We start from the raw sequence: 57,671 nt of genomic DNA, 5'->3' as shown, positions 1-57,671 counted from the left end.
AAGTGTGATACTCAAGCGGCAACTAAAACTTGTGCTTGATCACTTGTAATGGTACTCATGTCAAATTTAGGAAGTGTGACCCCCCCCACTGTTAACCCATTGATTTGGGCTAAGAAATCTTTATAATCCAATGGATTATTCATAACACTATTAATTAAATCTGGCATTGAACCACCAGCTTGAGTTCATCATAATGGTGAATAGAACACATGGTGTAGTCCAAAAGGTACTAATGAACGTTCAAAAATCTCAAAAATTAATGAGTCTAACCCCACTGGTAATTTTCCAGAGTTGTTACCAAACCAAGCTAAGGCTGTTCCAATTAACGGCCAGATAAACATAAAAATAAAGGCCAACGGGATAACCGCCATAAAAGTAATAATTGGAACTAATTTTGATCCACTAAAGAAACTTAAAGCGGAAGGTAATTGGGTTTTGTGGAAATGATTATATGCTCAGGCGGCAACCGCCCCCACAAAAATTCCTCCAAACACCCCAGTGTTTAATGAATTAATCCCTAAATTAGCGGTTGTTAATTTATTTTGAACCGCTCAGGTTGAACCATAATAGAATAATAATCCGTATGAATCAACTTGGGTACTACTTGCATGAATAACTAAATGATCAGCATTTTTAACTAATTGACTATAAGAATCACTGCTCCGCATTCAGTCTAATAACTGGGTAGGATCCATTAAGGATGGATTGCGCAAGGAATCGGTATTAACAATCAATCCCGAGAAAATTGCTTTGCCATCAGCCCCAATGATATCAACAGTATATTGATAATGTGAATATTCATTGTGCAAGAAGGCAAATTGAATTGCATTGAAAACTAAAAATCCAATCACCGCTGTTAAGGCGGCAACTCCGGCGTCTTCAGTATATGCCATCGCTACTGAAATCGCAAATAAGACTGGTAAGTTACCAAAAGCAATGTTACCCATTTGGTTTAAAAAGTTACCAAAATATCATGCCCCACTATTAGCATCAACTTTTGAAGTAATAGTTGCTCCGACACCAAGAAAAATCCCGGCAATTGGCAAGAGCGCAATCGGTAGTAAAAAGGCTTTACTTAATTTACTTAGGGTCCCCATTGTCCGCTGGTTTGATTGTTTCCACCAAGCACGCGAGACAAATGGTTTTAACTTTTTTTGTTTGACTTCACTCATCGTCAAGTTTTCCTTTCTGCTAATTAATACATATAAATAAATTAATTATTATGTTATTCAAATAAACAGGGCTGATAAGGCAATAACAAAGAAAAACATTGCGGCAAATAATGAGATATTGCGCTTAAAATAATCTCATAAATTTAAATTCCGCTTACTATAGTAATCTTCGGTTTTTGCTAACCGGTGGCGAATGAAAAATCATAACCACAAGAAAAAACAGCCAACTACTAATCCGACAATAAAAATTGATAAATAAGTAATATTTTGACTAGTCATCTTAATTTAACTGGATTCTATTTGCATTATTAATTTACCAAACCTATCTATTAAAATTTATTTCTAATTAATTTTATTTACACTAAAATATTTATAACCCCTAAACTTAAATAGTGCAAGGATAATTCCTAAAAATTTTTAAACTTTTTAGAAATATGAAAAAAGTTAGTACTTTTAGGAATTTTCCTGAACCGTAGAACAATAAGAAATTTTCTTGTTATTCTACTGATATTTTACTATAAAAAAAAAAAAAATTTACCTTTTATTGTTAAAATTTTCATAAATAAATTTGAAATAAAATAAAAAATTATATAATTCCCTAGAATTATTCGGTATTTTCATTTGAAATTTTATAAAAGTTTAATGTAAAATTATTACAAGGATTCAGCAAATTATTTTCACAATAGAAGAGGGTATACAAGGTTATGTTAAAAGTACTTGAGTATGATAAAGCAAATTTGACTGATACAGAAATTTCAATTATTGAAAAAATCATTGAAGATCCAAAGTTTTTTACTAATAAAACAATTACCGAATTAGCCAAAAATTACTATGTTTCCGAGTCAACAATCACCAGAATGGCGAAACACTTAGGGTATGAAAATATCAAAAGACTCCAAATGCATGTTTATGAACGTTTAAATTTTTTATCCAAAAATTATTATATTAATGACACAGTGGCCTTAGAAGACATTGTTAATAATATTCGCGTTTATTATTCTTATAGTATTCACGAAACAATTGACAATTTAGATTTACCAGCTTTAGATGGTTTGATTAATGATTTAGTTATTAAAAAAAGGATTTTTACGTTTGGAATCGGGACCAGTTTCTTACCCTGCCGTGTCTTAAGTAGTAATCTGAATATGATTGGTCATAATTGTTTTGCCACTGAAGATGTTCATAGTTTAATAGTTATGATGCAAAATATGGGACCAGAAGATTTATTAATTATCTTCAGCAAATCTGGTGTAACAAAAGAAATTGTTTCAATCATCAATTTAGCTAACAAGTTTAATATTGAGGTTGCGTTAATTACCAATAACAAAGAACTTAATAAATTGTATCAAATAAAACACTTATTATTATTTGAATTACATTCCCAAGAAAACGAAGGATTTTCATCCTTATCGGCGAAGGTTGTTCAAATTTTAATTGCCGATATTATTTTTCGTGCGTTAATTAAAATTAAACAACCTGATTTAGAAGATAAAATTATTCGGGCTAATAACTTAACTAAAAATTGAAATGATGAAAATTTTTAAGTAAACGGGAAGAACAATTATTAACTATAAACAATTATCAATACAACAGATCAATTGTGATCTTATATTAACCATTAATTACTTATTAACTTGAACATTTTAACCACACTATTATTAGCGTTTAAGATGTTCTTTTAATTTGGGATGGTTGATTGTCGTTAGCAGCTGACTCGTGGCTTTTATAATAATCAAACATTGCCTTGGTATAATTAAAAACACTACCATAGTCCTTAACAACATCTTTTACTGGCAAATCGGCTTTAAGTTCTCCGGCGTGTAAATATAAAATCCGCTCACAAAAGCGTTCGATTTCTTCCATATTATGAGATACCAATAACATTGCCCGGTGATTGGCAATAATATTGGTTTCTAAAAAAGTAAAAATAATTTCTTTTACTTCAATATCTAGCCCGGATGAAACTTCATCTAAAATAACTAAATCTGGTTGGTGAATCACTGCTAATAAAATATTTAAGCGCTGTTGTTGACCACCCGACAAACTATTAATATTTTTTTTGGCTAAATTAGCCAATTGATAAGTTGCTAATAAATTCAACAGTTCATCCTTATCGTATTTAATCTTAAAAGTATCACAATAATAGCGAATCATATCCATCACGGTAATTCCCATTGGATATTTGGAATCTTGGAACTGAATACCAATTCGCAACCCGGGGCTTTTAAATACTTCCCCACGGGTGGGAGGACGAATTCCCGCAATAATTTCGCTTAGCGTTGATTTCCCGCTCCCATTAGCCCCAATAATTCCGATTCGTTCACCAGCATGGATTACAAAAGAAAGATCGTTAAGAACGACTTTGTTTTGGTACTTCTTGGTTAAATTTTGAACTTTGACAATTTCTGTTGACATTAACCTTACATTCTCCTTATTTATTCTTTGTAATAAGTATACCTATTTTTTCACTTCTTGAAAACTGAAAAGTTTACAAAGGAAACTCTTTACAAAAATGGTAAAAGATAAATGAAGCAAAAGAAAAACCCAAGATTATTCTTAGGTTTTAATTAGTTTTTAACAATTTTCTCTTCGTAAGCTTCCACAATATCGCCTTCTTTAAGATCATTATAGTTTTTAACAGTTAGCCCACAATCACTGCCTTCTTTTGCTTCTTTAATATCATCTTTTAAGTGTTTTAACGAAGATAATTCACCTTGGTAAACAACAACCCCATCTCTTAAAATCCGTACCTTTGATTTACGAGGGATAACCCCATCAATAACATGACAGCCAGCAATTGTTCCGATTGCCGAATGTTTAAATAATTGCCGAACTTCCGCTTGGCCAGTTACTACTTCTTCAATTACTGGATCAAGCATTCCTTTGGCGGCTGCTTCAATATCTTCGGTAACTTTATAAATAACATTGTATAAACGAATTTCAACGCCATCTTCATCCGCTTTTTTTCGCACTTGGGCTGTTGGTCGCACATTGAAACCAATAATTAATGCTTGACTGGCTAGTCCTAAGGTTACATCACTATTGGAAATTCCCCCGACTGTGGCACGAATAATGTTAACTTTAACACCCGGGATTTTAATTTTTTGTAAACTTGCTTGTAAAGCTTCAACTGTCCCCTGTGTGTCAGCTTTTAATATTAAATTAATTTGTTTTAACTGTCCATCTTTAATTTGATCAGATAATGCTTCTAATGAAAAGGCTTGTGATTTATGACGTTTTTTAATAATATCATTAGTTTTTCGTTTTAAGGCAACTTCCCGCGCTAATTTTTCATCCCGGAACACCATAAATTTATCACCAGCATTCGGTACTTCATTTAACCCATGCATAATAACTGGGGTTGAGGGACCAGCTTGCTTAATTTTTTTACCGGTTTCATCAGTTAAATCACGAACATAACCAAAAGTATAACCAGCAACCAGCGCATCTTTTAATTTTAATGTTCCTGATTGAACTAATAAAGTGGCAACCGGACCGACACCCTTATCTAAATGTGATTCAATTACAGTTCCAATCGCAAACCGGTTTGGATTTGTTTTTAATTCATTTAACTCTGCAATTAGTAAAATCGTTTCTAATAATTCGTCAATTCCAAGGCGCGATTTGGCACTCCCTTTTACAAATGGAGTTTGCCCCCCTCATTCTTCACTTGTTAAGTCTTCTTGCGCTAGTTGCATCATAACATTGTCAATATTCGCTTCTGGTTTATCCATTTTATTGACAAAAACAATTATTGGCACCTGGGCTGCTTTGGCATGGTCAATCGCTTCTTTAGTTTGGGGCATTACCCCATCATCAGCAGCGACAACTAAAACAACAATGTCGGTTACTGCACTCCCACGGGCACGCATTTGGGTAAAGGCTTCATGCCCCGGCGTATCAACAAAAGTAATTTTTTGATTTGTCTTTGTTAAAATTTGATAAGCTCCAATATGCTGGGTAATTCCCCCATATTCACCACCAACAATATTTGAATTACGAATTGTATCTAATAAGGTCGTTTTCCCATGGTCAACATGACCCATAATTGTAACAATTGGGGGACGTTGTTCTAACGTGTCAGGATTATCATTAACCTCAAAATTTTCTAATAAATTCTCGTGCGTAACTGAACGCTCTTTTTTAAAATCTAATCCAAATTCTAAACTTAACTCACCCAATTGCTCTTCAGTTAAAATAGTATTTTGATTTAACATAATTCCTTTCATAAAGAAATATTTAATCACTTCGCTGACTGGTTTATTGATTTTATTAGCAAATTCGGCAATTGAAATTGCTTCGGAATAAACAAAAACCCCTTTTTCGACATGTGCTTCCACTGTTTTTAATTGTGACTGAATCCGATTTCTTTGGTTTTTCGCCAATGTTTTTTTCATTGGTTTATTTTTACGATTTTCCATACAGCATCCTCCTTTTCTTTCTTAATTAGTCAATAACTCAATAATTCTTGTTGCTAATTGTTGGTCAGATATCCCAATTGCTTTACAATTTTGTTTTCCAATGGCGGTTGATAACGCTTCCGTATCTAACCGGTTAAAATACGGAATCTTATAATAATAACATTTCTGATTAAACATTTTTTCTTGGCTAGTTCCGATTTGTCCTGTCGTAATAACCAGAAAAACTTTTTGGGCTTTAATGGCGGTTATTAACAATTGCCCAGTGATTATTTTGCGGGCTTTTTGACTGAGTCCAAGCAAACTATAAATTTGGCTTTCCACTTAATCTCATCCTTCAATAATTTCTTTTTTTAGTTCTTCATAAAACTCATCGGATAGTTTTAAATGCAAAGCACGTTCCAGAGCACGATTTTTTTTGGCCTGTTCTCAAATAGATAATGTGGGGCGAAGATATGCTCCTCTTCCATTTAATTTGCCCGTGGGATCAATTAAAACTTCATTATTTGTTGTTTTAACAACCCGAATTAGTTCTTTTTTCGGGAACATTTGGTTAGAAACAACACACTTGCGAAGGGGAATTTTCTTTTTAGTTTGCATTTTATTCACCTCATTTTATTTAACTATTTATCTGCGTAATAATCATCATATTCATCATAATTGATTTCTTCATCATCTTTATCAGGAGTATTTTCCTCAAAGAAAGATAATGTGTCTTCGATTGTCGCAATTTCTTTTTGTAATTCTTGTTGAATATCAACATCATTTTCTTCAACTAAACTTTCCACGTGGTAATTTTCTTCGTTATCTAAATACCCATTGTTATCTTCAACTAAGTGTTCCTCAATAATTTCAAAAGTTTCGACTTCTGGTAATTCTGGCGGAGCAACACGTTGTTTTTCTTCAAATTTAGTTTGTTTTTCTTTAACCTTATCTTTTAACTTAATTTGTAACTCTGCTAATTCCTCTTCATTAATATTTCCATTTCATAAAATATTAGTTTTATTAGCTAAGGCTTCTGAATAGTTAATAATATTTAATTTTCATTTTGTTAATTTAGCAACTAATTTGGCAGCACTTCCACCCTTCCCAATTGCTAATGATAATTGTTCATCGGGAACCACAACATCCGCTTCCTTATTTTTATCATTAGTTACAATTGAAATTACTTTCACTGGTGATAATGAGTTAATAATAAATTCTTTATTATTTGGACTATAAATACAAATATCAATTTTTTCATCATTTAACTCTTCAGTTACCTTATTAATACGACTTCCTTTGGTCCCCACACAAGCCCCAATTGGATCAATGTTTTCATTATGACTAAAAACAGCAATCTTACTACGACGACCTGGATCTCGAGCAATGGCTTTAATTTCAATAACTTTTTCAAAAATTTCTGGAACTTCTCGCTCCATTAATTTTGCTAAAAAATCATTGCTTGTGCGAGAAGCAGTAATTTGACCAGCATTTTTAGATTTATTAACATCTTCTGCTAAAAATAAAATTTGATCACCAACATCATAATGGTCAGAAAAAATTAAATTTTTCCGCGGCATATAAGCAAATGTTCGGTCAACTTCAATTAATAAATAACGTTCTTCAGCGGCAATCACCACCCCATTCATTAAGTTACCCTTTTCATTAATATATTCATCAAAAATTGAATCTTTTTCGGCTTCTTTAATTTGTTGTTTAATAATTTGCCCAACTTGAATAATTGCTAACCGTGAGAATTCTTCGGAATTAATTGGTTCATAAACAGTATCACCAATTGTAACATTTTCACCATATTCTTTTTTTGCTTCATTAAGACCAATTTCTAATAAATCATCTTCAACTTTTTTAACAACTTTTAATTCTTTTTGAACAGTAATTTGTCCGGTTTGGTTATCAATATTAACAATAATTGTTGCTTCAGGATCAAAATGCTTTTCATAAGCTTTTTTGATTCCTTCTTTAATTGATTCTAAAATTATTGTTCGGTTAATTTGTTTTTCTTTTACAATTTCATCAATTGTACTTAGTAACTTTGCTCCATCAATCATGGTTATAAAATTTCCTTTCTTAAAATTTAACTGCACATCTAGCAAAATTTATATTTTGATAATTTGTTTCTAATTGTTTTTTAACACCTTTAATAAAATATTGGAAGGTGATATTTTGAGTGTTGTTGTCAACTGCTTGTAAGGTTCCGGTAATTTCAGTTAAACCATTTACTGGTTGTTTTAGTTCCAGATAAAGGTACTGGTTAAGCTGGCGGGCAAGTTCGGCAAAATTCCGGAGTGGTTTTTCAGCTCCTGGGGTTGAGATTTCCAATAAGTATTCTTCTAATATCAAATCAAGCTTATCAATTAGTGGATTAATTCCTTCACTAATCTCAACTAAATAATCCAAATCAATTATTTTTCCATCTTTTCGCTCAATTAAAATTCGTAAAACATTACTATTAAATTCTTTTAAATATTCAATATCGAATAATTCTAAGTTTTGTTCTTCTAAATAAGATTTTAATTGTTCAATAATTGTCAATTTAATTTGTTCTCAATTTTTCATTAACACCCAACCTCATTTATAAATATATAATTTGATCCGCATTAAAGAAAGAGCACTATTGTGCTCTCTCCTTCAATGCATTCAATTACATTTAAATAATAATACAAAAAATTATAAATTACAAGTAAAAGTAGTAAAAAGTTTACTAATAATTAATAAAATTTAAATTTTTCTTTTAATAAGAATAATCCTTTTGCCACTAATAACTTCCTCAGCAATTTATCCAGCCTTTGAATTTTATAATTATCTTTATTAACAACTAAACATTCCCTTTTGAGTAGCACTTATATTTTAATATTGAATATTTTGAATATTAAAATATAATAAAATAAAAACTCTTTTAGTAAAAGAGCCTTATTAATTATTTATTTGTGGTTTACTTTTTTAGCAGCAATTAATAGCATCATTGGTCTTCGTAATTCATCTTCCATTCCTGAAACTGTTGCTAATAATTTACTATCTGGTTTTGGTTCAACAAGATTAGTAATTTCAAAACCATGGTTAAGCAATTCACTAATATATGTTGTTAATGTTCGATGATATTTAAAAACTTTTTCACCTAAAAAATTTGTTTCCCGAACCCCTTCACTAAAATAATTGTCCACTGGCCAGTGTAAAATTTGGCCTTGATCATTATAAAATCAATTTTCTGAACCCTCGGCGGTAAAAACTGGGTGTTCAACAGAAAAAATAAACTCCCCATTTTTTGTTAAGTAATTATTTACTTTTGCACAAATATCAGAAAATGAATTTAAATAATGAAAAGTTAGGGAACTTAACACCACATCAAAAGATTCCTGCGGAAATTCAATATCTTCAATTGGAGAGTTAATATATTTAATAATATTTGGATAGTTATTTTTCTTATTAGCTTCTGCTAACATTTTTTCCGAAATATCAACCCCAATGACACTTTTTGCCCCATGTTCAGCGGCGTATAAACTATATCATCCAAAACCACAACCTAAATCTAAAACTGTTTTATCCTTAAAGTTGGGCATCATTTTTTCAAATGCATGTCATTCGCCAGCTCCAACTAGTCCTAATTGTGATCGTTCCATCTCTTGATATTTATTAAAAAATTCAGGATTATCATATTTATTTTGTTTCATTTTTTCACCTCATAGTTATATTCCTGTGATATTTTATCACTAAAATTAAAATATTATTGATCTAAAATGATTAAAATAATAATTTTAAAACAACTTTCTTATTAAGTTTTAAATAATAAAATTATTATTCTTTTAAATAACTAAGAAAATTGCTGAGCAAACACTAGCACTAACCAGTGGGGTTAAGGTTGGAACTAAGGAATATTTTCAATCAGCTGCTGGTTTGTTCTTAATTGGTAGGCAAAAATAAACTAACCGGGGGATTAAATCCCGCACTGGATTAATTGCATAACCAGTTGTCCCCCCGAGTCCCAGACCAATCCCAAAAATTACTAATCCCATAAAAAATGGATTAATAATTGCTAAATTAGAATTACTAAAACGATTAATTGCTAATACACTGGCAACTAAAACAAAGGTTCCAATAAATTCAGCAAAAATATTCAGAAATAAAGTTCGATTTTGGGGAGTAGTAGCATGCATTGATAACACTAAATTATTAGGTTCTGTATTGATTGTTTGATAAAGGTGTTTTCAATAAATAATATCAACAAAAATTTGACCAATGAGTGCCCCGAGAATTTGGCCAAGTAAGAGCGCAGGAACTAAAAATCATCCATGTAAATTAAACCATGTTTTTTGAATAATAAAAGATAACGTAATGGCTGGATTTAAATGGGCAACCCCGTGCAGGGCAGTAGAAATCATGGCACCTAGAAGAACTCCACATCCTCAGCCAGCGGCAATTGCCATATAACCACCACCAGTACCTTTCGTATTTTTTAACACCATATTAGCTACAGCACCATTACCAATCACAATTAAAATAGCGGTGCCAAATAATTCAAGAGCAAAATGCGTAAAAAATAATTGAACATCATTCATAGCTATTCCCTTCCCAACTAGTCTTGTCTACCCATAATTGTACTATAAAGTATTGGTAAAAAACCACTAAAAAATAGTTACTTTATCAAAATTTTTAAAATAATTATTAAATGTGGATAAAATATTTAAAAAGAAGAATTGAATTTTTCTAAAAATAGGTAATAATATAAATGGGTGAAAAACTATGTATCGAAAAATTACTAAAAATCTTTATTTAGGAGATTATATGTCAAGAAATAGTGATTCATTGATTGATATTAACGCTGCTGAAGAGTTAGATCAAAGCAGTGAACTAAGCCAACAAAAACTATTTATGAATCCTATTAAAACTGAAGAAAATGTCCAATATTTTAGTTTTCCCTTTCCGGATTTTATCTTTACTGATCAAAAAATAAATATCCAGCAAATTAAGGAGATTTTAAAACTCCTTGATTATTACATTAACCTTAAAGATGAAAATGTTTATTTGCACTGTGTTCAGGGAATTAATCGAAGTGCTAGTGTTGCTTTTATGTTTTGTGTCATTAATAATATTGTTGATAATAATAACTTTGAAACAGCATTTAGGGCGTTCAAAACAATTTATCCTGAAATTGAACCAACACCCGGATGAGAATTATTTCTAAAAAAACATTTTCCATATAAAAATTTGGTAAGTTAATCATTAACTTACCAAATTTTTATTTTTTATTAAAATGTTTAATAAACCAGCGGTTTTCTACTGGTAATAACCGCGGAGTCTGACCATTTAATTCAACTTTTTCTAGTTCTTTATCAATCCGATAAATTCGGGCGTCTAAATTATCTAAAAATGATAAAATTTCAGCTTCTAAAATATGGGGTTCAACTGGCGAACCATATTCTAACCGCCCATGGCTAGCTAAAATCATATGTTCTAGCAAAATAATATTATCATTATATAAATTATGTTCTTTAGCAATTGCATGTAACTCATTAGTCATAATTGAAATATGTCCTAATAACTTACCTTCTAATGAAAAGTCACTACTTGTTCCGGTTGTAATTTCAACTACTTTTCCTAAGTCATGTAGAATAATTCCACAATATAATAAATCTAAATCAATTAAACGATCATGGTACACATTCCCAACAGCTTTTGCCATTTGTAGCATCGTTAAGCTATGCCATAGTAGTCCCGACTGAATTTCATGGTGATTGCGAATCGCGGCTGGCCAAATTTTAAAACGTTCACCATATTTTTCTAAAATTAACCGCATAATATTTTGATAATCATTGTTGGTTAAATTATTTATTGTTTCTAAAATTTCATGGTACATAAGTTCCTTATCAAGGGGGGCGATGGGAATGAAATCTTCTAAATTAACTGTTTCATTATCAACAACATCATAACTATTAATTTTTGCTTGTAAAACCTTACGGTATTCAATCACATTAATATTTACTTTATAAAAATTCCCTTTAACTCAAGTTTCCAAATCATGAGGTTTGGCATCTCATAATCGCGCTTCAATTGTTCCAGTTTTATCTTTTAGTAAAATTGTTAAATAAGTATTACCATTACTCGCCACCGCTTGTGAGACCTTATCGGCAATGGCAATTAAAGTAATATTATTAGCTTCTGTTGTTAAGTCTTTTATATTCATATTTAAGTTGGTCCTTTCTAAAAAGAAAAAGTGGTGAAACATGATCACCCTTTTATTTTATAATAATAACCCTGGATTTGATAATAAATAAGCAACATAATGAATAAATTTGCTTGCTTCAGTAATATCAATCACTGATTCATCATAACCTAAAGTAATCATCATAATATCGCGGATTGCAATGTCATTCTTTTCAACAACGACTGGTTTTTTAAAAATTATTCCCATCCCAATGCTGGCAATCTGACTTTCCGGAATGGTAACTGTCCCGCGGGTAATTCCATATTCACCAAAGTTAACAATTGAAAAGGTTGAATCTTGATATTCATTGCCGCTAGTATTTTCATTAACTGTACGGTCCATTAAATCAGATAATTTAATGGCAATTTCTTTTACCGATTCCTCGGTAATATTATGTAAAATCGGCATCTTCATCGTGTTACTATTATCAACACTAACTGCAATGTTATAAAATCATTTAAAGACCACCGCGTTGGTTTCACGATTATAACGAGCATTAAACAATGGGAATTTTTTTAACCCATCATGCACAGCTTTCACATAAAATGGCATTAAAGTTAAATCAATGTTTTGTTGTAGATATGGTTCTCGCATAATGGCTAATAAATTAACAAGTTCACTAACATCAACTTCCACATCAATAAAACCATGCGCAATGTTCCGTTTACTGTTCATAATTTGTTGTTGTTTATTAATTGATTCATCTGTTAATTTTACCGCGTTAATTTGGGAATTTTCCTCTTCCCCATGGGGTGAAGTTGGTAAGTCAAGAGCCTCATTTTCAGTAACATCTGCTAAAATTTGATTCCCTTGATCAGAATCTATATCGTCATTTAAATTAGCAGTTGATGTTATAACGTTATTATTGTCTTGGCTAATTTCAACCTTGTTTGAACCTTCGAAATGATTAGTTGGGGATAGATCATCTGCCAACTCTTGGGGTTCAAAATTAACGGTTGGGTCTTGGGCAGCTAATTCTTCATCAAAATAGATTGTTTGGTCTACATGAAGATTTTCATCGGCAGAAGTATCACCAATAATTTCTTGTTCATTACTTTCCTTATTCAATTCATTTTGAATGTTTTCATAAACACGATGAATAGTTGTATCAGAAATTTGGTCATTCAACGGATGTTTTTTTTCAACAGATGGTTCTGGTGTTAGGTTAGCAATATCATTAATAATTTCTTGTTGGCTAACTTTATTATTAAGTTCATTTTCAACATTTGATAAACTATTTTTAACATTATCTAAATTAAACTCAAATGATTCTAATTCCGCGGCCAACTCTTCGTTATCAATAATATCAGTCAATAACTCAGAAGTTAAATCTTGACTGGGAACTGGGGGCTCAGAATTTTCAAATGTCATTTTTGTCATTTCATTTTGGTTTAAATTTTCATTGCTTAACTCAACTGTTGTTCCCCATTCATCCGCACTCTTATCACTAGCAACTTCGCGAGACAATAACGTTTCAATTAATTCTTCCCGGAATAGTTCTGTTTCGGATTTTTTATTATCATTTTGTTGATATGGATTATGCTCATTATTATAGCGATTATTAGCGTTAGGTTGGTTATAACCTCCATAAGTTCCCTGGGCAGGTGCTGTTTCATTATTTGGCACGTGAGAACTATCTGCATCCTGAATTTCTAATAAAACATCGCCACTATTAATAACCTTATTTTCATACACTAAAATATTCTTAACAATTCCGGCGCTTGGTGCTTTAATTTCATAAATCTTGCTTTGCGTAACCACACTTGCTAATTTATCATTTGCCTTCACTTCTTGATCATTATTAACAAAAAGTTTATCAATAATCCCTTTGCGATTATCATCTGCTTCAAATATAATTTTTCCCATCTTGAAAAAATCCTTCCTACTATACGCATCAATCATAACATATTTTACATTTGATTTAAACTAACCTAAAAATATTAAATAAGAATTTTATTTAAAATAAAATTCTTATTTTTAAACCTAACTTAAATAATTAGCTTCTAGATCTTTAAACATGGCTTCCATTTTTGCTTTAGCTTGTGGTGTTGAGTTATCAACACAAACAAAATAGAATTTAATTTTAGGCTCGGTTCCACTTGCTCGTACGGCAAACCAACTACCATCTTCAAAATAAAATTTTAATAAATCTTGGCCCGGCATATTATACAAACCATTTAAGTAGTCTTCTTTATTAACACATTTAATGTTATTTAATTGTTTAATTTCTTCATTCCGTAATGTTTTTAACATATTTTTTATAATCTGTTTACCTTCAACACCTTTTTTAACTAAGTTTACAGTGTAGCAATAATAGTAACCAAATTGTTGGTAAATATCATTTAAAACATCATACAGACTTTTCCCTTGTTGATGATAGTATCAACAAGCTTCGGCAATAACCATTGATGATTGAATCCCATCTTTATCACGGGTAATATCTTTTAAAACATAACCATAAGCTTCTTCAAACCCAAATAAGAATTTTAAATTGCGTTCAGGCTCTAAACGCATTTGAGCACCAATTCATTTAAATCCTGTTAGTGTTTTGATAACTTTAACTCCATAACTTTCTGCCACCTTATCAGATAAATTACCAGTTACAAAAGTATTGTACATTACCCCATTGGATGGTAAGGTATTATTTTTTTTGTAGTGTGAAAATAGATATTCAATAAGAACGGGGGCAGTTTCATTTCCTGTCATTAAATAGTAATCATTAGTTGCTGTTTTCACTGCAATTCCAAGACGGTCAGCATCTGGGTCATTTAAAATAATAATATCCGCATCATGTTTTTTGGCATATTTAATTGCTAAATCATAACATTCTGGCAATTCAGGATTTGGATTAGGCGCATAAGTAAAATCAGGGTCATTTGGATATTGTTCTTCAACAATAATAACTTCATATCCACATTCACGTAAAATTTTTGGGGTCCAATCTTTACTTGTTCCGTGCAAATTAGAAAAAACAATTTTAATGTTTCGTGGTTGGTTGGGATAAAATTGCATTGCTTTTACATCGTCAATATAATTTTGTTCAATTTGGTGCGGAACATACGTAATTAAATTAGGATCTGGGTTTAATGCTAAGTCAAAAACCTCATTCTTAATATTTAAATAGTATTCTCCAATCACATCAGTTGCAACAGGTAAAAATTGACAACCAAATTCATCATAAATTTTATAACCATTGTATTCACGAGAATTATGACTAGCAGTAATAATAATTCCAGCTAAAGCCTTAATTTTACGAATTGAATAGGAAACCACGGGGGTTGGGCGTAATTCATTTTTATCAAATAAAATCGCTTTAATATTATTAGTTGCTAAAATATTAGCAACTTCTTGGGCAAATTCAGTTGAAAAATGGCGATTGTCATGGCCAATTACCACTCCTCTTGTTTTCAAATCAGTTGGTGAATGTTGCGTTTGTAAAAATTGCATAAATGCTAAAGTCGCACGACGAATTGTATAAAGGTTCATTCTCCCCGTTCCGGCCCCAATAATTCCGCGTAAACCAGCGGTTCCAAATTCAAGGTCATTCGCAAAAGCTTCTTGTAGTTCAGTTTCATTCATTTTTTCAAATTCTGCTTTTAATTTAGAATCTAAATTATGAGCATTTTTTCATAAGTTTAAATTATCTTGGTAAGACATTTCTTCCACTCCTTAATTTTTCGATAACAACACTCCTATTTTATACCATTCTCGAAATTGAGTAAATAATAAGCAATAAAATATTAAGAAATTACCAAAATAAAAATGCTTATTTAAAAGCACTTAGAAATAATTATTTTAAACTGGTTTGTCAAAATCATAAGTCCGTCCTTCAATAATATAAATTAACGATTCCGCAATATTAATAACATGGTCCCCAGCTCTTTCAATATATTTTAATTGTTGCATTGTTGAAGTAATTAATTTAATTTCATCTTTAGTTTTTGCTTCTCTAATTTTTTCAATTAATTCATCATTTTCAGAACGATAAATTTTGTCCAAATCAACATCATATTTTGGCATATTATAAGCTAATGAAATTTTTTCTTCTTCAAAAATTTTTGATATTTCAGTTAACATTTCAATTACTTTTTCAAGCAATTTTTGCAAATAACCAACTAATTTATTGGATGGTTTGTATTTTAAATAATAGCGACAAATATTTTTGGCATAGTCAGCAATTCGTTCAACATCATGGACAATAGAAATAAAACCAACAGCACGGCGTAAATCACCTGCTACCATTTGTTGTTTAGCAATTTTCCAAAGTGAAACTTCCACAAAAGCTTCTTGCATTTTGTTAATTGACTGGTCATTTTCAATTACTTGTTTTGCCATTTCTGGATCATCATTTTTTAGGCATTGAAACATATCATCATACTGATTGCGAGTCATTGAAATCATGTCAATCACCATTTGTTTTGTTTGGGCTAAATCATTTTCAATTCTTACTCCCATAAAGACTACCTCCTTCTATTCAAATCTACCAGTAATATAATTTTCAGTTCGCTTATCTTTTGGATGTGAAAAGATAATTTTTGATTTATTATACTCTATTAATTCTCCTTTTAAGAAAAATGCCGTATAATCAGCAACCCGCGCTGCTTGTTGCATCTGGTGCGTAACTAAAATAATTGTGAAATCTTTTTTTAATTCTTGGATTAATTCCTCAATTTTTGAAGTGGAAATTGGATCAAGCGCACTGGTTGGTTCATCCATTAATAAAATTTTTGGTTTCATCGCAATTGCTCGCGCAATACTTAACCGTTGTTGTTGCCCCCCGGATAAGGCTAGCGCCGAATCTTTTAAATTATCTTTAACTTCATCTCACAACGCAGCCTTTTTTAAACTATCAACAACTAAACTATTGAGGATTTTTTTATCTTTAATGCCCTGACTACGGGGTCCATAAGCAACATTATCATAAATTGACATTGGAAAAGGTGCTGGTTTTTGAAACACCATTCCAATATCGGTTCTTAATTTAACAATATCTGTTTCAGGCCCGTAAATGTTTTTTCCATTTACTAAAATTTGACCTTTAAAAACAGTTTTTGGAATTAAATCATTCATCCGGTTAAACAAACGTAATAAAGTTGATTTCCCACATCCCGATGGACCAATTAAAGCCGTTACCGCATGCTCTTTAATGTTCATTGAAATGTTGTATAATGCTTGCTTATTTGTTTTATAAAAGAAATCAACATTCACAACTTGGATTAAATCCGGATTACTATCTGATGAATCAAAGGTTGGCTTATTAATAATAATATTTGGATCCATAATTTATTCCCCCCGATCTTGGTCTTTTTTATTTTTTCTTCTGCTAAATATAGCGGTAATTTTTTTTCAATAATAATTTAAATTATCAATCTTTTTCAAGCAATATTCTTTATAATTAAAGTTTTTAATCAATTTAATTCGTAGTTTCCATTTTTCTTTCAAGGGAATTCGATGATAACCTGGCGCAAATTTTTTAGAAATTAAACTAGCACAGCCATTAATAATTAAGATTAATACCATAATAACAAAGGCTAGCTCGTACATTACCCGCATTGCATCAGCAGTTGCACCTTCTTTTCATAACATTAAAATTTCGGTTGTCATACTAGCTCCTGGTGACATAAATCCGGCAATTGGTAAGCGCACTGCGGTTCCTAATGTTAAATAAACTGGAGCCGATTCACCAATAATTCTTCCCATTGCTAAAATAATCGCGGTCATAATTCCTGGCAGCGCATTTGGAATAACAACTTTAACAGTTGTCGCTGTTTTAGAAGCTCCTAATGCTAAGGACGCTTGGCGAAGAGCATTATCAACTCCGGATAGTGAATCTTCAATACTCCTAATCATAATTGGCAGAATTACAATTGTTAAGGTTAAGCCGGCTGCTAAAATTGACAAGGGTAAATGACAAACCCCAATAAAGAATGCTAACCCAAAGGTTCCGTAAATAATACTTGGCGTTGATGCTAAAACATCAATTGCAAACCGGACTGCTTTTGTTAAAAAACTTGTGGGTTGGGCATATTCATTTAGATAGATTGCCACAAACATACTCAAGGGAATTGCAAAAATCATTGAACAAATAACTAACAACAATGTTACCAGAAATGTTGCTAAAATTCCAGCCCCTTCATTATAAGTTGATGTCGAAATTAAATCATGTCAGACCATTCCAAAGAGTCCCTTTACAATAATACTAATAATAATTGTTAAAGTAAAGGCAACGACAATAACAGTTGATGAGATCATAAAGAATATTCCAATTCCATCGCCAACTTTTGACCACCGACGTTTTTTTTCAATTTTTTCATAAAAGATACCATTAATTTTTTCTGGGCTGTACGCTTTACTTAAGACTAGTGGTTTGCCTGGTCGTTTTGTGTGACGAGTCATTTTACGTTTGCGTGATGCTTGCGAAGATACAACAATAATGTTAATTAAACAAACAATCATAAATAAAATTAACCCAATCGCATATAAAGCAGATTCATGCATTGGTCCAGAGTTTTCTAACATTTCTAATCCAATTGTAGAAGCTAAGGTAGCAATTGAAGAAAAAATAAAGTTTAAGAAGCCACTATTTAATTTTAACCCATCAGGGGCATTTCCACAAATCATCATCACGGCCATTGTTTCCCCAATAATGCGGGCCATTCCCATCATTACGGCTGTAATAATTTTGAAATATGCCGAGCGAAAAACAATTCGGTAAGTAGTATTTGTTTTACTTAACCCTAAAGCTAAAGAACCAAAGCGATAAGCTTCCGGAACATTATCAATAGCATTGATACTCAATGAAATCATGATTGGTAACCCCATAAAAGCTAACGTAATTGAAGTAACTAATAAATTAGCTTCGGCGGGAGCTCCTAATAACATAAATAGTGGACCTAAGATTGATAAAGCAAACAGTCCAAACACAACTGATGGGATCCCAGCTAATAACTGGACAATTCCAATCACACGACGTTTCCATTTTGGGGATAGATATTCACAAATAAATAGGGAAGAAAAAATGGTTAACGGAATGGCAATTGCTAAAGAAAATAATAAGACAAAGAAAGTTGAGATAATAATTTTTCAAATTCCAAAGTCATTATTATTTGCAATTCATGAGCCACCACTTAAAAATCCTCAAAAACCACCAGCATAATTTTGGAAGAAATAAACTGATTTATAAATAATGAACCCCACTAAAACTAATAAAATAATAACTGTTAAAATTCCAAAAAAGTAAATTAACAATTTTGAACCAAAATCAGTTAATTGCTTGCGACCTTTAAAGTTATTTAAAAACTTATATTTTAAGTCACTTAATCAAGTTTTAAAATTCCTTTTATTTGTTACTTCGTTATTTTTCATTAGTTACTTACCTCATCTGTTCCCGTATAAACTGGGTAATTATGATCATAATGGGGATTTTGACGAATAATATAATCCCAAATACTTAAATATTTTTTGTTCATTCCTCAACCGGGAAGGGTTCCATTCCCATTAATTGCAAAGTTAGTATTATTATTATACTTTAAAAAGTAAATATCATCATGGGTTAATGGTTGGTCTCCTTCATGGATATACCAATAGGCAGCATCATTTGGTGTTAGCGGAATGCCGCGTTTTTGATAATCATCATATGGTTTGGGATCTAGCATTCAAGCAATAAATTCTAGCGCTTTGTTAAAATGTTTCCCCTCAGTATTAACGATTCCGGTAAAGGGGCGGACCAATGAGTAATCTGGATTAAAATCATATGTTTTGGTACTATCTTCATAGACATATGGTAGTTCTGATTTGGGATCACTCGCTCCCGTAACACTAGCAACTGCTTGGATTCCTAATTCGGGGTCACTTGCCACACGTTCAATAAAAGAAAATGATAAATAACCAATTGAACCCGGCGTTGTTGCTAAGGTTTGGTACATTGCTCCGTTAGAAGAAGCAACTTGGTCAGTACTATAACTTTTTGTTTTAATAACACTACTTTCAAAGAAATCTCGTGTTCCACTGCCAGCTTCTCTAGTTAATGTATAAAAGCCACTATTGCCACCGGCTGGTGAACAAACTAACTGATCTTTAAAAGCTGCTCCTCAGGTAATATTATGGTCATAAATCTTTTGAATTAACTTAGTTCCATCCCCACCAAAAAATGCCGAAAAATTAAGCGGGATTGGTTTATTTGTTAGGGGGTCTGTTTTTAAACTACACCCATTTGGTAAATGATAGGTTAGCAAAATGTAATCACGCGCAAATACAAAACGTAAAACATGCTTATTATTTCATAAATTCTGGGCGTTCGCTCCGTTATCACCCGTTTTTGGTGTTGAATTAACATCCTTTGATAAAAATCCAAAGGCGTAACTTCCATTTTGGACCCCAACCAAAGCAGCCGCACTTCCTAAAGCATTATAAACAATATCCTCACCACGATTTTTCTTATATTGTTCGGTAATATCATTCATAATGGGAGCCACTGAGGTACTTCCCCCGGCCACAATAACGTTACTTGCTGTTGATACAGTTCAAATTACAATCGCAACAACTAGAATTAAGACAAAAACAATAATTGTCATCATTCGATGGTTAGTAATTTCTTCCCATAGTTTTTTTCATATTTCACACTTTTTGGTACTTTTATTGTGCGCGCCTTTTTTTGACATCCCGTCTATTAGTCTCCTTATATCCGATGGTCTCAATACAATATAAATGTTTGCCTTAATTGTATCAAAAAAAATAAAAAAACATATAGTTTTATGTTTTTTTATTTTTTATTTGAGCAATCATCTCTTCTGCTTGCTTTAATTTAATTCCGACAATTTTCGTAACCCCTTTTTGTTGCATAGTTGCTCCATATAAGACATCACAATGCTCCATCGTTCCTACCCGGTGGGTTACAATAATAAACTGCGTGGTATTAACAAAAGTTCGAATATATTTTGCAAATCTTTCAACATTTGCGGGGTCTAATGGCGCTTCTGCTTCATCTAAAATAACTAAGGGAATCGGACGGACTTTTAGAATCGCAAATAAAACTGACAAGGCAACTAAGGATTTTTCACCACCAGATAATAAGTTTAAATTATTAATATTTTTTCCGGGGGGAGATATTTTGATATCAATTCCCGTTTCTAAAATATTATCTGGTTCAGTATAAATAATTTTTGCGGTCCCGCCCCCAAATAATACTTCAAAAGTTGACGGTAATGCCTGGTTAACTTCTTTGATTGTTTTATCAAATTGTTCTTCCATTAAACTATCCATTTCATCAATTGAAGTTAACAGATTTCGAACAGCATTATTAATATCATCATATTCGTTTTTCATAAAACTATAGCGTTCATACTCTTCTTGATACTCTTGGATGGCATCTAGATTAACATTGCCAATTGTTGCCAATTCACTTCGTAATTCTTTAATTTCTTCTCGAATTTCATCTTCATTTTCAATTGATTTTAATGCTAATGTTTTAGCATGGTCATAGGTCATATGATATTCCTCAGTTAACCGACTTAAATCCTGTTGGATTTTTGAATTTAACATTGTAATATCGGTATTTAATTTCCCAACTTTTTCTAATAAAACTGCGGTGTAATGTCTTTTTTCCGAAATCACATTGTTTAACTCATTCAAATGGGTTAATTGTTTTTCTTTTAAACTCCGAGCCACATTCAGTTGTTGTTCAACTTCAGTTTTAAGAATTTCTTTATGGTTGATTTGGTCAAGAATTCCAACAATATTTTTACTCTCGACAACTTCACTTTCATCAATATTTTTTGAAGTTAATAACTGATATTCATTTTTTAATTTACTTTTATCCTGGTCAAGAATTTCAATTTGACGTTTGCTTGCCCCAATTGAACTTTGATTTTCATTAATAATTTCATTAATTTCATCTAGCTTATTGTTTAGTTGGTTCAAGGTTTGGTTCAGTTCATCATATTTTTTTAATTTTTCATTAATTTGGTGTTTTAAAGCTTCAACTTCTTTTTCGGGATTAATAAGAATTTGTTTAGTTTTCCGATTTCCCCCCGAAATAGCTCCCTGGGGACGGATTAACTCTCCTTCTAAAGTTAAAACATTATATTTATAAGAAATTAATTTTGCTACTTCTTGGGCACTATCAAAATTTTGACACACAAGATAGCGACTTAATAAATAGTCAATTGCTGGTTGGTATTCTTTGCTAGTTTTTACTAATTTGTGGGCAATTCCTAAATAACCTTTAACTGATTGAATAATAAACTCTTCATCATCACGAAGATAACGGGGAGTAATAATATCCAACGGAATAAAAGTTGCGTGCCCAGCCTTATTTTGTTTTAAATAGCCAATTGCTTTTTTGGCACTATCAACATTTTTTACCACAATATCTTGCAAGCGACCACTCAAGGCAATTCCAATCGCTTGTTCATACTGAGTGTCAACCGTAATTAACTCTTGGACCAGTCCAATAATTCCGGGTAAAACATTCTTATTATTAATAATATTGCGAACACCCTCGTGTAAGTTATCATTATTTTCAAAACTTCGTTGTAAACGGTCAAGATCATTTTCTAACCGAAAGATAGTTTTATTAAGAGCTCCTAGTTCCTCGCTATATTTAGTCTGTTCTTTTAAATAATTATTTCGAATTGTTTTATTTTCCGTTTGTTGAGTATTTAAAAGTGCTAACTTTTCTTGTTCATTATCCAAAGCGATTTTTAGTTCATTAAAATCATGGAGCATATTGCTAACAGTAATATCACTATTTGACATTTTTAAAGCATTTTCTTTATTATCCAATTCAATCTTTTGAACTTTTAAATCACTAATTTCATTAACTAACACTTGAAACTGTTTTGATAAGGAAGTAATTTTATTATCCAAACTATAATTTTCTTTACTTAAACTATTATACTCATTTTCTTTTAAAGTAATTTCTCGCTCGGCTTCTTGTTTTTCAAAAGTAATTACTTTTTGTTGTTCTTTTAATTCACTTAACTTTTGGTTAAAAAAGGTAACATCTTTAACTAAGATAGCAAGTTCAATCTCATTTAACTTATCTTTTTTAGTTTTATATTTTAAAGCTTTTTCACTTTGCCGTTTTAAGCTTGGCAATTTTCGTTCAATTTCATTAATAATATCTTTAATTCGTGCTAAATTTTCATTTGAACGCTCTAATTTTTTTAGGGATTCTAATTTTCGTTTTTTATATTTAGCAACTCCGGCTGCTTCTTCAAATAATGCTCGACGATCTAATGGTTTTGCTTCGGCAAAGGAGTTAACATTTCCTTGGGAAATAATAGCTAAGGATGATTTCGTAATCCCACTATCCATCGCAAAATCCTGAACATCTTTTAACCGAACTCGCTGTTTATTAATAAAATACTCATTTTCACCACTACCGCGAAAAGTTCGACGGGTTACTTCAATTTCATCATAATCAAGGTCAAAAAAACGGTGGGAATTGTCAAAGGTAACTTTTACTTCGGCCATATTTAATGGTGGTTTTGAACCTGATCCGTTAAAAATAACATCTTCAACACTATTACCCCGTAGTGATTTCATTGATTGTTCCCCTAAACATCAACGGATGGCATCGTTAATATTTGACTTTCCACTTCCATTGGGGCCAACAATTCCAATCATTTCATGCTCAAAATTAATGCTTAATGGTTCAGCAAACGATTTAAAACCAAATGCTTCTAATTTTTTTAAAAATAACACTGCTAAACACGTCCTTGACAATAAATCAATAATTAGTTTTTATTAATTTAATAATAATTCTTAATAATTATTCTATAAATTCCTAATATTTGCAAGATAAAATGTAAACTTTTTAGTTTTTAACTGTTATTCTCATTCAATTGTAGCTGGAGGTTTCGAAGTGATGTCATAAACTACCCGGTTAATACCAGTTACTTCACTAACAATTTTTAAAGATACTTTCGCTAATAATTCATATGGTAATTGACTCCATTCAGCGGTCATGAAATCAGTCGTGTTAACACTACGTAACGCTAAAGTATATCCATAGGTACGTACATCGCCCATCACGCCAACAGATTGGACAGGTAATAAGACGGCAAAGGCCTGTGATACTTTATAATACCAACCACTAGCGTATAATTCATCAATAAAAATTTTATCTGCTGTTTGTAACAGCATAACTTTTTCCTGGGTAATTTCCCCAACAATCCGGACGGCCAGCCCTGGTCCTGGAAATGGATGTTTATAAACAAAATCATGGGGAATTCCTAATAATTCCCCTGTTTTACGGACTTCATCTTTAAAAAGTTCACGTAATGGTTCAATTAATTTAAATGGTAAATTAGATGGTAATCCCCCAACATTATGGTGTGATTTAATTGTTGCCGAAGGTCCTTTAACTGAAACCGATTCTATAACATCTGGGTAAATTGTCCCTTGTCCTAGTCATTTAACATTCGGGATTTTTTTTGCTTCTTCATTAAAAATTTCAATGAATAACCCCCCAATGATTTTTCGTTTTGCTTCGGGACTTGTAACATTTGCCAGCGCCGCCAAAAAACGTTCTTGGGCATTAACTCGAATAATGTTTAACTTAAATTTTTTTTGAAATTGTTGTAATTCTTCTCAACCACTGTCCTGACGTAATAATCCCGTATCCACAAAAATACAAGTCAATTGTTGGCCAATTGCTTGATTTAATAAAACTGCACAAACACTAGAATCGACACCACCCGACATTGCCAAGACAACATGGTCAGTTCCAACTTGGCTTTTAATATTAAGAATTGCTTGGTCAATAAAATTACTTATTTTTCATTCTTTTTGACAATGACAAATATTAAAAATAAAGTTGGTCAATAATTGCACTCCAATTAAAGTATGGGTTACTTCAGGATGAAATTGTAATCCATAAATTGGTAAATTCTGATGTTTAATTGCACTAATTGAATTTATACTATGAGCTAATTGAATAAAATCTGTTGGCATTTTTTCAATATGATCAGCATGACTCATTCAAACTTGAGAATTATTAGGAATATTTGCAAATAAATCTTGGAAATCATCAATAATTAATTCCGCAAAACCAAATTCTTGACGATCAGCTTTGCTTACTGTGCCCCCAAATAAATCACAAATTAATTGCATTCCATAACAAATTCCTAATACCGGAACATCTAAATCAAATAAGGCACGGTCAATCTTTGGAGCGTCACTGGCATAAACAGAAGCTGGTCCCCCTGATAAAATAATCCCCTTACAATTAGCTTGTTTAATTTTTTCATAATCCGTGTTAAATGGTCAAACTTCACAGTATACTTCCAATTCACGAATTCGGCGGGCAATTAATTGGGTATATTGCGAACCAAAATCTAAAATAATAATTTTATTATCCACAATGTTATTCTCCTTTGTATATGTAAATGCCTTTTAACTGGCGATACTTGTCATTATAATCAAAACCATAACCCACCACAAACTCGTTTTTAAGCGCAAACAAATAATCATATTCAAAACGAGGTTTTGGGTGACAATCCGGTTTATCAGCTAAACAAACAATCCGCAAACTAGCTGGTTTTAATTTTTTCAATTCCTCAACTACCACATCTAATGTTTTTCCTGTGTCAATAATATCTTCAATTAATAAAACATCTTGTCCAGTAATTGTCTTGGTAATATGTTTGTTAAAAACGATCTCATCGGTTGACTTCCCATCCAAATAACTCGAAACGCTAATAGTATCCATCACAATGAAAGTATTTAAGTTTCTTAATAAATCACTCATAAAAAATAAGGCCCCATTCATAATCCCAATACAATGTAATGTTTTTCCTTGGTAGATGGTATTTAATTTTTGGGCGTATTCCGTAATTTTTTCTTGAATTTCTGCTTCTGAAATGTATAATTCTAATTTATCAGTATTCATCCTTATTCTCCTATTAAATCTAAAATATAAAAACATAAACTTGCAAAAGTTTATGTTGATGAAATTTAATTAATTACAATAAAATAATCATCAACTCATAGTGTCTCTTTTACGGAAAGACGTAGAAACGCTAGTCCATATTACTAGCATATATAAGTCTTAATATTTTTTATATTTATCTACATATAGAATATATCTTATTATTCCTTGTTTTGCAATAATAAATTTAAAAACAAATAAAATCCTAATAAAATAGGATTCTTTCTATAATAAAAATTGAAAAATTATTTTTTTACCTTGCACCATCTAACTGGGCTAATTTAAGATTTTTTAATTTTGTAAGTGTTTCTTCTTTTTGACAATGTTCTTCTTTTTGCTCTAATAATTTTTTACTTCTGTTTTCTAAATCCGCAATTGCTGGGGAACAATTTGCCTCTGATGGTTTTTCCATGTTTAGAATATCGTCAATATCAATTTTTTCATCATCTTCTTTGCAATCACGAAAATTAAAAATAAAGGAATCTAAATTCAAAGGGTCACTGCTAACCGAGCTAGATTCTCCCAAAAGTTCTGTAATAATCTTAAAATTCTCTTCTTTTCTAGGTTCAATAGATTCTTGCAATAAATTAGTTTGTTCTTTATTTTCAAAAATTATTGGGGGATGTAAAGGATTCTCTGTTAACTTATTAGAATGTAAAACTTCAAATATTTTATGGTGAAGTCTTTGCTGTCGTTGCAGTTCCCTAATTTCTTGTATAATTTCATTACACTTATGAACATCCTTTCTGTAGTGTAATAAGGTTTGAACATTACTTCCAGTTTGTTTCATAACCACATACAACTTAAAATATAGTTCCTGAAATTCTTTATCTAAACCAATAATCCGGGTCATTGCTTGTTTTCTATCCTCCATCAGATTTTGTAGTGAAGAAAAAGTAACAGTCAAATCATCAACTTCATTTGAAATTTGAGTCATTTTTAATTTATTAACTAATTCTTGGCACTCAACACAAAAAACTTTATAAAAATTAGTATTTTTTAAAAATTCATTATATTGGGGTTCTATAAAAACATCACTACAATTAAAATTATCTTTACTAATATTTTTAATTTTATTTGTTAATGATTCATAAAGATCCCATTCAACTTCAATATAATAATCTAATTTTTTTGTAAGTCATTTAAGTTACTAATTTTATTTGCATACTCACAAATGTCTACCTCGGTAATTTTAGCAGGGATTTTACCCATTAATTTAAGAGATCAGTTTTCAAGAATCTTAACTTCATTTCTAACTTTGCTTTGAAAAACTAATATTTCTTCCAACTTATTTTTATATTCAATGGCATCAAGAACTAGCGGTTCAAAAAATTTTGGTAATTCATCAATATTCATTTATTTTGCTTCCTTTCAAGTATTTTCTAAATACTACTTAATAATAGTTAATCTTATGGCAGATATTATTTATAATCATTTTTAGTTTGATAATTATATTTTCTTGCAAAAATATAAAATAGCAATTGCTAGTTTTGGACAATTTAAATACTTAAAATTAAATTATTAAATTTTAATACTTTTCTTTTGTTTAGATATTTTATTTTTTAATAAAAAATTTAAAAACTTTTGCGCCAAGGTTAGTCGTTTGCTCAAGACTGCATAATGTCTGCAACATTTTCAACCACCAATGCTCCTAGTTTAAGATATCGATTATTTTTATTATCCTTGTTAATTTGATCAGGTAAACAAAAAAGTTTCTTTTGATAATCAATGATGTAATTAAATAATTTTTCACTATCATCATATTTATTAGTTTGAATAAATAAAATTCGAAAGGCAAGAGCAATAACAATTCTTCGAATGTGATTTTTGAGATTAATTGATTTTTGATCATAACTCTCGGAAATTACTAAACACTGCCTAATTGTGGAGTTAGGATTATTTAGATAGAAATCACTAATAGAATTTTTATATAAAAAGAAGATAATCTGGCTACCAGCACTTGGTGGCAATGCTGATAAAATTTTTGTGGTTATTGATTCCTCATAAAACATTAAAATTCGTTTTTGATGGTCAACTAACTCTTTAATGAATTTTAGTGTCTGTTGAAAACCATACTGACTTGGTTTGGGACTAATAAATAACAATAAATTTTGATCATAATTTTGTAACAACCTAAAATCACCATAGTAAAAGAGAACGAATGGTGGTTTGTAAATTGATTTTAAAGTTGGAGGATATTGGGGATCTAAAATAGTAATGTATTGACACTTAATCTTGACTTCAAAAGTATCTAAGGCTTCGAAAGAAATCTTTTCTTTACGTTCTAAAGCTTGATAAATCTGATCCCAGTCGCCATGATATTTTAATGCAAAATATAATAAAACTTTATTCATTAAATTTCCTTCTTTCTAATATTTTTAATATATCATTGGTGATTAAAAATAATAAAAATTAATGCTTAGGAAGCATTAATTTATTTTTGCTTAGTTACATTATAATAACTTTCATTAATTAATTCTTTAACTTTGTTTAAATCCGTTTGTTTATTTAATAAAATACTTATTCAAGTTTTGTGATTCATATGGTATCCTTTGAAATAAATTTTATTATCAAGAAGGGTTGTGATGACTTGGGGATCTAATTTTAAATTTAAGATTTCAACTCCACTAGTGTTGGTGCTATTTGGTTGTAATTTATAATATGGAACATTCATAAATAACGCATATCATTTATTATTGTAAGTTGCTTTGACCGTTTGGTATTCCGGTCATTTTTTCCATGGTTTTTCAATGACTGTTGGAAATGTTTCCTGGCAATATTTAAGTAATTTTTCTTGGTGATCAATTTTAGTAAAACATGTATCTAATATTTCCTTGACTAAATCATTAACTTTCGTTTTAACATGGTTTGAATAATTAGTAGTGATTTTTGTATAAAAGGGTTGAAACAATTCTGTTGTTTGTGAATCTAAAACATCTACCTTAATTTTTGCAAAATCCTTATCAATTTTTATTATGGCATTTAAGTTATCCCCTAATGATTTAGTTAAAATGAAACCATCCTGATTATTACTAAACCCATATTGAGAAAGAGTTTCCAAACTGGGTTCCAAATTGCTTAATGCTAATTCCATTCAATCACCTCCTTTTAATTATACGCATATATAATCGTGAATATTATTATAAACTAAAAAATGATGCTTAATAACATCATCATAATTTATTTTTTAAGAAGTTTTTTGACAGGGGCATAAGTTTTTCGGTGTAATGGACACAAGCCATATTTTTCTAATGCCATTAAATGTTCTTTTGTGCCATAACCTTTATTATTTTTGAAGTTATAGACCGGATAATGTTGATGATAATTAATCATCATTAAATCCCTCGTTACTTTTGCTAAAATTGAAGCCGCCCCAATTGATTGGGATAAATTATCACCATCAATAATATTTTGATAATTAAACTGGGTTGATAATTTTTCCGCATCAGTTAAATTTAAGTCCGGTTTTACTTTTAACATTTGAATTGTTTGTTCCATTCCAAAAATACTTGCCCGCTTCGGATTCATTTCTTCAACTTGTTCAACCGAAACTGTGTATATTGCATAATCAAGGGCTACTTTAGTAATTTCAGCAAATAATTGTTCGCGTTGGGCAACTGTTAATTTTTTACTATCTTTAATTGCTGGATTAAAATAATCGGGTGGTAAAACAACAGTTGCAACAACCAATGGTCCCGCTAAACATCCCCGCCCTGCTTCATCACTGCCAGAAAAGATTTTAACTTGCGGATATTTTTTTAATAAATCTTGTTCAAACTGGTTCATAACTTATTTTGTTTCCTCATCAGGAGTTTCAAACGAAAGCAGACCAAATTCATTATTCCATAATTTATTTAAAAAATCTTGGATAATATTATCGACATTATCGGGATTAACAATTTGGAAACGATTTTTTTGCATCAATAATAATAAATCAAACCAAGCATTAGCAGTATCAGCACTAATTTTATAATCACTCGGGATTTGGTAGTTGCTCACTAGTACATTAAAATAATGTTCATAAATTCATTTAATTGCTGCTAAACATATTTCTTCTTTTGGCAAAATATCTTCTTTAATTGATCGGGTAAAAACAAGGCGCAAAGCAACTTGGGGATCGTCAATTTTTGGTCATAAAATTCCGGGAGTATCCAACAACGCAATTTGATCATTAAGTTTTAATCATTGTTGGCCTTTGGTAACTCCTGGTTTATTTCCAACTTTGGCAGAGGTTTTATTAATTAATGAATTAATAACAGTTGATTTCCCAACATTTGGAATTCCTAATATCATAACTTTTAGTTGGGGATTTTTAATGCCTTTTGTATAATCCCGCGCTAATTTATCCTTTAAGATTTCTAAAATTTTTGGAACAATAATTTTAGAAATTTTATGGTGTTTACTATCAACGACAATGACTGGAATTTGGTGATTTTGATAATAATTAAGCCACCTTTCTGTAATTTTTGGATCAGCGAGATCTTTTTTATTTAAAATTATTAACCGCGGTTTATTGTGGCTTAGTTTTGCAACAACGGGGTTTGCTGAGGAAAACGGAATTCGACAATCAACAACTTCAATAATTAAATCAATTAATTTAATTTTTTCATCAATTTGCCGAATTGCTTTGGCCATATGACCAGGAAATCAATTAATATTGGTTGTCATCTTCATTCCTCCAGTTTCTTTCTTTATTATATAAGAAAAACAATCTTTATTGTATTAATAAAGATTGTGTTAATTTTATAAATTATAGTCCTCAACTCATTCTAAGGTAATATTAGTAATCTTATCATTTTTAATATCATCTAAAAATGTTTCACACGCTAAAGTTAAATCAGGTACTTCGGCATCCGGATTTAACAGTCCTTTGACCGTCATAATTTTTAAAAATTGACTAATAATATCATCAACGGTCATATTAACAGTTAGTTTAAGACTATATTTTTCTTCAAGTTTATCTTTATATTTTTTTAATAAAAGTTTAAATGCTTTAATTGCAACAATCTCCACATTATCTTTAATATCAAAAATTCCTAGCATTTGGGTATGTCAATATACTTTTAAATTGGTAAAATTAACCCCAGTAATTGCCGGAGTATCAATAATTTCAATGTTATTATTATATTTTGATACTCGCTGGCGACCAAATAATCCGGTTCCCCCTTTTTTAGTACCCTCTGTAGCCCCAAAGAATAAGCGGTCCACAAAAGCAGTTTTCCCTGATTTGGGCATCCCAATTACAATAATTTTTTTACCTTCAAAGTTCTTTAGATAAGCATCGCATTTTTCTCAGAAGCTAAGATTTTGCTGATCATTTGCTTCTTCAAGAGTTAATGCCATTAAAAGACAGATGATTCCTTTACTTTCAAAATAAGATGTTCATTCAACAGTTTTGCTTTCATCTGCTTGTAAACAATGAGTAAGAATAATCATTCGTTGCTTGTCTTTTAATTCGGGATCCTCATAATTTAATAAATTAGTTCCTGATGCCGGAATTCGAGCATCAGTTACCTCAATAATTAAATCAGCATCTTTTGCTAAATCATACACATTTTGGTTTGCTTTAACAAATTCAGGAGGAACCGAAACAATAATTTCTTCTCTCTCATCTTGCATAGTCTACACACCTCCTATTGATAAGATATTAAAAGACTATCTAACTGATTTACTTTTTAATAACTTCTTTAATACGAGCTGCTTTACCATGACGATCTCTCATATAATAAATTCTTGCTCGGCGCACTTTTCCGTATTTAACAACTTCAATTTTATCAATTAAAGGTGAATGTAACGGGAAGTTTCTTTCTACTCCAGCCCCATTGCTAACTTTCCGAATTGTCACTGACTGGCTAATTCCACTACCTTGTAGTTTAATTACGACACCTTCAAAAATTTGGATCCGTGATTTATTTCCTTCTTGAATTTTAGCATGGACTTTAATTGTATCTCCTGATGAAAACTCAGGGTGATCATTACGAAGCTGATTTTCGACAACTTCATCTACTAAACGCATGTTCATGTTGTTGTTATCCTTTCTATTAAATAATTAATATATGTTGTTGGATTGGACAATGGTTCATAGCAACTAACTAAATAGCCTAGCGGAACCATGTTATTTGTCCTTATTTTTAATTTCTGCTAACCAATCTTCCTCTTGTTTTGTTAAAGTTAAATTTTCTAACAAATCGGGACGACGAAGATAAGTTCTTTTTAAAGCTTGGTACCTTCTCCAATCGGCAATGTTTTGATGATGGCCACTTAATAAAACATCCGGAACTTCTTTTCCCTCAAAAATAAGGGGTTTTGTATAGACCGGGTAATCTAACAATTGGTTAGAAAACGAGTCATTTTGATGAGAATTTTCATTAATAACATCAGTACAAAGTCTTGTTACACTATCAATAATAACCATACTAGCTAATTCACCACCAGTTAAGATATAATCTCCGATTGATAGTTCGAAATCAACATAGTCACGGATTCGCTCATCAAATCCTTCATAATGCCCACAAATTAACATTAAGTCATTGTTATTACTTGCTAAAGATTGGGATAGTGATTGTTTTAAGGTTTGACCCTGCGGAGTTAATAAAATTACAGTCATCCCCGCTGTTTTATTTGCTTGAATTGCCTTAACCACGGGAGGGGCCATCAGGACCATCCCTTCCCCACCACCATATTGATAATCATCAACTTGGTGATGTTTTAAGTCACTATAAGCTCTAATATCAACAATTTTAATGGTAATAATCTTCTTCTCAAGAGCTCTTTTAATAATTGAAGTCCCCATAAAATCATTAAACATATTAGGAAATAAAGTTAGAATAATAAAATTTTTTTGCATTTAAATCACCTTATCTAATATGATTATTTTGTTTTTTTGATCAATTTTTTTTACATATTCATCAACATAGGGAATTAACATAATTTGGTTATTATGATGTAAAAAAACTTCAAAAATTGTATGCGCTTTGGTGGTAAAAGTATTTTTGAGAATTCCGATTTCGTGGTCATTATGCACCACCTTATAATCAACAAGATCTTCAATAACTGTTAATAACCCAGTTGGTAATTCTTTTTCTGGTAAGTAAAGGACTGTTCCGCGGAGTTGCATAACTTCGTTAATACTATTAAATTCTTTAAATTTAATAATATACTGACTATTAGTTTTTTTGAGATTCTTAATTGTTAAGGGTTGATAAACACCTTGCTGTTCAAAAAAGAATACCTTATTAACTAACATTTCCAAGTCCTCTAAGAGAATTAACATTGTTGCCTTAACTTCACCTTTAATAGAGTGCGGTTTATTAATTTTAAAAACTTTAATTAACTCATTCATAATTATAATAATTCAAATGTTAAATTAACTTTTTTATGATCAACTGCCGAACGTAAATTAATTAATTTTCGTAAGCTATTAGCAACTTGCCCATTTTTACCAACCACATGGCCAAAGATTTCGTGGTGACACATTACTAGTAAATTAACAATATCTTGTTCTAATGAAGGAAGCTGACGAATTTCATAAAATAAAATACTATCTTCCTTATTGATTAACGGCTCAATTAGTTTTGTTAACTCATCAATATACATTGCACTTTAACCTTTCCTATTTTTTAGGACTTTTTTGGGGTTTAGCATTAGCTTTTTTAGCAGTTTGTTTGTCATTGTGTAGTCTTGTCATTAATCCTTCTTTACTTAAGATGTCACGAACAGTATCAGTTGGTTGTGCTCCTGTTTGTAATCATTTATAAGCAATTTCATTATCAATGTTTACTTCACCATTAATTGGATTATAAGTTCCAATTAATTCAATGTATTCACCATCACGTTTGACTCTGGCATCAGTTGCGACAATTCGATAAAATGCTGCTTTTTTTCTTCCTGTTCGTTTTAAACGTAATTTAACCATTCTTATATTCCTTTCTATTTTTCTAGTTGTTAAACAATATAACTTAACACCTTAAATATCATATACCATTATAAAAATATGTCAAGTAAAATAACTTAACACCAATATTAATTTAAATTAATTTATAATTTTGTCATTTTCTAATCTTTTTAATAAAATTAACAAAAACCCTTTGTAAATAGGGTTTTTTAGAAGCTAACTAAAGTTAATTGCTTGGATTTTACGACGTGAAATTTCTTGAATTTCATTCGTTAATAATTTATAAATTAAATATTGAATATAAATAAAATCAATATCTGCTAATCGATCGCCATAATTTTCAGCAAGCTGACGTTCAGCTGCAATTAAAAACTTTTCTTTTTCTTGTTTTAGATTTAAATTTTTTCGAAAATGATGATAATATTCTTCACGATATTCTGCTCATAAGGTTTCACATCTTAAAACTAAAATTTTATACATATCAGCTAACAAAAGATTTAACCGTTCTAGGAAACCATCTTCTGATAACACCACGGGACTGTTACGAATTATTTTTAAATCTGTTAATAACATATAAATGGGATTAGTACTATCAATAATTTTTTCAGTTTGGACTACTGTTTCTAACTGATTTTTAATTTTATTATAGTGCAAATCAATGCTCATTGTTTTCATAAGGTTGCTACCTACTTTCTACGAAAATTGCTATAAATTATCATAGTTTAATTATAATACATTTTATTTATTAACAAAGTATTTTTTTGTGTAATATTTTCTGATTATAGATAATTTTTACCATTTTTTGGATATAAAAAAGATTTGAAAAAGATAAACCTTTTGAATAATAAAAAGCAAATAAAAAATACTAAGGTTATCCTTAGTATTTTTTTAATTTAACAATTATAATGATCCAAAGTAAACTACTGTTCTTACCATTTGTGATACGTATGACATTTCATTATCATATCATGAGTATACTTTTACTAATTGTTTTCCATCAACTTCAACAATTTTTGTTAATGTTGCATCAAAGATTGAACCATGTGATTCTCCAATAATATCGGTTGAAACAATTGGTTGTGTGTTGTATCCTAATGTTTCTGAAGCAGCAGCTTTCATTGCATTATTAATTTCATCAATTGTTACATTTTTTTTCAATTCAACAGCTAAGTCAACAATTGATCCTGTAATTGTTGGCACACGTAATGCCATTCCATCTAATTTACCTTTTAATTGTGGTAAAACTAAGGCCACAGCAGCAGCAGCTCCTGTTTTAGTTGGCACAATGTTAGCAAAAGCAGCACGAGCTCTACGAACATCATCATGTGCTAAGTCTAATAATCTTTGGTCATTTGTAACCGCATGCACTGTTGTCATGTATCCTTTTTCAATTCCAAATTTTTCATCTAAAACTTTCGCAACAGGGGCTAAACAGTTAGTTGTACAACTTGCTCCTGAAATAATTGTGTCATCTTTAGTTAAATCTTTGTGGTTTACATTATAAACAATTGTTTTAATTCCTTCACCTTTAGCTGGGGCTGAAATCATAACTTTTTTTGCTCCGGCTTCTAAGTGTAATGAAGCACCAGCTTTATCAGCAAATCTTCCTGTTGATTCAATAACAACATCAATTCCTAATTTTCCTCATGGTAATGCTTTAGGATCTTTTTCTACACATACAATGATTTTTTTACCATCAACAATGATAGCTCCTTCTTCAGCTGAGATTTTTCCACTCATTCATTTACCATGTGCTGAGTCAAATTCTAATAATGTTGCTAATGTTTTAGCATTTGTTAAGTCATTAATAGCTACAATTTCAACATTTTTTTCTTCAAATAATTTTCTAAAAGCTAAACGTCCAATACGTCCAAATCCATTAATTGCGATTTTTGTCATAATTTGTCTCTCCTCTATTCTATTTCCTAGTAATAAATAATATCTAGTCTGTTATTCATCCTCTATTCTTGCACTATAAAATAACGCTAAATTCTGAATACATCCTTAAATTTATTTTACACCACCCTTACTATTTTACAATAAATATTTCAAAATAATTAATAATCTTAACCATTTTTTTAGTTTAAATTTTTACGATTATATATTCATAAATTAATGCCAAATAAACAACAACTAACTAAAAAATAAAATAAATATAAACCAACATAGTTAAGATAATATTGTCATTTTGTAGAGTCAATTATTCAATAACTACTATTTCATTTTAAAACTGTCCCGGTTGATAAATTAATTGTTGGGACACTAAAACTACTTACTAAACCAGGCTGAACTTGAATATTAATTGAAGTAAGTGGTGCTAAGATATAACCAGGATGATTAAACATCATTGCTCACTGTCCTCAAACATTTAAACTATTCATAATCATCATTGCTTTATTGTATTGTGTTAAATAAGTTAACTCTTTTTCACTTGCGGTTTGAGGAGATAATTTAATAAATTGTGATTCAACAACATCACTAATAATTTTAATATAATTAATTAAATTAACAATTTCACCAGATAAATATAATGTTTCTCCATATTTACTAAAACTATTTAGCAAAATATTAGCTAAACTAGCCGCTACTTTGATACCATTAGGATCAACTGCATTTTGCAGTTCAGATTTAAAACTATCAGTATAGTTAATAATTGACCACATAATATTTTTAAGAATATTATGTTGGAATTCAAAAGAACCACTTCTTGTGAGATAAATATTAATAATTTCTGTTAAACTTAGAACCTTATCTTGAGGATAAATTTTATAGTAACTATTTAATAAATCATAAATATCTGAATTTTTAGTTGCTAGGCTATGTAAACTAGCATTTGTAAAATTTTCTCCACCCTTTTGGTGGGTAGTAATTTTAAAATTAAAATTTTTATTATCCATTGCTAAATTAAAAAGATTGCGAAAACCATTAAAATTATTTTTATCCAAAAGGTTACTATTTGCAGCCAAACCCGCAATGGGATAAATCTGATCTACTGATATTTTAAAAAGCATATTATCTAATAATTTCTGAAGATCACTACTTTGTCATTTAATATTAAATTCATCATTACAATATAATAATTTAGACGTTAATTGACAAGTTCCTAATAATTTATTACTAATATTTAAAAACTGATATTCATTAGTTGGGGTAAAAGTAATTTCACTAATTTTATAATTAGGATCATGCAATCACATGATTCGACTATCTAAACTATCATCACCTAAATTACCAATTAGGGGCGCAAAAGTATAGTGTCCTTCAAATAATAAATATGCCTCATATAAAAAATCCTGGTAGTTAATTTTCTGCTTAAGATATTTTTTATTTTCTAAATTAGAATTATAGGAATCATAAAGCTCTGTTAACCCGGTAATATTGCTTCCTTTGTTTTGAAAAACAGCAAACGGAATCACAAAGGAAAAGACACTGGTTAACATTAAAATACTAGTTAAAAATCAAATTGCCTTACTAGTAAGAAGATATGTTAATAAAATTGTTAAGTTAGTTATGCAACAATAAAAAATTATTAAGGCTAAAAAACAATATCCAATTTTATGGAAAAGATATGAACCTACCCCCGAAGGGCTTACGCCTCCAAAAATTAGCAGGGGAATAATACATGTTAGCAAAATAAGTGTCAAATAAAAAACCAATAAACTAAACATTTTTTGACAATAATTATTAGTTCGCGATAAAGCCAAACTTGTAAACAAAGCATAAGTATCATTTTCATATTCAACTTTAAAATACTCAATTGTTTTAATTACCAAAATTAATAATAAGATGGCTCCATAAACAATTCAATAAAACCCTAGTCACGTTTCAACTAATTGGTTATTTTTAACGTGGGAACTAGTACTTTCTAATTTTAAAGAACTTACAACAAAAAAGATAATGGAAACTACTAATAAAATTAAAAACATTAAATAAGTTAGAAAACTTTTAAACATTAATTTTAATAAAAAAGATGATAAATTAAAGTGTTTTTTAGTTCACTGTTTGATGTTCATTAGAGAAAACATATTGTTCATATAAATTTTCTAAACTTATTTGTTCTTTTATAATTTCTTCAAAATTAATATTTAATTTTAATAAATAACTAATAACCGTTTTTGCTGTTTGGAAATTATGATTAAATTTAACTAAGTACTTATAATCTGATATCTTGTCAATAATTTCTAGATGATTATTTTGTAGAATTGTTAAAGTATCACTTATTATTTCTAGTGCGTCATTTTTATTAAAAGTGATAATTCAATTATTACTTTGTTCTTTAATAAAATGTCCAGTATATTTAACCTCTGAGTAAGCTAAAATTGTAATATCATCAATGATATTTTCCAATTCAGACAAGATATGCGAACAAATTAAAATTGTTTTTCCTCTTAATTTTAATTGGTTAATAATTTCATAAATTTCTTTCCGGGCGGTGGGATCTAAATTAGCAGTTGGTTCATCTAAAATAATTATTTGGGGGTTATTCATAAGACCAATGGCAATCATATATTTTTTCTTCATCCCACTGGAAAACTTATTGGGATCTTTGGCACCAAAAGCAGTTAAATTCATTTGTTCCATTAATTTTTGAGCTTGAATTTTACTTTCTTGCTTACTATAACCACATAAAATCCCAAATTGAATTAAAAAAGGTAAGGCTTTAATATTACGATAAAAATTAGTTTTTTCAGGAATATAACAAATTTGTTGTAAATGCTGAAAATCAGTATTTTTAAAACTATCAATGTACACTTGACCAGTGGTTGGTTTTAAAATATCTAATAAAATCTTAATACAAGTTGTTTTACCACTACCATTGGGTCCAATTAAACCATGAATAGTATTTTTAGCAACTTTAAAATTACAATTATTTAAAGCACAAAATTTTTTGAACTTTTTTGAAATATCATTAAATTCAATTGCATACTCTTTGTCCATTATGTTCTCCCTTCTCAATAAAGTTAACCAAAATAGATGCTAAATTAATAATTTAGCATCTATAACTGACTACATTAATCAGTAACTAAAACATTATAAATTTTGTTTGAATCAAACGGTCCATCAATTTCAATTCCATCAACATAATATGCTTCACTTTCCTGATACCAAGATCCACCGCTTTTTCATTCGGCATAAGTTCTTCCTTCTAAACGAATAAATAAGCCATTTGTCGCAGCTGAATTACGAAATCATTCCTTAGAATTATTAATATCTCATTTAACAAAATCTTTAAAATAATTAGTAATGGCATTAATTCCGACCTGTTGTTTATCTCCTCACACTTCGGGATCTTTGGCATCATTTAATAATACATTTCATTCATTAATAAAATAGTTAATCTCTTCCATATCCTGGTCTTTTAATGCTCTTAAAAAATATTTAGCATCATGTCAACTAATATGTAGTTGAATATAACTATATGATTCCTTTCAATAATTGTGTGATTCAAATTTATTTGAAACATCAGCAATTGTTACTGTTTCAACTTTTGAATCACTGCCGTCTTGTTTAATTAGCGAAGCACTAAGAGTTGATATTCCAATGACGAAGGCATTTAAAATTCCTAAAAATTTTGTCATTTTTTTATTCTCCTAGTGAATAGATACCTATTCTTTAAAATATTAGCATTGAAAAAAATAAAAAACAAGAAAAATAATCTATAATGAAAAATTAATAATATAAAAAATCTTGCTTCTTATTCATAAGATTTTATGAATTAGAAGCAAGATTGAAATGATTAATCTTTATCAATATTTATAAAAGTGTCTTGGTCAACCGGAATGCTCTCTTCATACATAATAGGATCACCATATAAATCTAAAGCAATTGTTTCAAAACTTACTAATGATTGGGCTTGGGTTAGTTTATCAAATAAAGGCATTTCCGCCAAATATTCCTGGGCCATTTCATTTAGTTCGTTAGTTAACACGGGCAATGATTTATGTTGTAATAAACTAAATGATGATAATAAACTACGGTATTCTAAACTATCTTTTGCCCCCGCACCATTTGCTTTTAAAAACTCATCTAACACATCTTGCTTTTGCTGTTTAATTTCTTGAAATTTTTCTTCGGAAATATAATGTTTTTGAATAAACGCATCCTTATCAGCTGTTCATTCATTTAAAAACAAAATCCGGTGTAAATCTCGCTCAAAACATTCAAATTTAAACTTATCATCGGGATCAGGTTTATCATAATCAAATCAATAATTTTTAATTAAGTATTCTTGGTGATCACGAGCAAGGAACTTGATTCCCTGACCTCTTTCATACCAATATTTTAGAATATCTAAGTATTTAATTTCACAAAACTGGTTATTTTGATTAAAACATTTTACTTGATATTTATTAAAATCATAAGTTAACATTTATTCTTCCATTCCTCTTCTACTATTTCCCAATAATTCAATTTCACTAGCTAAACCCCGAATGCGATCAACAATCCGCAAGGCTTTAATTTGGTTCGTGGCACTATCATGTAAATCATTTTTAATATTACCATATAATAAGATTAATTTTGTTAAGTTAAAGTTTGAGGTGAAAAACACTGGTTTATTTCGACTAATCCGATCATTTAAAATTCGGAACAATAAATCATCACGCACTCAACTCGAAACGCTTTCCCCCCCAATGTCATCTAAAAATAAAACATCCGAGTTTAATAACTTTTCAACTAAAGAAGAATCATTGACAGATAAATTAAAGGATGCTTTGACTTTATTAATCAAATTAATAACAGAAATAAAAGCAATTTTTTTTCCATTATTAGCAAGTGTATTTGCTAAACGAATTGCTAAATAAGTTTTCCCAACCCCGGGATTACCATAAATATATAATCCTTTTTTACGGGTTCCTTTGACAAATTTAATCATTTGCTCAACAATTTTTTTTAAATTTTTAAAATTAAGATCCTGGTCAACATCGTTTAACCGTAATTTAAATAATTCCTCACTAAAATCATAAACTAGATAGTTATTTTTAACCCGGTGAAGTTCATTATAAGCAATCCGGTGGTTACATTCAACCCGGGTCAAAACTAACATATTATTTTCATAAATAAAATAATATTTATAACCTTGAAAGGATTGGGGACAAAGTGCTAAATTAGGATTATATTCACAAAGGTGATAGTTATCAAGATATTCAATAAAAAGATCTTGAAACTGTTGCCAGTGTTTTTGGTCAAAATTAATATCTTTTAAATTTTGAATTAATTCGGCATTTGCTCTAATTTTTGCTAATAATCCTGCTTGTCCCATTATTCCCTAACCTAATTCCTATAAATTTTTTAATTCCTCAATTAATTGCTTCTCATCAATTTTTTCTCCTGAAAAATCTGGTTTTGATTGTTCATATAATTGTACATAATCCAAATTTTTGATTTCACTCGCCTTTAAGTCCTGACTAAAACTACGGGTCGCTTGACTATTTGTTTTAATGGCATTTTTGGTTGTTTTTGCCCGTTGGCTTTTAACATATGCTTCTTTTAAATGATCCATTGCTTTTTTAACCGTGGTAATTTTTAACTGATTAAAAGTATTTGCAATTTTTTCACAATAACTTCGTTCAATTCGTTTATTATTCTTAAATCAGACATATTCAATTAAGCAATTAACAACGCCATTTTTTAACTGATAATTCAAAATTAAATCCCGAATAATATCAATTTCAATCGGTGTTGGTCGTACATTATCTCGCAATAATGTTAAATATTCAATTGGGTCAATTGTGGCCATTTCCTTAATTTTAGCTTCCTTCATACTAGATGGGCTAACAACATTTTCTTCATCAATAATTAAGTTTAACTGTTCGCCGTTAACTTGTTTTTTCAAAGTCTCTTTTTGGTAAAAATCTGATAATAACATTTGGAATTTATGATAACTAAAAATTCTTGTTTTGTTTTCAACACTGATTGCTTGATAAATAAAGTTAGCAATATCTTTTGTTAAAATATGATAATAATTTGCTAATTGAACAATCTTGTCCTTGTAAGGTAAATATAATTTACTGTTGGCGTTTTTACCAGCCAAATACTTATCAATATAAATAAAATCAATATTTAACAAAAGATTAGGATTTTGCAAGGCTGTTGATTCACTAGTAATATCAATATATTTATCATTTTTTAAAAACTTATCCTTAATTAATAAGAAATTTTGATGTCCTAATTTATCCGATAAGTAACTACATAACACCGGATTTGAAAAGAAAGCATCAGGTGTAATGGGAAGCTGGGGTTTTAAAATATAATGGGTTCCCTTTTCCCGCTTTAAAACTTTCAATAAGCCAATTGTTTCCAATTGATGTTTTGCTTTAATTAATTCATCATATGTCATTTGTAAGATTGCTAAGAAATGTTCTGAGCCATACTTAGTGTTGATATCTAATTCAATGTCATCATATACTAACATTAAATATAGGGCATGAGCCTGGTGCCCAATAATTGGACGATACAAATATAATACAATTAAACGATCATAATTTGTTAAGTCGTAGTCTCGTTTTACTAGATACGTAACTTCTGATTCTATCTTCATACTCTTAAATTCTCCACTATTCTGTTAATTTCACTTATTTAATATTTTAATGACACATTTTATAAATTAATTCACAATCCATTCTAATCTTACAAATTAATTAAAAAAGTGTAAATATTAAATTAACAATTTTATTTTATTTATGACTTATCCACATCTAAAAAAAGAATATTATGAGTATTTATGAGATATTTTTAAGTTTTACACATATCAACAATTTTTAACTATTGTTGATTTAACTTTTGTTTTCGGAAATTAAAGTAGTTTAAATTAAGTTCTCCTGTCCGAATCACCCATAAATCTAAGTTATGGCGTAGCATAATTAGTTTGTACATTACCACAAATGATGATAAGGTAATTGGTAAGTATATTACCATTTCAATTGGCATTTTAATTAATTTTGCTTGAAAAATTGGTCAAGCAATAATTTGAGTTCAGCCAATTGCATATAACCATAAGGTATTTAGACCAAATGAAATTAAACTAAAAGTTAGGAGATATAAAATAACTGCTTTTCAATATCATGCTTTATTACTACGGAAAATAAACACTAAACTACCCATAAAGCCATATAAAACAACATTAAAAGTAAATCCTAAGTGGAAACTTCCCGCAATATTAATTAATGATCCAATTAAATCAGCGGCAATTCCCGATAAAACACCCATAAAAGGGCCAAATAACATCCCAATGACAAAAATTAAAAAGTTACCTAAAGCTAATTTAATAACTCCCACGCCGGCAATTGAAATATTATATCCAATAAAATTAGTTAATACGGTTGATAAGGCTACAAGCATACTACTTACGGTAATTACTAAAATATTAATTTTCCGAATATTTTTACGATCTAATCAACTGGCAAGGCCAAAAAAAGTAGCAATCAAAACCCCCGCCCCAAAACTTGTTAAAATATAAAACATTATTTTCACGTCCTTTCTAAATAAAAACTATAAACCAGCGGAATAAAATATAATGATCCACACACCAAAATATTTTTATCCTGATTTTGAATAATAAATTTTTTTCAATTATAAACTTTATTGTTAAAATTAACATCTTTAAGATTTCAGGCCAACGGATGCTTAAATGTTGTAATATATAACTTACTATTAAAATGGTTTTTTAGTAATTTTAAATTTTCAAGATAATTTTTTTTACTAGAAGAAGCAAATAAAACAAGCGTTTCTTTATCATTATCAATATCTAAAATATCAAACGTTTGAATTAAGGCGTTAATCCCTTCGGGATTGTGAGCACCATCAATAATAAAATAAGGATTTTTATTTAAAATCGTAAATCGACCTAATAACGGAATAATTTTAAAAATTTCATAATTAATTGTTAATTTTAAAAATTCCATAATTTTAATAACTAATCCAACATTATATTGTTGATAGTAATTAATTGCTTTCAAATATTTATCACTAATAATAATTTGTTCTTTATTAACATATTTACTAATAGTTTTTAAATATTTCTTACAGCTATTTGAAATAATTAAAGGGTTATTATTTTTAAGAATTTGTACTTTATTCGCAATAATTTCTTCAAGTGTGGTTCCTAATACTTCAGTATGATCAAAACCAATTGATGTTAACGCTACTAATAATTGGTTTGCAAAAACATTTGTCGCATCACGAACACCACCAATGCCTGCTTCAATAATCGCAATTTTAACATCTTTCTCAATGAAATAAAGAATCGCCATTAATGTTCAAATTTCAAAAAAAGTTAAGTGGTAAGTTTGAACATCAGGGTGAATCTTTTTTAGTAACCTTTTTAAATCATCATCACTAATATAATCATTATTAACTTTAATTCGCTCATTATGATTTAAAAACGCGGGGGATGTGAAAAGGCCCACTTGCTCATAATGGGGAATTAGTTGCTTTTGTAAATAATTCGAAGTTGAACCCTTTCCATTAGTTCCAACGATATTAATTACCTTAATTTTGTTTTGAATATTATCATATTTTTCAGCTAGTAACTTACTGAGCTGATATTCATCTTGAAACGGTTGCGCTTTAACAATTTTCTTCTGTACTTTCATTTTCTCTCTTATTTCTCCAACATTTTTTGCAAATATTTCGCGGTATAACTAACATCAGTTTTTTTGGCAACTTGTTCGGGGGTACCAGTAGCCACAACTTGGCCCCCACCAACCCCACCGTTTGGTCCTAAATCAATAATATAATCAGCAACTTTAATAACATCTAAATTATGTTCAATCGTAACAACCGTATCGCCATTATCGACAATCCGGTTTAAAACTTTTAGTAATCTTTTAACATCATCAATATGTAAACCAGTGGTTGGTTCATCTAATAGAAATAATGTTTTTCCAGTTGCTCTTTTTAATAAAAAGGTTGATAATTTTACCCGTTGGGCTTCCCCCCCGGATAATTCTGTTGCGGATTGACCTAATTTAATATACCCTAAACCAACTTCTTGCATTGTGGTTAATTTTTGTTTAATTTTTGGTTGTTTTTCAAAAAAGACACATGCTTGGTCAACGGTCATTTCCAACACATCATAAATATTTTTTTCTTTGTATTTTACCATTAAAGTTTCATCATTATAACGTTTTCCTTCACACACTTCACACTGCACAAAAACTGTCGGTAAAAAGTGCATTGAAATTTTAATAATCCCATCACCTTGACAGTTTTCACATCGCCCACCAGGGACATTAAATGAAAACCTTCCTTTTAAATAACCACGGGCTTTGGCTTCTGGCGTTCCGGCAAATAAATCTCGAATATCATCAAAAACAGAAGTATAAGTGGCTGGGTTACTGCGGGGTGTTTTCCCAATTGGATCTTGTGAAATATTAATAACTTTATCAATATTATCAATTCCAACAATTTTATCATGGGCACCCGGACGTTCAGTTAAATTACCAAGGTTCTTTTTAATTCCTTTTCATAAAATTTCATTCATTAAAGTTGATTTTCCGCTTCCTGAAACACCAGTTAAACAAATAAATTTATTTAAGGGAATCGTCACATTAATATTTTTTAAATTATTTTCCCGAGCTCCTTTAATTTCTAAAGTAAGACCATTGCCGCCCCGACGGGTTTTCGGAACTTCAATCGTTTCTTCTCCTTTTAAATATTTCCCAGTAATTGATTCAGGGTTAGCCATAATATCATCAACAGTACCAATCGCAACGACTTGGCCACCATTAATTCCTGCAGCGGGACCAATATCAACAATATAGTCACTAGCCATAATGGTATCTTCGTCATGTTCAACTACAATTAAGGTATTTCCTAAATCACGTAAACTTTTTAAAGTATCAATTAGCATGTCATTATCCCGTTGGTGTAAACCAATAGAAGGTTCATCTAACACATATAAAACTCCCGTTAGTTGACTCCCAATTTGGGTTGCTAAACGAATCCGCTGGGCTTCCCCCCCGGATAAAGTTTGGGCATTTCTTGACAATGTTAAATAACTAAGTCCAACCCGGTTCAAGAAATCAAGGCGGTTAACTAATTCATTAATAATTAACCGGGCAATTTCTTGTTGGGTTTCCGTTAAGCTTAGGTTTAAAACAAATTGTAGTTCATCTTCCACTGATAAATCAGTAAAATCAGCAATATTTAAATTATTAATTTTAACTGCTAAGGGCAGTTCATTTAACCGTTTTCCTTGACAAGTAGTACATTTTTTATCAGCCATAAATTGTTTATAGTATTCACGAGCTAATTCACTAGTTGTTTCGGTATAACGCCGCTCAATTAACTGGCCAATTCCTTCAATATAATCATATCCGCGCATAGTATTTCCACTAGCAGTGCGAATGTTATATTCAATTGGTTCATCACTACCACGAATTAAATATTGTAGTTGTTCTCGGGGTAAGTCTTCAATTGGTTGGTCTAACGGAATATGGTAGTGATTAGCTAATACTTTAAATTTTTGTCATTCAATATTAGTTGTATTAACAATATTTTTTAAATAAACAATTCCTCCCTGTAAAATTGTTAAACGCCGATTCGGAATCAATAACTCTTCATCAACTTCTAATTTAACTCCTAAACCTTTACATTCATAACAAGCACCGGTTGGGGAGTTAAATGAAAATAATCGCGGTTCTAACTCAGGAATTACAAAACCACAAATACTACATGAATAATTGGTTGAAAATAATAATTCTTTGTTGTGATCAAGCAAATCAATTTTAACTAACGAATCGCCATATTTTAAAGCAATCTCAATGGCATCATGAATCCGGCTAATCATATCTTCATTATCGCGAAAAACAATTCGATCAATAACAATATCAATATTTTGACGTTTATTTTTATCTAATTCAATTTCATCATCTAAGGATTTAATTTCATCATTAACCTTAACTCGTAAAAAGCTTTCTTGTTTTAATCGTAAAAAGAGATCTTTAAAACTTCCCTTTTTATCACGAACAATTGGGGATAAAATCATTAGTTTATCATCTGTTTTTACTTGTTGTTTTAAATTATTAATAATTTCTTTAATTGTCACGGATTTAATAACTCCGTGGCCATTAATACAATAAGGGGTTCCTACCCGGGCATATAATAATCTTAAGTAATCATAAATTTCTGTCACAGTTCCCACCGTACTGCGGGGATTATGACTAGTTGTTTTTTGATCAATCGAAATGGCCGGGGATAATCCTTCAATAGCATCAACATCGGGTTTTTCATTGCCTCCTAAAAACTGGCGGGCATAACTAGACAAACTTTCAATATATCGTCGTCGTCCTTCGGCATAAATTGTATTAAATGCTAAGGAAGATTTTCCGCTTCCTGATAATCCAGTAAAAACAACTAATTTATTTTTGGGAATTTCAACATTGATGTTTTTTAAATTATTTTCCCGGGCCCCTTTAACAATTATTTTATCTTTGCTCATTTTTGATAGTTCTCCTCTTATAAACTCATTCTATCTAATATTGTAATATAGAAAGTTAATTAAATAAATATTTTTTAAAAATAAAAATCCGAAAAGAAAAAAGAGTTATCAACTGAACACTCTTTTTTGTTATTTTATTTTAATTCTTTTTTCATTTCTGATACTTTGGTATCAATATATTGACTATAACTACTTACCAGTTTTTCATCACCTTCTAAGTAAAATAGAATTTTCATGATTTTATCTTCTAAATCAGTTAATTCTTCATCATCTTTATAAATTTCAATAAAATAAATTTCGACTAGTTGCTCGGCAATTTCTTCATTCGCAACTGATTGTTCATAATAGTTATTATAATTTGCTTCATTAAGAATTTCACCTAAAAATGAATCAAACAATTTCTCATCGTTCATTTTTAGCTTAATTTCCTGTAATAATTGGATTAATTCTGGTTTCATTATATATCCCTCCGTATTTTCTAAATATGATATATATTTAATTTTACTATACTTTTAGAAATTTGTCTTGTTTAATTGATTATATCTTTCTAAATAGTTATTACGACTGGTAATTGTTGTTTCAACCTGGTTATTAAGAACCATAATTTTATCCTGGTAAATTTCTTTATTGGTGTTTAATGGTTTAATCAGTTGTAAAACAATTAATTGTAATCGTAAAACCAATTCAGTAGAATCAAGTAATGTAATAGTATTAACTAATAACTTTTGATAGTTATAACCAACAACTGAATTATTTTCTGAACCAACTAATTTTGTTTTATTTTTAATAATTGTCCGGTTCAAGCGTTCATATTCTTCATCAAAATAATTCCGTGTCATAAATTCTTCAATTTCGCTTTCAAATTCGCCAGGGTCTTTGTCTTCACGGCGATGAAAAACACTTCTTTTATCCCCACTGGCATAACCTTTCCCAACTAAATTAGATAAATCCGTTGTGAGATCAATATTATCTTCTAATTTTGCTTTTAAAACATACATCATTCTTAAAACATAACCTGCAAATTTGCGATTATTATCATCATTAAAATCATAATACTTTAAAATATCCAAACAAATCATAATATTATTTTGTAAACTCGGGATTTTATAAGTATTATAAATATTAGTTAATTCATCAATTAAAAATGATACTTTAATAGTTTCCATTCCTGTGACCACCTATGTTACTTTAATTTTATCATAATTTAAACAAAATAAAATTGCTATTTTCCAATAGCAATTTTATTAGTTAACTTATTATTTTACTAAACTCAAAAATGAACTAGGTTCTAAACTAGCACCACCAACTAAAGCACCATCAATATCAGTTTGACTTAATAATTCTTTAATATTATCTGGTTTAACACTACCCCCATATTGAATCCGAACATCATTTGCAACAACATCATCATATAAGCTAGCTATTTTATCACGAATTACCCGACAAACATCTTGGGCAATTTGTGCAGTGGCAGTTTTCCCGGTTCCAATAGCTCAAATTGGTTCATAAGCAATAACAATTGTTTTAACATCTTCTTCATTAATACCTGCTAAAGCTTTTTCAATTTGACGAGTAACAACTTCATTTGTTTGTTTCTTTTCATACTGAGCTAAGGTTTCCCCACAACAAATAATTGGGACCATTCCTTTCGCTAATAGTTTTTTTGCTTTTTTATTAACAGTTTCATCTGTTTCATTAAACATTTCCCGGCGTTCAGAGTGACCAATAATAACATGTGTAATGTTTAAATCTTGTAGCATTTCAACTGAGATTTCCCCGGTAAAGGCCCCTTGACTTTCAAAATGACAGTTTTGGGCTGCAATAATTAAATTTTTTGCGTTTTCTTTCGCAACCCCTAAACTTGTAAAAGGCACTCCCACTCCGGCTTCCACTGCGATTCCAGCAACTTCTTTATCAACTGCTTGAATAAAATCAACAGTTTCTCCCACTGTTTTATGCATTTTTCAATTTCCAATAATAATTGGTTTTCTCATTGTTTACCATCTCTTTCTATATTATTTTTAAATAACATTTTAATTATATACTCATCATATTATTAAAGTAAATAACTTAATTTATTATTCCCATTTTTATTAATTCTAAATGCTATAATAATATTAATTAGAAATGGAGGATGCTTGGATGTTTTTTAGTTCTTTTCAGATGAAATATAATACTAAACAATTAAAAAAATTACCTAAAATTATTGTTGCTCCAAAATGACTAGTAGTTGACGTGCGACCAAAAGAAGATTGAAAGGAAAGCCATGTTATTAACAGCATCAATGTTCCCCACCATTTATTTAAATTACTTTATCATAAAAAAATTGATAAAAATAAAAAAATCTTGTTTATTTCCCAAGGGGGGCACAGTCACTTAGATTTATATAAATTATTACGAAAACATAATTTTAAAGTTTATATTCTTGATGGAGGCTGAAAAAAATTACATGAAACTCCTGAATATGATGAATATCTAACTTATTCTCCGATTGATTAATTATTTTAAATTTTCATAATATATTTTTTTAATTTCCCGGAATAAGTGGTTTACCCCTGATTTTGATAATTCTAAATTATACTTATCATATAAAAGATCAGATAATTCTTGCAAAGATGATTCTGGATTAGCAAGCCGTTGATACGCTAATTTTTTAGTATTTTCGTTAAGTTCATCAAAAAGATTATGATCAACTAAATAGTTAATCATCATCACTTGCTCAATTCCGGCCTTCGTTGATTTTTGTTGATTAGAAATTTCAATATTATTTAGACGATTAATACTATTAGTCATATCCCGTGAAATTCTGGTGTCTTCAAAGGCTAAGACACTATTAATTGCATCAATCAACTTTAAAAAATCAGAAACCAAAAAAGATTTCTTAATATAACAGACATATTTATCATGGCGCTTAGTGATTTTAAATAAAAAACGGTATTTACTTAATAATTTTTTAAAATATAACGCTGAAGGTTCTTCACTAAACTGAACTTCTAAATGGTAGTTGCTAGTATCCGGTGAATTAACGCTTCCACAAGCAACAAAAATTCCAGCAATATAAGCTCGTTGGCAATGCTCTTCTCAATCATCAGGAATTTCAATAATTTTTTGGTGGTGAGCAAAATCATAAACATGTAATGCCTCTAAAATATAACGAGTATTTTTTTTAATTTTTAAAATAAATGTTTTATGTTTTTTTAATTTATTTGATTGCACTATAATAGTTTCAATTTCAGCATCAAAAGAATGGCGAAAAAAAGTATATATTGCTCGAATAACTGGGTTGCTAATTGAACTAACTTCAAAATTAAAATAATGGTCACTAATATTTAATTTCATATTATATTTAGTGAATCCTCCCAGAAAAGCTTTCTGACAGCAAGGCGCAAATGATTTTTTAACAACTTCCTCTTTCACACTTAGAGCAAAACTCATTTTACCACCCCTTTACAATAATTTTGATACTAACCTTTTTGTTTAAATTCACGAACTTCTTGTTCTGAATCATTTAACGGGTCAACTTGCGCTTGATTTTCAACGCGGCGAATTACAACATTAGCTAACTTAATAACAACATCATGGGCAATTGTTAATTGCATATGTTCAAACAATTTAGCTGCTTCTTCAACATAAGCATGTAATGGGTTAGTTTGGGCATAACTACGCAAATAAATTCCGCTTCGTAATTTTGAAGCTTGGTCAATATGTTGGGTTCAATATTCATCAAAAGCCATGATGATTACGCCCCGTTCAATTTGGGTCATCACATCAGCGGGAACATCTTCTGTTCTTTTTAAATAAAACTCATACATTTTTTCACTAATTAACTTAGCAACTTCTTGACGGTTTAATTTTTCCAAATCTGCTTTCGTAATTGAATTTTCAATAACAACCTTTCCATTAATTCCTTTAATTAAATCATCGTAGCGAATAAACCACTCCCCATGTGATTCATTCCCAAACATTCTGGTTAAATCGTACGCAGCAGAATATTGCATTTTTTTTATAATTGGTTTTAAATCACTAGCAGTTAAAATTTGATCTCGGCGAGCATACATCGCTTCGCGGTGTTGGGCCAAAACATTATCATAATCTAAAATATTTTTTCGCTGATCAAAGTTCATTCCCTCAACTTTTTTTTGGGCATTTGAAATTGCTCTTGTTAACATTCGTGATTGAATAAAGTCACTACCTAAACGGCCAAAAATTTTTCTTAACCGTTCACCGCCAAAACGGAGCATTAATTCATCATCCATCGCCACATAAAATCTTGAAAAACCAGGATCCCCTTGCCGACCTGAACGTCCACGTAACTGGTTATCAATTCTTCGGGCTTCATTTCGTTCAACACCAAAAACAGCTAATCCGCCTAACTCGACAACACCATCGCCAAGTTTAATATCGGTTCCCCGTCCAGCCATATTGGTAGCTAAGGTAATTGCTCCTTTGACACCAGCCTTAGCAATAATGTCCGCTTCACGCTCATGGTTTTTCGCATTTAACATTTCAAATTTTAAATTAGCATTTTTTAAATAGTGTGAAACAATTTCAGAAGATTCTACCGAAGTTGTCCCAATTAAAATTGGTTGGCCCTTTTCATGCAAGGTTAAAATTTCTGCCATTAAAGCCTTCATTTTAGCATCACGATTAGCAAACATGTAATCTGGTTCATCTTTCCGAATTACTGGTTTATTAGTGGGAATCTGGACAACTCGCATATTATAAATTTTAATAAATTCTTCTTCTTCTGTTTTTGCAGTCCCCGTCATCCCACTTAATTTATTATATAGTCGGAAAAAGTTTTGGTAAGTAATGGTTGCCATTGTGACAGTTTCTTGTTCAATATTAACATTTTCTTTTGCTTGAATAGCTTGGTGTAACCCATCACTATATGCTCTCCCGGGCATTAACCGTCCTGTAAATTGATCAACTAACACAATTTCACCATTCTGAACAACATATTCGACCCCGTTTTTAAAGACAAAATTAGCTTTTAAGGCATTTAAAATTAAATGGTATAATTCAGTATTTTGAATATCAAACAATGAATTAATTGAAAACATTTTTTCAGCTTTGGTAATTCCATCAGGGGTTAGATAAACTTGTTTAGTTTCTAAATCAATTTCCACATCATCATCTTTTTTCAATGATTTGGCAAATTGATCAGCAGCCATATACTGCGGAGTACGGTTTTTTCTTCCTCCTGAAATAATCAATGGTGTTCGTGATTCATCAATTAAAATAGAGTCAGCTTCATCAATAATTGCAAAATTTAGACCTCGTTGAACTTTATCACCATATTCTTTCACCATATTATCACGTAAATAATCAAATCCTAATTCAGCATTCGTTGTATAAGTAACATCACAACTATAAGCAGCACGTTTTTCATTTTTATTACCACTACGCAAATTTAATCCAACGGTTAAACCTAAGAAATTTAAAACTTGGCCATTAATTTCCGAGTCCCGTTTTGATAAGTACTCATTAACAGTAATAACATGAACTCCCTTACCATCTAACGCATTTAAGTAGGTTGGCATTAAGGCTGTTAAAGTTTTTCCTTCTCCGGTTTTCATCTCACCAACATCACCTTCGTGGAGAACAATTCCTCCGATTAATTGCACTCGATACGCGTGTAAACCTAAGATTCGGCGCGCTGCTTCCCGCGCAACTGCAAAAGCATCAATTAATAAATCATCTAATGTTTCACCTTCTGATAATCTTTTTTTAAACTCTGCTGTTTTTGCTTGTAATTGTTCATCTGACAATGCTTGCATCGCACTATCCATTGCCATAATCCGATCAGCTTTTTTACCATGTTTTTTGACAATTCTTTTATCACTTGCCGCCATTGTATTTCTCCTTTTTCCTTTTTAAATAAAACATTCATATTTATTCTATCATAATTTTTCCAGACCATTAGAATTAATATGCTGTTCAGTAAGAAAATAGGCAATATTATCGGCAAATAAAAAGCAAAGAGGAATTTCTTTGCTAAATAATAACTATCTTGTGGCATTTAAATATAAATAATTTCAAAAGAAAGTTATTTGGCTATTATCAATTGTTTTAATGGTAAAGTGGCTAACATTAAAAGCAACATTTTTGACTGTAATTTGTTTTTTTAAACCTTTAAAAACTTCTTGAATTAATGGATGTTCAGGGAAAAATAATTCTTGAGGATTTGTTGTCACATACAAATCTTTTTGGGTGGGAAACGGAATGATATCATCAATTTTATCTTCTTGGACATTAATTCCTAACATACCTGTCATAAAATCTAACATCTTATCATTGTCATGTAAAGGAATTACTTCACTAAAGTTTAATGAAACAAAAATTTGGTTCATTGGATCATAACGTAATTCACGAAAACCATCATTAATAGCAACAATTTCATCAGTAATCTTGCTTAATGATTGAGGGTTATGACAACTCACGAGCATTCCACTTGGTCCAGTAATAATACTTGCTAACGCAAAAAATGAAAGCAATTTTTTCATAAGTTTCCTCCTTATCTAATTAAAATTTTAATAATTATTCAGAAAAGAAACAATGGTCTCATTTTATTTATAAAATTTCTAAAATAAATTTTGGTAATTTTTGGTAAAATCACGACAATTATTCGGTTTGGTTACCAGCTTTGTACAATTGTAAAAATGGTCCTTCTTTACTAATTAATTCTTTAAAGGTTCCTTGTTGAATAATTCCAGTTCCTTTTCCTAACACAAAAATTTGATCTGCATTTTTAATAGTACTTAACCGGTGGGCAATTGAAATTGTTGTTTTACCAACCATTAATTTTTCTAACTCGGCTTGAATTTCTTTTTCAACAATATTATCTAATGCACTGGTTGCTTCATCAAGAATTAAAACTTGGGGATTTTTTAAAATCATCCGGGCAATTACTAACCGTTGCTTTTGACCACCAGAAAGCATAAATCCCCGTTCTCCTAAAATTGTTTGATAACCATCTCTTCATCCCATTACTAAATCATGTAATTCTGCTTTTTTACAGGCGGCAATCACTTCTTCTTCAGTGGCATCAAATTTTCCATATTTAACATTATAAATAACATCACCGTATAAAATTTTTGGTTCTTGTTCAACATAGCCAATGTGAGATAAATAACTTGGTAAATTCAAAGTTTTTAAATCAGTATTATTAACTAGGACTTCGCCAGTCGTTGGATCATAAAAACGTAATAATAATTTTGAAATTGTTGACTTTCCACTACCGGTCTCTCCCACAAAGGCATAACTTTTACCAGCTTCGAAAACAAGATTTGTTTTGGGCAAAATGGTAACTCCTGGTTTTTCAGGATATTCAAAGGTAATGTCTTTTAAAACAATGTCTCCTTCAATACTTTCTACTTTAGGAGCATTTAAGTTAGGATTAATTGTTGAAGAAACCCGAATTAACCGCATTACCCGTTTTGTTGATGCTGTCGCGCGCGCTAACCCAGGTACTAACCCGACTAATGTTCAAATGGGAAAGGCCAAAGTATTAACACCAGTAATAAACGAAGGTAAAATACGAATCATATGGTCAGTACTTTCTTTTCCTTTTCCTCCATATAATCCAATACTAGCAACCAAAACAATGACAGTTAAAGCTAAGGCACAAATAATAATAATTGTGGTCATCCGCGCTTGAATCCGGTTTAATTTTTTATTAACACGGTAATATTCCTTATGAATTGTTTCAAAACGTACTCGTTCATATTCTTCAGTTCCTGTGGCTTTAATTAAAGCCACCGCCCCAATCCGGTCGGTAACATCCCCATTAACATCTGTAATGGTTGCTTTAACATTTTCTGATTCAACTGCTTGTGAACGGAAAGTTACCGCAATAGCAGTCATAAATACTAAAGTTGATCCCAAACAAATTAATGCTAATTTTCAATCAATGTTTAACAATGAAATTGCACTCCCAAAGAAAATAATCGGAATGCTAATTAAATTGGCCGGTGTTAACTGGGACTCATCACCAATTGTTTGGGTATCATTAATTAACTTGGTAATTGTTTCACCAATTTTTTTATCAGAATAGTAACCGATATTTAAATTAACTAAGTTATTTAAAACCGCATTTCGAATATCAATTTCAATAGTTCGCCCTAGCATTCCGCCAACTCGCTCACGAACATTAGTTGAAATTAACGCAACAATTAAATCTACTATAATAATAATTAGTCAGACTCATCAACTAATCCCCGTGCTCTGTAAGTTTGGATCCTTACCAAAATAAAATAAAATTTCATCCATTAGTTTACCAATTAAGTAGGTAATCGCTACTATTGCCACAGCTGAAATTACCAAGGCTAATATAATTGTGAATGACCGTAGTAAATATCTTTTATAATAAATCGCTACTAATTTAAAAAAGCCAATCTCTGGTTTTTTAATTCCCTTCATCATTTCTAACGGGGTTTGGTATTTTGGTTTTACTCGTTTGGGTTCATTGGCATCCGCAGACAATTTATGTTCTAAAGCATTAATATCAATTATTTCATTTTTTTTATTCATAAATAGCCTCCTTGTCTCCTCATGTTTTTCTCTCTTTCATTATATCAATAAAAACTAAATAACAACACGAAAAAATTTATGTTTTAATTTGTTGTTTAGGATTATTAATTACAACCAAATAATAAAAAACCACGTAAGTGGTTTTTATCAGGTTATTTATCTTGAACTGCTTCAATTCCGGGCAAAGTTTTCCCTTCCATATATTCTAAACTAGCACCTCCACCAGTTGAAATGTGGGTAAATTTATCTTTATATCCTAATTGAATAGCAGCGGCAGCTGAATCACCCCCACCAATTAAAGTAAAGGCATCGGGTAATTGTGCAATTGCTTCACACACTGCTTTGGTTCCGTTACTATAATGACTAAATTCAAAAACTCCCATTGGCCCATTTCATGCGACAGTTTTGGCACCAGCTAATTCTTTTTTAAACAATTCAATTGTTTTCGGTCCGATGTCTAATCCCATATAGCCTTCATCAATGTCAACACCAGCGGTTACTTTGGCAGGAACATCGACAAACTCCGGTGCTTCTAAAGCATCAACAGGTAAGATAATTTTACCGTTTGCTTTGGCCAAGAATTCTTTAGCAACTTCAATTTTATCTTCTTCTAATAATGAGTTTCCAATTTTATGACCTTGGGCAGCAAAGAAGGTATATGCCATTCCACCGCCAATAATAATTTTGTCAGCTTTTGTTAATAAGTGATCAATAACTCCAATTTTATCAGAAACTTTTGCGCCCCCAATAATTGCCACAAAGGGTTTCACTGGATTATCAACCCCCTGCGCTAACATTTTAACTTCTTTTTCCACTAAGAATCCTAAACATGATACACCAATGTTTGAAGCAATTCCAACATTGGATGCATGGGCACGGTGGGCAGTTCCAAATGCATCATTAACAAAAACATCTCCCAGACTAGTTCAGTATTTTCCTAAGGCCGGATCATTTTTACTTTCGCGTTTTGCTTTGGCGTTGCCATTTTCATCAACTTTTAGATTTCCGTTAGCATCCAAAATATCGGCAAATCGTGTGTTTTGGAATAAGATAATATCCTTATCTTTCATTCCAGCAATAGCTGCTTCTAATTCTGGTCCTTCAAAAGCATTTGCAAATTTAACGGGCATTCCTAATTTATCACTAAGCGCCTTTGCCACTGGAGCAATGTCTCGTTTTTTTAGATCTGCTTCTGTTTTTACTTTTCCTAAATGTGAAAATAAAATAACTTTTGCATTATGATCAATTAAATATTTAATTGTTGGTAATGCAGCAACTATTCTATTATCATCAGTAATTACACCATCTTTCATTGGCACATTAAAATCAACTCTAACTAAAACCTTTTTTGAGCCAACTTCAACATCTTTTAATTCTTTTTTTGCCATAAAGTTTTCCTCTTCTTTCTAATGTTATATCAACATATATATTTTACAACAAAATAAATAATTTTATTTTAAATTATCAATATATTCAATCGCAAACTGGGCTGCTTTTGCCCCATCACTAACTGCTGTTGCAATTTGGCGAAGGGTAGTATTTGTTACATCACCCGCGGCAAATAATCCTGGTACTTTTGTTTCACAACGACTGTTGGTAATAACATAACCATTTTCATCTAGGACATTTAAATCTTTTACAAAATCAGTAATCGGAATTGATCCAATATATGGGAAGACAGCACTGACTACTAATTCTTGTTCAGTATTATCTTTGACATTTTTAATCATAACACTTGTTACTTTGTTTGCTTTTGGATCATTAATTTTGGTAACGACACTATCTAAGATAAATTCTATCTTCGGATTTTTCTTTGCTTTGGCTAGTAAATTATCATCCGCACGAAACTCTTGGCGACGATGAACTAAATAAACTTTATTAACAAATTTAGTTAAGTATAAAGCTTCTTCTAAAGCAGCATATCCCCCACCAACAACGACAATATCTTTATTTTTAAATAAAGCACCATCACAAACCGCACAGTAAGATACACCACGCCCATATAATTCTAACTCTCCAGGAACACCAATTTTTCTTTCAACTGTTCCAGTGGCAATAATTACCACTTTACTTAATAAA

Annotated in this window: 55 protein-coding genes and 1 riboswitch (2 of these 56 cut by a window edge); of the genes, 3 read left to right on the top strand and 52 right to left on the bottom strand. The window is 30.4% G+C overall.

Features of this window, described 5'->3' with window-relative positions:
* Window positions 1–1,172: the 5' portion of a PTS transporter subunit EIIC gene (locus QPK10_RS04415; protein WP_368486807.1), read on the bottom strand. Its footprint begins 928 nt before the window's first position; only the first 1,172 of its 2,100 coding nucleotides appear in the window; it begins with the start codon at window positions 1,170–1,172; its stop codon lies beyond the left edge, outside the window.
* A gap of 48 nt (window positions 1,173–1,220) precedes the next feature.
* Window positions 1,221–1,451, bottom strand: a complete 231-nt coding sequence (locus tag QPK10_RS04410) for a hypothetical protein (protein WP_079450807.1) — start codon at window positions 1,449–1,451, stop codon at window positions 1,221–1,223.
* 425 nt (window positions 1,452–1,876) lie between these two features.
* Between QPK10_RS04410 and QPK10_RS04405 the strand changes: the two genes are divergently transcribed.
* On the top strand, window positions 1,877–2,716 hold the full coding sequence (locus tag QPK10_RS04405; protein WP_368486806.1) for a MurR/RpiR family transcriptional regulator: 840 nt from the start codon (window positions 1,877–1,879) through the stop codon (window positions 2,714–2,716).
* A 121-nt stretch (window positions 2,717–2,837) separates the two neighbouring features.
* On the opposite strand, the gene QPK10_RS04400 is transcribed toward QPK10_RS04405, so the two are convergent.
* From QPK10_RS04400 to QPK10_RS04365, 8 genes are all read right to left on the bottom strand, one after another.
* Window positions 2,838–3,587, bottom strand: a complete 750-nt coding sequence (locus QPK10_RS04400) for an ABC transporter ATP-binding protein (RefSeq protein ID WP_368486805.1) — start codon at window positions 3,585–3,587, stop codon at window positions 2,838–2,840.
* Window positions 3,588–3,739: 152 nt separating this feature from the next.
* A complete protein-coding gene (gene infB / locus QPK10_RS04395; RefSeq protein WP_368486804.1) occupies window positions 3,740–5,593 on the bottom strand; it encodes a translation initiation factor IF-2 in 1,854 nt (617 codons plus the stop codon).
* A gap of 21 nt (window positions 5,594–5,614) precedes the next feature.
* A complete protein-coding gene (locus tag QPK10_RS04390) occupies window positions 5,615–5,914 on the bottom strand; it encodes a L7Ae/L30e/S12e/Gadd45 family ribosomal protein (RefSeq protein ID WP_368486803.1) in 300 nt (99 codons plus the stop codon).
* Window positions 5,915–6,190 (bottom strand): RNase P modulator RnpM, encoded by a 276-nt coding sequence (gene rnpM / locus QPK10_RS04385; protein ID WP_368486802.1) that lies wholly within the window; start codon window positions 6,188–6,190, stop codon window positions 5,915–5,917.
* Between the two features lie 23 nt (window positions 6,191–6,213).
* Window positions 6,214–7,641, bottom strand: coding sequence for a transcription termination factor NusA (nusA, locus tag QPK10_RS04380; RefSeq protein ID WP_368486801.1), 1,428 nt, complete (start codon window positions 7,639–7,641; stop codon window positions 6,214–6,216).
* Between the two features lie 19 nt (window positions 7,642–7,660).
* Entirely contained in the window at window positions 7,661–8,149 is a 489-nt protein-coding gene (locus QPK10_RS04375) for a ribosome maturation factor RimP (RefSeq protein ID WP_047791769.1), read from the bottom strand.
* 365 nt (window positions 8,150–8,514) lie between these two features.
* Window positions 8,515–9,261, bottom strand: a complete 747-nt coding sequence (locus QPK10_RS04370; RefSeq protein WP_368486800.1) for a class I SAM-dependent methyltransferase — start codon at window positions 9,259–9,261, stop codon at window positions 8,515–8,517.
* 132 nt (window positions 9,262–9,393) lie between these two features.
* Window positions 9,394–10,146 carry an MIP/aquaporin family protein gene (locus tag QPK10_RS04365; RefSeq protein WP_368486799.1) on the bottom strand — a complete coding sequence of 251 codons (753 nt, stop codon included), beginning with the start codon at window positions 10,144–10,146 and terminating at the stop codon, window positions 9,394–9,396.
* A gap of 226 nt (window positions 10,147–10,372) precedes the next feature.
* Here QPK10_RS04365 and QPK10_RS04360 point away from each other — a divergent pair, with 226 nt between their 5' ends.
* Window positions 10,373–10,807: a hypothetical protein gene (locus QPK10_RS04360; RefSeq protein WP_368486798.1), complete on the top strand. Its 435-nt coding sequence runs from the start codon at window positions 10,373–10,375 to the stop codon at window positions 10,805–10,807.
* Window positions 10,808–10,826: 19 nt separating this feature from the next.
* Here the strand turns inward: QPK10_RS04360 and QPK10_RS04355 are convergent, their stop codons facing one another.
* From QPK10_RS04355 to tpiA, 36 genes are all read right to left on the bottom strand, one after another.
* Entirely contained in the window at window positions 10,827–11,771 is a 945-nt protein-coding gene (locus QPK10_RS04355) for a 3'-5' exoribonuclease YhaM family protein (protein ID WP_368486797.1), read from the bottom strand.
* A gap of 57 nt (window positions 11,772–11,828) precedes the next feature.
* Window positions 11,829–13,658, bottom strand: coding sequence for a 2-oxo acid dehydrogenase subunit E2 (locus QPK10_RS04350; protein WP_368486796.1), 1,830 nt, complete (start codon window positions 13,656–13,658; stop codon window positions 11,829–11,831).
* 117 nt (window positions 13,659–13,775) lie between these two features.
* The gene (locus QPK10_RS04345; protein ID WP_368486795.1) at window positions 13,776–15,449 is read right to left on the bottom strand and encodes a phospho-sugar mutase; all 1,674 of its coding nucleotides are present in this window, start codon (window positions 15,447–15,449) and stop codon (window positions 13,776–13,778) included.
* Between the two features lie 138 nt (window positions 15,450–15,587).
* Window positions 15,588–16,247 (bottom strand): phosphate signaling complex protein PhoU, encoded by a 660-nt coding sequence (phoU, locus tag QPK10_RS04340; RefSeq protein WP_047791775.1) that lies wholly within the window; start codon window positions 16,245–16,247, stop codon window positions 15,588–15,590.
* Window positions 16,248–16,262: 15 nt separating this feature from the next.
* The gene (pstB, locus tag QPK10_RS04335) at window positions 16,263–17,072 is read right to left on the bottom strand and encodes a phosphate ABC transporter ATP-binding protein PstB (protein ID WP_047791776.1); all 810 of its coding nucleotides are present in this window, start codon (window positions 17,070–17,072) and stop codon (window positions 16,263–16,265) included.
* Between the two features lie 3 nt (window positions 17,073–17,075).
* A complete protein-coding gene (pstA, locus tag QPK10_RS04330) occupies window positions 17,076–19,157 on the bottom strand; it encodes a phosphate ABC transporter permease PstA (RefSeq protein ID WP_368486794.1) in 2,082 nt (693 codons plus the stop codon).
* Window positions 19,157–20,452: a phosphate ABC transporter substrate-binding protein gene (gene ptsS, locus QPK10_RS04325; protein ID WP_368486793.1), complete on the bottom strand. Its 1,296-nt coding sequence runs from the start codon at window positions 20,450–20,452 to the stop codon at window positions 19,157–19,159. The genes pstA and ptsS overlap by 1 nt, the downstream gene beginning before the upstream one ends.
* A gap of 91 nt (window positions 20,453–20,543) precedes the next feature.
* On the bottom strand, window positions 20,544–23,498 hold the full coding sequence (locus tag QPK10_RS04320; RefSeq protein ID WP_368486792.1) for a chromosome segregation protein SMC: 2,955 nt from the start codon (window positions 23,496–23,498) through the stop codon (window positions 20,544–20,546).
* Window positions 23,499–23,624: 126 nt separating this feature from the next.
* Window positions 23,625–25,160: a glutamine-hydrolyzing GMP synthase gene (guaA, locus tag QPK10_RS04315; RefSeq protein WP_368486828.1), complete on the bottom strand. Its 1,536-nt coding sequence runs from the start codon at window positions 25,158–25,160 to the stop codon at window positions 23,625–23,627.
* A 1-nt stretch (window position 25,161) separates the two neighbouring features.
* Window positions 25,162–25,686 carry a phosphoribosyltransferase gene (locus QPK10_RS04310; RefSeq protein ID WP_368486791.1) on the bottom strand — a complete coding sequence of 175 codons (525 nt, stop codon included), beginning with the start codon at window positions 25,684–25,686 and terminating at the stop codon, window positions 25,162–25,164.
* A 78-nt stretch (window positions 25,687–25,764) separates the two neighbouring features.
* Window positions 25,765–25,862: riboswitch (purine riboswitch) on the bottom strand.
* A 116-nt stretch (window positions 25,863–25,978) separates the two neighbouring features.
* Window positions 25,979–26,662, bottom strand: coding sequence for a hypothetical protein (locus tag QPK10_RS04305; RefSeq protein ID WP_368486790.1), 684 nt, complete (start codon window positions 26,660–26,662; stop codon window positions 25,979–25,981).
* Between the two features lie 185 nt (window positions 26,663–26,847).
* A complete protein-coding gene (locus QPK10_RS04300; protein ID WP_368486789.1) occupies window positions 26,848–27,081 on the bottom strand; it encodes a hypothetical protein in 234 nt (77 codons plus the stop codon).
* Between the two features lie 239 nt (window positions 27,082–27,320).
* Window positions 27,321–28,079: a DNA-processing protein DprA gene (locus QPK10_RS04295; protein ID WP_368486788.1), complete on the bottom strand. Its 759-nt coding sequence runs from the start codon at window positions 28,077–28,079 to the stop codon at window positions 27,321–27,323.
* Between the two features lie 80 nt (window positions 28,080–28,159).
* On the bottom strand, window positions 28,160–28,819 hold the full coding sequence (locus QPK10_RS04290) for an MmcQ/YjbR family DNA-binding protein (protein WP_368486787.1): 660 nt from the start codon (window positions 28,817–28,819) through the stop codon (window positions 28,160–28,162).
* Between the two features lie 86 nt (window positions 28,820–28,905).
* On the bottom strand, window positions 28,906–29,511 hold the full coding sequence (locus tag QPK10_RS04285) for a ribonuclease HII (protein WP_368486786.1): 606 nt from the start codon (window positions 29,509–29,511) through the stop codon (window positions 28,906–28,908).
* Between the two features lie 3 nt (window positions 29,512–29,514).
* Window positions 29,515–30,393, bottom strand: coding sequence for a ribosome biogenesis GTPase YlqF (ylqF, locus tag QPK10_RS04280; protein WP_368486785.1), 879 nt, complete (start codon window positions 30,391–30,393; stop codon window positions 29,515–29,517).
* Window positions 30,394–30,468: 75 nt separating this feature from the next.
* A complete protein-coding gene (locus QPK10_RS04275) occupies window positions 30,469–31,344 on the bottom strand; it encodes a ribosome biogenesis GTPase RsgA (protein ID WP_368486784.1) in 876 nt (291 codons plus the stop codon).
* Window positions 31,345–31,393: 49 nt separating this feature from the next.
* A complete protein-coding gene (gene rplS, locus QPK10_RS04270; protein ID WP_368486783.1) occupies window positions 31,394–31,747 on the bottom strand; it encodes a 50S ribosomal protein L19 in 354 nt (117 codons plus the stop codon).
* Window positions 31,748–31,840: 93 nt separating this feature from the next.
* Complete coding sequence (gene trmD, locus QPK10_RS04265; protein WP_368486782.1) at window positions 31,841–32,572, bottom strand: tRNA (guanosine(37)-N1)-methyltransferase TrmD; 732 nt, start codon at window positions 32,570–32,572, stop codon at window positions 31,841–31,843.
* Window positions 32,573–33,067: a ribosome maturation factor RimM gene (rimM, locus tag QPK10_RS04260; RefSeq protein ID WP_368486781.1), complete on the bottom strand. Its 495-nt coding sequence runs from the start codon at window positions 33,065–33,067 to the stop codon at window positions 32,573–32,575. It abuts the gene before it with no gap.
* Window positions 33,068–33,069: 2 nt separating this feature from the next.
* Entirely contained in the window at window positions 33,070–33,321 is a 252-nt protein-coding gene (locus QPK10_RS04255; RefSeq protein ID WP_368486780.1) for a hypothetical protein, read from the bottom strand.
* 16 nt (window positions 33,322–33,337) lie between these two features.
* Window positions 33,338–33,640 (bottom strand): 30S ribosomal protein S16, encoded by a 303-nt coding sequence (gene rpsP, locus QPK10_RS04250; protein WP_368486779.1) that lies wholly within the window; start codon window positions 33,638–33,640, stop codon window positions 33,338–33,340.
* Between the two features lie 195 nt (window positions 33,641–33,835).
* On the bottom strand, window positions 33,836–34,294 hold the full coding sequence (locus tag QPK10_RS04245) for a hypothetical protein (RefSeq protein ID WP_368486778.1): 459 nt from the start codon (window positions 34,292–34,294) through the stop codon (window positions 33,836–33,838).
* 225 nt (window positions 34,295–34,519) lie between these two features.
* Window positions 34,520–35,521: a type I glyceraldehyde-3-phosphate dehydrogenase gene (gap, locus tag QPK10_RS04240; protein WP_368486827.1), complete on the bottom strand. Its 1,002-nt coding sequence runs from the start codon at window positions 35,519–35,521 to the stop codon at window positions 34,520–34,522.
* Window positions 35,522–35,697: 176 nt separating this feature from the next.
* Window positions 35,698–37,632: an ABC transporter permease gene (locus QPK10_RS04235; protein WP_368486777.1), complete on the bottom strand. Its 1,935-nt coding sequence runs from the start codon at window positions 37,630–37,632 to the stop codon at window positions 35,698–35,700.
* Window positions 37,610–38,557, bottom strand: coding sequence for an ABC transporter ATP-binding protein (locus QPK10_RS04230; RefSeq protein WP_368486776.1), 948 nt, complete (start codon window positions 38,555–38,557; stop codon window positions 37,610–37,612). Before QPK10_RS04230 ends, QPK10_RS04235 begins: the two co-directional genes overlap by 23 nt.
* Window positions 38,558–38,631: 74 nt before the next feature.
* Window positions 38,632–39,198: a hypothetical protein gene (locus QPK10_RS04225; RefSeq protein ID WP_368486775.1), complete on the bottom strand. Its 567-nt coding sequence runs from the start codon at window positions 39,196–39,198 to the stop codon at window positions 38,632–38,634.
* Window positions 39,199–39,356: 158 nt separating this feature from the next.
* Window positions 39,357–39,989 carry a hypothetical protein gene (locus QPK10_RS04220; protein WP_368486774.1) on the bottom strand — a complete coding sequence of 211 codons (633 nt, stop codon included), beginning with the start codon at window positions 39,987–39,989 and terminating at the stop codon, window positions 39,357–39,359.
* Window positions 39,990–40,880 carry an ATP-binding protein gene (locus tag QPK10_RS04215; RefSeq protein WP_368486773.1) on the bottom strand — a complete coding sequence of 297 codons (891 nt, stop codon included), beginning with the start codon at window positions 40,878–40,880 and terminating at the stop codon, window positions 39,990–39,992.
* An 18-nt stretch (window positions 40,881–40,898) separates the two neighbouring features.
* Complete coding sequence (locus QPK10_RS04210; RefSeq protein ID WP_368486772.1) at window positions 40,899–42,158, bottom strand: DnaD domain protein; 1,260 nt, start codon at window positions 42,156–42,158, stop codon at window positions 40,899–40,901.
* A 224-nt stretch (window positions 42,159–42,382) separates the two neighbouring features.
* Complete coding sequence (locus QPK10_RS04205; protein WP_368486771.1) at window positions 42,383–43,081, bottom strand: folate family ECF transporter S component; 699 nt, start codon at window positions 43,079–43,081, stop codon at window positions 42,383–42,385.
* Window positions 43,081–44,211 carry a folylpolyglutamate synthase/dihydrofolate synthase family protein gene (locus tag QPK10_RS04200; RefSeq protein WP_368486770.1) on the bottom strand — a complete coding sequence of 377 codons (1,131 nt, stop codon included), beginning with the start codon at window positions 44,209–44,211 and terminating at the stop codon, window positions 43,081–43,083. Before QPK10_RS04200 ends, QPK10_RS04205 begins: the two co-directional genes overlap by 1 nt.
* Window positions 44,212–44,219: 8 nt before the next feature.
* A complete protein-coding gene (gene uvrA, locus QPK10_RS04195) occupies window positions 44,220–47,060 on the bottom strand; it encodes an excinuclease ABC subunit UvrA (RefSeq protein ID WP_368486769.1) in 2,841 nt (946 codons plus the stop codon).
* 134 nt (window positions 47,061–47,194) lie between these two features.
* Window positions 47,195–47,518 carry a hypothetical protein gene (locus tag QPK10_RS04190; RefSeq protein WP_025317745.1) on the bottom strand — a complete coding sequence of 108 codons (324 nt, stop codon included), beginning with the start codon at window positions 47,516–47,518 and terminating at the stop codon, window positions 47,195–47,197.
* Between the two features lie 54 nt (window positions 47,519–47,572).
* Window positions 47,573–48,226, bottom strand: coding sequence for a hypothetical protein (locus tag QPK10_RS04185; protein ID WP_368486768.1), 654 nt, complete (start codon window positions 48,224–48,226; stop codon window positions 47,573–47,575).
* Between the two features lie 90 nt (window positions 48,227–48,316).
* Window positions 48,317–49,054, bottom strand: a complete 738-nt coding sequence (gene tpiA, locus QPK10_RS04180) for a triose-phosphate isomerase (protein WP_368486767.1) — start codon at window positions 49,052–49,054, stop codon at window positions 48,317–48,319.
* 148 nt (window positions 49,055–49,202) lie between these two features.
* Between tpiA and QPK10_RS04175 the strand changes: the two genes are divergently transcribed.
* Window positions 49,203–49,559, top strand: a complete 357-nt coding sequence (locus QPK10_RS04175) for a rhodanese-like domain-containing protein (RefSeq protein WP_368486766.1) — start codon at window positions 49,203–49,205, stop codon at window positions 49,557–49,559.
* On the opposite strand, the gene whiA is transcribed toward QPK10_RS04175, so the two are convergent.
* The 6 genes from whiA to trxB all read right to left on the bottom strand — a co-directional run.
* Window positions 49,560–50,495, bottom strand: coding sequence for a DNA-binding protein WhiA (whiA, locus tag QPK10_RS04170; RefSeq protein ID WP_368486765.1), 936 nt, complete (start codon window positions 50,493–50,495; stop codon window positions 49,560–49,562). It lies immediately after the preceding gene.
* 29 nt (window positions 50,496–50,524) lie between these two features.
* Window positions 50,525–52,915 (bottom strand): preprotein translocase subunit SecA, encoded by a 2,391-nt coding sequence (secA, locus tag QPK10_RS04165; protein WP_368486764.1) that lies wholly within the window; start codon window positions 52,913–52,915, stop codon window positions 50,525–50,527.
* Window positions 52,916–53,068: 153 nt separating this feature from the next.
* Window positions 53,069–53,566 carry a hypothetical protein gene (locus tag QPK10_RS04160; RefSeq protein ID WP_368486763.1) on the bottom strand — a complete coding sequence of 166 codons (498 nt, stop codon included), beginning with the start codon at window positions 53,564–53,566 and terminating at the stop codon, window positions 53,069–53,071.
* A gap of 118 nt (window positions 53,567–53,684) precedes the next feature.
* On the bottom strand, window positions 53,685–55,592 hold the full coding sequence (locus tag QPK10_RS04155) for an ABC transporter ATP-binding protein (protein WP_368486762.1): 1,908 nt from the start codon (window positions 55,590–55,592) through the stop codon (window positions 53,685–53,687).
* A 152-nt stretch (window positions 55,593–55,744) separates the two neighbouring features.
* Window positions 55,745–56,980, bottom strand: coding sequence for a phosphoglycerate kinase (gene pgk, locus QPK10_RS04150; protein ID WP_368486761.1), 1,236 nt, complete (start codon window positions 56,978–56,980; stop codon window positions 55,745–55,747).
* Between the two features lie 63 nt (window positions 56,981–57,043).
* On the bottom strand, window positions 57,044–57,671 hold the 3' portion of the coding sequence (gene trxB / locus QPK10_RS04145; protein WP_368486760.1) for a thioredoxin-disulfide reductase. Its footprint extends 320 nt past the window's final position; the window shows 628 of its 948 coding nt (coding positions 321–948); its start codon lies beyond the right edge, outside the window — the gene reads right to left on this strand; the stop codon is at window positions 57,044–57,046.

Origin of the sequence: Spiroplasma sp. DGKH1, from assembly GCF_040940205.1 — a bacterium.
Classification (GTDB): Bacteria; Bacillota_I; Bacilli_A; order Mycoplasmatales; family Mycoplasmataceae; genus Spiroplasma.
This window is presented reverse-complemented; position numbering and strand designations above follow the sequence as displayed.